Origin of the sequence: Methanobrevibacter sp., assembly GCF_017940815.1 — an archaeon.
Taxonomy (GTDB): domain Archaea; phylum Methanobacteriota; class Methanobacteria; order Methanobacteriales; family Methanobacteriaceae; genus Methanocatella.
Genome location: NZ_JAGAXX010000003.1, coordinates 1 through 57,671 on the forward strand (window position 1 = coordinate 1; position 57,671 = coordinate 57,671).

Genomic DNA, 57,671 nt, shown 5'->3' on the forward strand with positions numbered 1-57,671 from the left:
CTGCGGACACATAAAAAAAGAGTTAAAAGTCAAAACACGCAAATGGAAATGTCAAAACTGTGGAAAAACACATGATAGAGACATAAACGCCGCAATTAATATACTAAACCGCTGGTTCAACGGGTATAGCCTGAAAAAACATTAAAATTAATCAATCAAATGAAAAAAAATTCAGGAATCCCCACCCTCTTTAAGGGTGGGGTGGTTCAATTACCTGCCCTATTGAAAACACATTGAAGCTGATGAGTCGCAAGTGGACTATTGTTTTAATTCGCGATATGTTCACAGGCAAGAAATATTTTCGCGAATTCAGCGAGGGAAAGGAAGGCTTATCCAATACTGTGCTGTCCGATACCCTGAAGTTCATGGAGGAGAATGGGCTGATTATCAAAAACAATAATGAATACCATTTGACCTCCAAGGGATTGAGGCTGAATAGGATATTATATGAGATGGCTGTATTCGGTCTTGACGAGCTTGAATGTGGTGAAGAGGGCGACTTGGAAGTAATTCAGATGTTTAAAGATTACTATGCGGAAATATTTGAGGTTAAATAATGAAGGCTGCAATATTGGATAAGAAAAATCAGGATTTGGAAATTAAGGATGTTCCTGTGCCTGAAATTGGCGAGAATGAAGTGTTGGTTAAAGTTAAATATGCAGGAGTCAATCCATTGGATAACATGATTGTACGGGAGGAAGTGAAACTCATCACCCCTTATAAGTATCCGTTGGTCATGGGAAATGAATTTTCAGGCGTTGTTGAAAAAACAGGATCTAATGTGGCTGATTTTAACGAGGGTGATAGGGTTTATGCAAGGATGCCGTTGGATAAGATAGGCGCTTTTGCCGAATATGTTGCAATTGATAAGGATGCAATTGCCATAATTCCAGATTATCTGGATTTCGATGAGGCGGCATGTGTTCCACTGACTGCCCTTACTGCAATTCAGGCATTTGAACTGATGGATCCGTCAGAAGGTGAAAGCATTTTCATCTCAGGAGGAACAGGAAGCCTAGGCGCAATGGCAATACCCATCGCCAAGAACTTGGGTTTGCATGTTATAACAAGCGGCAGCGAGAGAAATCGTGAAAGGGTAATGGATTTGGGTGTTAGTGAATTCATTGACTACAAGACTCAAGATTACTCAGAAATGCTTTCAGACGTTGATTATGTCTTGGACACATTGGGTGAAAATGAACTTGAAAAGGAATTTAGGATATTGAAATCCGGTGGAGTATTGGTTTCATTAAAAGCTCTACCTAATGGTGAATTTGCAGACAGGATGGGTTTGTCTGCAGTGAAAAAGATATTGTTTAAAGTTGCAGGTGGAAAACTTGACAAGATGGCATCTAAAAAGAATCAGAAGTATTATTTCTTGTTTGTAGAGTCAAATGGTCGTCAATTGGATAGTATTTCAAAAATTAATATTGTACCGTCAATTGATGAGGTCTTTGAATTGGATGATGTCAATAAGGCTCTTCAAAAGGTTGATGCCGGAGGGTCTAAAGGTAAAACAATTATAAGAATATAATGTTAATTTTACCAAATTTTTTATATTTTTTAATCTAAAAGTTAGTGTATGAAGCTAATTGAAAAGGGATTTTTTAAACGAAATAAGAAAATTATCATTATTGCCTTGGCGATAATGCTTCTGTCCGCCGTGGCAGGGTGTGCGATTTCTTCCATATATGTGGGAGATGACATCAAAGGCAAACTCACTGAAGGCATGTTTAATGTGTCTCAGAACAATACAGGAGATGTAAGAAGTGAGGATGTTAATGTAAATTCTATTGAGTTGTTTGTACACAATATCACTGTTGATTTGATTGTTATTGTCATGGGGGCATTATTCTCGATTTTTTCCGTACTGATAACAATCTTTAATGGGATTTCCATCGGTTCAATTTTTGGGGTTGACCCTACATTTGCATGCGTTACAGTATTGCCTCATGCAGTAATTGAGTATTTTGCCGGAGCCCTGGCTCTTGCAGCTGCATTTCTAATAACTAAACTTGAAATAAAAGCAATTAAAAATAGAAGTATTCGCGGTACTTTGGAGGAATCAAAAGTAGAATTAAATGACTTATTAACATTTGTGGTAATTGTGGTTGTACTTTTGGCCATTGCAGCATTCATCGAAGGAAATGTCACTCCTTTGATTGCTAGAAGTTTCTTTGGTTTATAAAAATAGTAATAATAGTGGATTAGTTAAATAATCCACTTAAAAAGTCTGTTGGTTGGCTTGCATTGGTAGTATTGTTGAAGATATCTGATACTTCGCTTTGGTAATTGTTAATGTCTCCTTGGACATTTTGAATTTGTTCAATACTTGTTGCAAGGTTTTCAATATCACTATTAGTAATGTTAATGTTGTTTGTAATAGTGTAGTTGTTAATGATGTTTACGATAGTCTTGTGATCTGTAACGTTGTTTTCTTGTACCTCTTCTTTTACATCATCAACCAATTCAGTCAATTCGTCTGCATCAACATCTGAGTTTTTAACAATTTCCGCTTGGGTGTAAATTTCATTGTTCGCTGCTTCTTTTACTGTGTCTGGAATTTCCACATCAGTCACTACTTCATAGGAATTCATTATTCCCGCAAGAGCAGATTCCCCGGTTGCTGTCACTGGGCTTGTTACATAAACATGTCCTGCAGTAATTCCAGCTGATTTTAAAGCAGAAATATACATGTCTCCGGTTATAGTTGTGATTTTTGATTTATCAACACTTACCTCTAAGTTATCATTTTCATTTAAATCTACGAGTGCAGAGGAGTATATTTGATTTGAATTGTAGTTTTTACCAGTAATGGTGCTTGAAATCTTATTAACTTCTTCTGCAGTAATTATTTTTGAATCGATGGTGTGCAAATCAACACCTGCTTGTTTTACAAAGAAATCGTCAACGGTATTCTTGTAATCTGCATTGTGGTGTGTTGTCTCACCATAGGTTATAACAACTTGTGTGTCACTTGTAGCAAATCCTATTGGAATTAGCATTCCAATGATGACCATTGCTAATATTATCATAGTCTTGCGCATATTATCACCTCTATAATATTGGTAAATTTTATTTAGTTATTTAAGTATATAAATGTATCTTTAATGTGTTTACTTCATTTTATCAAATTATAATTTTAGTTTAGTTTAGTTAATTTTATATGTACTCAAATCAAATTTATGAATATAGTAAATTTTTTTGCTATGTGTTTGTTATAAATAGTTTAAAAGGAGGTGAAAATACGGTAAAGTTAGAAAATAAATTGGTATTCGCATTAATTCTTTCAATATTGCTTCTGTTTTCTGTAAGTGGTGTATTTGCAGGGGATAATGAAACAATATCTGATGTGGTGAGTGCTCCTAGTGAGTTAGAAGAAATAACGCAAGAACATGAGATTATGGCTGTTCAATCTTCTCAATCAGATGGGGGAATGCTTGAAGCAAGCAATAATGTAATTAATGTTCACGTTTACGATTCTTATAACGAAACTGGCAAAACATGGACGGAAGATGGAATTCAATTGAAAGGAGCTACAGTTAAACTGTATGATTCTTCAAACAATTTGATTTCCACCCAGACAACAAACAATAAGGGTATTGTATCTTTCACTGGTCTGGGATCCCAAAAATATAATTTGGAATTGACCTATTCAACTTACAATCCAATTAAGTTAACTGGAATTGATTTCACTGGAAAAGAGGGAAGCTCCCTAGACATCAATGATGTGATGTTTGTTCCGGACATATTATTATTAGTGGACTATGCCTCACACAACGAGAAGGTTGATGTATTGATGAACATGTCTAGGCGTGTTGCATACATCAGTACAACAAATTTCGATGAGTCAAGGGTATGGCTGGCTGAATATGCTAAATATATTCATATTGACATGTTTGCTGAAAACTCAGCATACAACAAGTTCACTGCATCATATCTTAAACAGTTACTGGCTGTTTCTCCAGCTAATGCAAACTATAAGGTTGCATACACTTTCGGTACATACACTCAGCAGATTATGAATGCTACCGGAATCCATATCATTGGGGCAAACGCTCAAAACAATACATATGATACAGTGGAAAATACCTATATCGGGTCCTATTTCCAAGCTGAAGATATCCAAGACTCAGGCGTATTGCTAACCAACATGAAGAATTATTTCAATTATGTTCGTTATTTATTGGAGCCTTCAAAATATTCCAATCCGACATTGACCGATGAGGGAATTCCTTTAATGAGTCCTGAATGTGGTTTTTACCATCCGGATTTAGGAATGTACACCCTTGTTCCTGAAGCTAGTCTTATCCATCAATGGATTACTAAAAATCCTGGATACAGTAAAACTCAGGACGGAAGTTTGAATTGGATGAAAGAGGAATATGAATATTGGGTTGAACACACATTAAATCCGCAGGAATTATTCAACAGGTTTGAAGATGACTTTAAAGCTAAGTTTAATCCAGATAAAAAGTTAATAGCTATTGCTACTTACTATTGTGGTGGAGATGTTGTAGATTCCTTAATTAGAAGTTACGCAGCAAGCGGTAGACCTGCCTTCAACATATTCAAGACAAGTACTACTCCTTCAATGTCTTCTATTTTAAACAGGATTACAAATTCCTCAAAAATTGGAATTTCAACTATTACTTCATTATATAGTTGGTCTTTAAGTTATGCAAATGGTTCTGCTGAACCGGATTTATCTGAAATTGATTTGGCTGTGCTTAAAGGAGTCAACGAAATCTCTGAATACAGTTACAATAGTGATTTAGGTCCTCAAGTCGAATGGACATATGCCGTTACTTTCCCAAGTTTTGAAGGTGTTTACGGTCCGGTCATCTTATCTTACGTTGACGGTGAGGGTAAAACTCATGTTATCCAATCTGGTGTGGATAAGATGGTAAAATTAAGCTGTGGATGGGCTGACTTAAAAGATTTAGGCAATTCAGATAAGACAATTGCAATTGTATTGTACAATTACCCACCAGGAAAAGCGGAAATTGGTGCTTCATACTTGAATGTAACCCAATCAACATATGACTTGATTGTTAAATTATATGAGCAAGGATATGACACTGGTGGTGACATCAGGAAAATCATGACTGCACGTGAACTTGAAGAGATTATCTTTAAGATGGGTAACAAGGGTTCATGGGCATACGGATTGCTCAGACAATACGTTGAAGATAATTATGATGAGTTAGTTAAACATCATCAGTTAATCTCCACAAGGGATTTCCGTCAATTGATTAAGGACATTCCTCAAAGCCTAATCAAGAACATGACCGATTACTGGGGCTCAGGTTTAGGTCCTTCAATGGTATACAACGGTACTGATGAGCAGTATATGGTCGTTCCGGGAATATGGTTCGGTAAAGTGTTCATCACATTCCAGCCAAGTAGAGGTTGGGAAGAGCTCAAGACTGTGGAAAACTACCACGACTTGACATTGCCTCCAACACAATACTACGTATCATTCTATAAATGGTTGGATAAAACCGCTAAGGTAAATGCAATTGTGAATATGGGAACTCACGGTACTCTTGAATGGTTGCCTGGTACAAACCTCGGTGCTGTTGAAGGAGACTGGACATTTGAGTTGACATTGAATCCAACAATATATCCATATATTGTTTCAAACCCTGGAGAAGCTATGGTTGCAAGAGACAGAATTGCTGCATTGTTGATTACTCACATGACTCCTGCAATGGTCACATCTGGTTTATACGGTAATTATACTGTTTTAAACAATTATATCAATTACTACAAGGATCAGGTAAATCTTAATGTAACTTCCAATGCTGAAGAGTATAAGGTTAAAATACTCAAATTGGCTCCATCATTAGGATTCAGAAACTTCACAGGTAAGAATGAGACTTTCCAACAATGGTTAGATGACTTGCATTTATATCTTGAGGCTATGGAGGATGACTTCATCACCTACGGTTTACACACATTGGGTAAAATCCTGACCGGTGATGAGCTTGTTGAGGAAGTGATTACAATCACAACTTCCCAGACAAAAATCTACAATCAGATTATGGAATTCCTATATCCTGAATTTGCGGGCAAGTCATTCTATGATGACATTCAAGGAAACTTGAAATATCTCGCTCAAGCTAGCATGATTAAGCAATTCTTGAGAAGCTATGTTGAGGACTTGGTAAACGGCTCATCAATCGATGAACTTGCTACAAAATACAGCATTCCTGTTGACTCAGCATTGTACAACTCAACACGTTATGCTGCACAAGTGATTGTAAATATTCAAAACAACAACGAATGGAATGCGATTCTCACAGCTCTAGAAGGAGGATACGTAAAATCCGGTTTGTTTGCTGACCCTTCATACGGGGATTCCATCCCAACTGGTTATGACGGTTATGCAGCTGACCCAACAAGGATGCCTTCAGAGTCCGCTTACGAATCTGCAGTAAAAATCGTTGACTTGTTGTTAAGTGAATATTATGAGAAACATGGCTCCTGGCCTGAATTGACCTCATTGATTTTATGGGGAACAGAAATTTCAAGAACTGAAGGAATTGGTGTTGCGGAATTCTTATACTTCCTCGGTTGTAAGCCGGTATGGTTGGACAACGGTAAGGTTATTGGAGTTAAAATGCTTCCTTTAAGCGACTTGACCGTAAAATTGTCTAACGGCAGTGTTGTAAACAGACCAAGGATTGACGTATTCGCAAGTATCGTTACAAGCAATAAGGATTGGTTGACCTGGATGTTGACCGCTACAAAACTTGCGGCATTTGCACCGGGCGAAAACGAAACCAATAACTATGTAATAAAACATTACAAGGAAAATCCTTCACTTGACAGATTATTCGGTCTTCCGGGCAATGTTCTTGAAGGAACAGGTATGTCAACCCTTATTCCAAACACAGCGGACTGGAACATAAGTACTGTAAACCAATTTGCAATGGATGTATATCTATCAAGAGTTTCATACTCATGGACAATTGATGAACAGGGCAATTTGGTAATCACCAATCAAAAGGAAAACTTCAAGTACCTGCTCAACAAGACTGACCTCATTACTCAGAACTTTGACAGTACATGGAGACTTTTCGATTCAGACGATTACTACGATTGGTTTGGAGGATTGTACAATGCGGCTAGTGTATTGAAAGAACAATCCGGACAGTCAAGACCTGACACTTCATTTGTGGATATAAGAAGCAAAAACAATTACGTTGCAAGAACATATGAGGAAGAAATTGAATTCGAAATTAGGTCAATGCTATTAAACCCTAAATATTACATGCCTCTTGTAACTGGTGGGGGTACTGGAATGAACTCCTACGCTGCAAGAATCCAGAACATGTTTGGAGGTTTAACAGTGGCTAACGACAAACTCGGCACTGAAGTTGGTAACCAATTGGCTAATGAGCTATTGGGCATGAGCCAATATGTAGACGGTGCAACAACTTCAGCAGGATATCAGACTTCCCTTGCATGGATGATTTACTTGGCAGGTCAAGGAACCTGGCAAACTGACATGAAGACATATAAGGATTTGGTTAATGAATATATGGACCAAGCAACAAAATATGGTGTAGCATGTTGTCACCACACATGTAAAAACCTAGCATGGAACGCTGAAATCATCCAAATGAGTTCATTGACTCCTGCTCAGAAAGCTAAGTTTGCAGAAATATTGGCACAAGCAACTAATACCGATCCGTTATATACAATGCCTGAAGAGGACACAAGTTCCAATCCTCAAGATGGCGGTGGATCAACCAATGGTGCTTCAGATGCGGGTAATGATAATTCCAATGCACAAGATTTGGTCAACGGAACATCCAGTGACAAAACAAGCAGTGAAGAGGGTGGAAAAACCGCTGTTGGTGCAGACGGTTCTGAAAGCGGTGATGCAAAATCCGCAAGTGAATCACAAAGTGCTCAAAGTTCTTCATCTGATGGTGCTGGTGAATCTGGTGCTCAAGCATTCGAGTTATCAGAAAAATCTGCTGCTAAATCAGCTAGTGCAACAGAATCAAGCATGCCAATGTTTGTTGTTATTGCAGTGATTGTCTTGATAGCAATATTCCTGGTTGGATATTGGAGAGATGATGACGATGAATATGATGATTATTAATTAATCATCAACTTTTTTTTATTTTTATAAATTTTAGAAATTTTTAAATATACTTTATTTCTAAACATAATAATATAATAGAAGATTTTTAAGGTAGATTTTATACTACTTTAAAATTATTATTTGAATTTAATGTGAAGAGGTATATTTAATGCTTAAAAAAATTAATGTTTTATTAGTTTTATTGCTAGTAATGATATCTATCGGAGTTGTTAGTGCTTCTGATGATTTAAATGACATTCAATCAACTAGCGATGATACTATTGGAGATATATTAGAAGAATCTTATGATTCTGATTCATTATCTCAGGATATTGATGAAGGGAGTACACTTGCCAGTGATGAGCATACTGTGACTCCACAGAATTATAAGGATTATTTTAATTCTAAGGGAGACTTGATTTCTTCTGATGTTAAAGAGGGGGACACAATCAAGCTGTCTGGGGATTTTAAGAACTGTAATTTTACTTTCATAAAACCTATTAATGTAATCGGTGATGAAGGAAATAAATTCCAACATTCCGTTTTTACTTTTGAAAAAGATGCATCCGGAAGTTCCATATCAAATTTGAACATTTTCAATACTAAAAAATACAATTATGGAATCTTCTTAGATGGGGTGAGCAATTGTGTAATCCAAGGATGTTTCATTAACAATACTGGAGCATCATCATATGCAATTTGTGTTGCAAACAACGCTAATTATAATAATATCACCAATAACAATCTAAATACATATGGTGAAACTTATGGGCATGGAACAAGATCAACAAGTCCTTTGCTTATCAGTGGTGCTCATTATAATTATGTTGCAAACAATTACATCTCATGTGATGATGCAAATGCGATTTACTTGTCCAGTTTTGCAGGTGGACCGTTAGATGGTGGACCGTCTAATTTCAATACTATTTATAATAACACTATAAAATACAATGTATTGCCTACCTCCTGGTCCTATGGTATTCAATTGATGGGTTCAAACAATATTGTTAGAAACAATAAGGTTATTGGTGCATATTTGGGAATTTCTGCAGGTACCAACAGCATTATTTGTGATAACCAAATCATCAATGTGACTGGTGCTGATTATAATCATTTAGGTGTCGAGACCGGTGGTCAAAACGCAATTGCAGCTGCATCTGGCAGTTTGATTAAAAACAACACAATAACTAATGCTAAAATTATTTCAACCGGTTGTGCAATTTCTGTTGCGGATAATTGTATTGTTGAAGATAATTATATTCAGGTTTCAAACTCAGGTAAGGCAATTCATCCATCCGGATCAAACGTCACTATTCAAAACAATGATATTGTAACTAATGGTGGTACTGGAATATTATTCAATAGATATGCTTTTAATTTAAAAATAATAGGCAATACTATTTCAACTGGCTCTGGTGTGACCATTCTTATTCAAAAGGTCAGTAACAAGAAAATGCCAGGTAATATTTCAATCATTTCAAATACTTTAAATACTACTGCTAGATATGCTTTTGATGCTAAAGAAGCAGACAAATCCATGGTTTGGGAAGATAAAGGCAATACTATTGTTAATAAAAACCTATATCTCACTCCTGAAGGCGAATTTGATTCATCAAGGCCAGTTTATAAGTTTGATGGTAAAACACATGTCATAACTCCTGAAAATTACAATGAAACTATTGATGAAAATGGATTGTTGACCTCTAATGTAAATGATGGAGACATATTGTACTTTTCCGGTGAATTCAATAAGGACATTGTCGTTTATGTTAATAAAGCGGTTAAAATAACAGGAAACAACCCTATATTCTACAATACTACTTTCAGATTAACTTCCGATGGTGTTTGGATTGAAAATGTAACAATCAAAAATTTAAACAGTTCAAGAATCAACCAATGGGGTGTTCTTGCTTACAGAGTATTCGGTGCAACAATTGTCAATTGTAAAATTGATGTTTTTGATAAGAATGCAGCATATGCGATTTATGTTGTCGAATCAAGTAATGTGGATGTTATAAACAATACCTTATCATCTTCTGGTAACTATCTGACTTACACAATCCTTGCACACACAGTTGAAGATTGCAGATTTATCAACAATACAATATTCACAAATGGTACTGGAGATGTTTACACATTTGAAAATGAGCACTGTCTTGAAGGGGATTCCGTCTGTGCTGATGGTGATACTGTATGTCCGGAGGGTGATACTGTATGTCCTGAGGGTAGCACAGTCTGTCCGGAGGGTGATACTGTATGTCCTGAGGGTAGCACAGTTTGTCCAGAAGGTAGTGAAGTATGTCCTGAAGGAAGCAGTGTCTGCCCAGATGGTGGATCAGCTATTGGTAGTCATGTTTTAAGGGAGGTTTACAGAACCTATGGAATGTTAATAACTTATGCTTCCAATAACATAATTTCCGGAAATAAAGTGATCGTTACATCTAAATTGAATCAAACATACTCTCCATTCAACTCAACAAATTCCATTGTTGGTATTGATTTGTATTATAACTGTCACAATAACACACTGTCAAATAACTATGTCAATGTAAAGGCTAATGATAACTACCTCTACGGTATGGGCGTTTTAGGTTATTATACCGGTCACGTCGCACCTGAAGGTCAAGGAGCTAGTGACAATAAGTTCATTGAAAACACAATAGTTCTTGAAGGAACCTACTTTGTACAGGGTATTGTCATTGGAGACTCAACAGAAACCACTATCATCAAATTAAATGAAGTCAATTTAGAATCAAATGCTGTGTCTTATGGTATTAATTTGGAAATGTCTCAAAATTCAACAATTTTAGATAATTCTTTCACATTAAATTCAGATGTTGTTTATGGGCTTGAGGCAACCACTTCCAGTAATAATATTATAAACGGCAATGTGTTTGATGCAAACGGTAAGAGGATTTCTGGAATTTTATTGTCAAATTCCAAAAACAACAATATTTCTGAAAACAAGATTGATGCAAAAAGTACTGGTGAAGAATTGACTCTGCCTAACCTTGATTCTGTTGAGGCAGTAAATTCAGGAATTTACCTTTATAAAAATTCCTCTTCAAATGTTATTAAAAGTAATAATGTGACTTCCAATAAAGGATTTGCAATTGTAATTGATGAGATAGCAGTCAATAATGTCATTGAAGACAATTATCTTGTCGGCGAAAATTGTATAGGAGACAATGCAATCAATGCAACCAATGATGAAAATACAACAATAATTCAATATAATTATAAATATTTGGTTGCGGGCCAGCTTCAAGATATCAATATTAAATATTTAGAAAACGGCACTTTCGTATTTGAAACTACTGATTCCAGATTGGAAGGAGCTTTAGTTACATTTTTAGATGTTGATGGTGTAGAGATAAAAACAGTAACTTTATCTGGGGGTAAAGCAGAATACTATTGTGATTTATCAGATTATCCTGTTGGACAATACAGCATCTCTGCAAAAATATTCAAGGAAAACTTCAAGGTTACCGAGTTCCAAGCAATGCTGGATGTCGATAATGGTATTTTAGATGTCTCTGTAGCAAACATTACTGGAGCTATTGCAAGAAATGCGAAATTCACCGCAATTCTTAAAAACATTTTAGGAAAAGGTGTTGAAGGAGTTCTTGTTGAATTTTATGTACTTGATGAAGGATTTGAGGTCTATGTTGGTAAAGCTATTTCAGATAAAAACGGTAATGCAATATTGACTGCGGAAATACCTAAAATTTATGATGAACATACGCAGATAATTGTAAAAATTGAGGATCCTTATCATTATTATTCAACAACTGCCAGTGGAAATTTAACAGCGTACATGCTTACTGATACTGCAATCACCTCAAACGCTAAAGTTTATCCAGACGGTGTTGTGGCAGTGTTAAAAGATAAATCTGGAAAGGTTTTAGCTAATAAGAAAATTTCCATAAAAATTGGCAGCACTACATACACAACAACCACTAGTGCTAATGGGGAAATTAAGATGCCTTTAATTGCTAGGGGTGCATACGTTTCTACAATCTCTTTTGCAGGTGATGATGAGTATTACTCCTCAAAAGTATCATCTAAAATAACTGTATTGCCATCCATATCAGGAAATAAAAACTTTAATGTTTATTATGGTAACACAGTAACCTATAAAGTTCGCATTACTGGATCTAATGGTAAATTTGTAGGTGCTGGAAAGTCCGTATCCATTAAAGTCAACGGCCAAACATACAATGTCAAGACCGATAAAAATGGATATGCAACTAAATCCCTTAAATTGAAAGCAGGTTCATACACAATAACTGCTAAATATAATGGCGATCAGGTGTCCAATAAAATTACAATAAAACCTACTTTAACTGCTAAAAACATCGCTAAAAAGAAAGCGAAAAAGATTAAATTCACTGCAAAATTAGTAGATAAGAATGGTAAAGTCTTAAAGGGTAAAAAGGTTACCTTTAAGGTAAAAGGTAAGAAGTACACTGCAAAAACCAATAAAAAGGGTATTGCCACTGCTTCATTTAAAAAATTGAACGTGGGTAAATATACCGTTTCTTCAAGTTATGGTGGCTGTACAATTTATAATACATTAACTGTTAAAAAATAAAGGTTTTAACCTTTATTTTACTTTTTTTTCAATTTTAATTTAACAACTTTTAAATATATTTAATAACTAATTTTTAACCATAGTCAATCTATTATATGGTTTATTCAAATATATTGTACTATTATTATAATTTATAATTATTTAAAAGAGGTGGAATTATTAATAAAAAGCGTATGGCTATTTCATTGATGCTGCTTTTTGTCATGGTTTTGTCTGTAAGCGCAACTTTTGCAGCTAACGATGATTCCATTGATGAAATTGCTGTGGAAAATGATATAGCCGAGGAGGTTGTCGCTACTGATTTGGATGATTCTTCAGATAAGTTATCTGATGATTCTAATGTAGTAACCAAAGACAACTTTAATGATTATTTTGATGAGTATGGGTCTTTGACATCAGATGCTGATGAATTGGTTTTTGATGGAGATTTCAGTGGATTGGATGTATCTGCAATAACAATTGCTGGGGATAAGGCTGTAAAGTTCACCGGTAAAAATGCTACTTTTAAAAATGTTCAATTCATGATTATGCAAAGTGACGTGACAATTGACGGATTTAATTTCATAACTGATGAGAACAATGAACACACAAGATTGATTTGGATTGGTGTTGATGATTATATAGGCAATATTGTTTTATCCAATAACAATATTAAATTCGTTGGTCCTGCTAATAGTGAAGCATATGCAATTTATGCGGGTGCCGATGTGGACATGGGATTTTATTGTATTGAAGGTTTGCAGATTATTAACAATAACATTACCTACATCGGAAACAGTGATGGGACCGCAATTAATAACGTAATCCGTGTAAATGGGGATGAAGAGGAGTATGAAACTTCAGCTGATATTGTAGTTAACGGGAACAATTTTGATATTCAGATTCCTTCAATTAAGGTAAACTATGGTACTTGGGGTGATGCTCAACCGTTCTCTGAAGCTATTGTATTTTACTATTGTGAAGATGTACAGTTCATTGATAATAGGGTGAATGTTAAATATAACTCTGTTCAGGGTTCTTCCGATACTATTTATGTGGTTTCTGCATATGCTAACTCATTAATGGGAATGTCTGATGCTAACGTTGTAATCAATGACAATGAAATCAACGGAATAGGTTATAGTCATATTTATGGAATAAAAGTTTCCTCAAATGAATTTGAAATCAAAAACAATAAATTAAATATGTCTGCTGACTATTATTATGCGAATGGTATTAATATAGAAGGTCCTTCAAGTGATGGTGCAGTTTCAAACAACACAATCTCTGTTAAAGCTCCTACAAATGCTGCAGGTGCAGTTTATGGAATTTACACTTATCAAATGATGGCTGCTGTAAATGAAGTGTACTATGAAAACAACACTATTGATGCAGAAGGATACCTCGCTTGCGGTATGGAAATCAACCAACGTAATACATATATTTTCAACAATGCAGTAACCTCTAAAGGTAATTACACATATGGTATTGTTGCAAGTATTAAGCCTGCATCTTATGAGGTCTTTATCGCTGACAATAATGTTTCCGTAATCGGTTCTAATGAAGGTAGTTTAGGTACTGGTGATCCGATTTTAGACTTGAATTCCATAGCTATTGACGTTTTAGGAAATGCTATAATTCAGAATAACAAAGTAAATTCAACCAGCATTGGAATTAATGTTGTTGAACAAGGTTCTGTTGTTATAGACAGCAATGACATCAATGTTGCGGCTACTGGAAACGTTGACAATTATGCTATTAGTATCAATGATATCACCAAAGCAGATATCAGCAAAAACAACATCACTTTTGTTGGAAAAACTGACGGTAATGTTGTAACAAATGCAGTTAAAATTTTTGAAGCTCCTGCTGTGATTTCTGATAATAAGTTTGACATTCAACTTCCTTCCGCAGCTGTTATTTGGGCTGCTGATTGGACAAGCACTGTTATCACTGAAGGTATTTTAATAGACTATTCAAATGGTTTAGAATTTAGAAACAATAATATTACACTCAACTACAATGATATTGTTGGAGGATATGATACAATTTATGCAGTTGACATTAAAAATTCCGCTAATGCTATATTCGATAACAATAAATTGGATATTGCAGGACACACTTACATGTATGGTGTTCTCATAAGCGGAGACAATTTCACCGTTTCAAACAATAATATTACTTCATCTTCCGATATCTATTATGCTAATTGTATTGATGTTGAAGGTCCTGCAACTGGCGTTATCAAAAACAACAAATTGTCAGCTATTGCTCCAACTTCCTCATATCCTGTATATGGGGCAATGTCAAATGGAGATGTTTCTGTAAACATTACTGACAATGAAATCTATGGTGAAGCTTACTTGGTATATGGTGTTCAAATCGGTGGTAAAGATATAATTGTTAAAGATAACAACATCACTGCAATAGGTAATCACACTATCGGTGTTGGTACTCATACAGACAATTTGAAAGTCATCGGCAACACTATTATTGCTGACGCTTCAAATGTTGGTGATTTAGATATTTGGGAAACAATGGGTACTGATTCTGCAGCTATCAAAGTTACCAATGGTATCGTGGAAATTTCAGACAATACTATGGATTCCACTTCAGTTGGTATCAAGGCTGACGGCCCTATTGAAGTAACTATTTCCAATTGTGAAATTGATGTAACTGCTGTCGGTGATGTGGATAACTATGCTGTTTATGTTGATGGTGCAGATAAATTTACAATGACTGACAACAATGTTACCTTTGATGGTGCAAGTAACGGCACTACCATTTCTAATGCAATGCATATTGTAGATTCTGGTGCAGTTGTTACTGGAAACGACTTTGATATAACTGTTCCTGCTGCTGATGTGGTATGGGGTGCTGACTGGTCAAGCACTGTCATCAGTGAAGGTATTGTATTTGACTCATGTGATGATCTTAAATTTGAAAACAATACTGTAAATCTTGATTATGGTGATGTTATTGGAGCTTATGATACCATCTATGCAATTGATGTTCTCAATTCCAATAATGCTGTAATTAAAGATAATGAAATTGATGCTAGTGGAAACCAATATATTTATGGTATTAAAATAACTGGGGACAATTTCACCATTGATAACAATAACATATCAACTGATTCAAATTATTATGCTAACGGTATTGATGTTGAAGGTCCTGCTACTGGTATAATCTCTAATAACAACATTAATGCGGTAGCTGAAAACTCAGCTTATCCAATTTACTCTGGTATGAATTATCAACCTGTTTCAGTTAATATAACTGGCAATGACATTTCTGGTGATGCATATTATGTTGTTGGTGTTGAACTCGGTGGACAAAAAGCTTTAGTTGAAAACAATACTATTGATGTAAGTGGTAATCACACTATTGGTATCGGTTCAGCAGTTGATAATTTAACTGTTAATAACAATAATATTTTATCTGACGCTTCCAATATTGGTGATGAATCAATTTGGGATAGTATGGGTACTGATTCAACTGGTATTAAAGTTGCTAGAGGTAGTTTCAGTATTTCCAACAACACTGTTGCAACCACTGGAGATTATGCTGCAGATTTAGGAGACAGTTCTGGTAATATAACTAATAACAAATTATCCAGTGCTAAGGGTGCTGGTGATGATTCCATTTCAGGTACTGGTGATGTGAACTCTACCGGAAACCCTGCAACTGGAAACGAACGTTTGAAGGTTATCATGTTCGGTGTCGATTTAACCAAAGTATACGGTAGTGCTGATCAATTCGTAATAAAAGTTTTAGACGAAAACGGTAAACCTGTAGTTGGAAAAACAATTTCCTTTGCATTAAGCAATGGTGAAGCTTACACCAATGTTACTGATGCAAATGGGTTAGCTAAAATAGATATTAACTTAGTTAAAGGCGAATATTTCGTTAACTCTAAATTCTCAGGTGACGATGTATATGCTATGTCAACTGCTAAAACCAATATTACTGTTAATCCAAAACCAACAGCTTTCACAGCTCCAAATACTTCAGTTTTATTAACTGCAGTTAAAAAAGGATCAACTTACAAAATTACCTTAAAAGATAATGAAGGTAAAGCTTTAGCTAATCAAAAAATAACAGTTAATGGTAAAGAATTCACCACTGATAAAAATGGTGTAGTTAATTATAAACTTTCAGCTTCAAAAGCCGGAACCCAAAAATTAACCGTTAAATTTGCTGGTGATGATAAATATGCTGAAACTACAAAAACTGCAACTATCAAAATCAATAAGGAAGCTACCAAATTAACTGCTAAAAACAAAAAATTCAAAGCTAAAAAGAAAACCAAAAAATATAAAGTTACCTTAAAAGACAGCAAAGGAAAAGCAATCAGTAAAGTTAAAGTTACCATCAAAGTGGGCAAAAAAACTTTCAAGGCTAAAACCAACGCTAAAGGTAAAGCTACCTTCAAAATTAAAAAATTAACTAAAAAAGGTACTTACAAGGCTAAGGTTAAATTTGCAGGAAACGGCCTTTACAAGGCAGTAACCAAAACTGTTAAAATTAAGGTTAAAAAATAGAGATTTTTAATCTCTATACTTTTTTTATTTTTTTCAAGTTTATTTGATTTTTTCATAAGATTTATATATTGATTTTTTAAAAATAATATTATAGTCAATTATTTATTATTTTATTTCAATGTTTATTGACTAATTTTTATTAAATCAATGTGAAGGAGGTGAAAAAATCAAGAAAGGGAATATTTTGATTTCATTAATATTAATTTGTTTTATTTTAGTTTCGTTAAATATTGCATTTGCATCAAATGAAACTGATTTTAATGATGATCATCTATTAACTAGTGATAATGTTGATGTTCCAGAAATATTAACATCTGATATATCTGAAGAGGTAGTTTCACAGGAAGGGCATTCTGATGTATTGATTAGTTCTAATAAGACTATTGAAATTACTCAGAGTAATTATGAAAATTATTTTGATATTAGAACTGGTAAAATCAAAGAGAGTGCAGATATTTCTAAAGGGGATACCTTAAAAATTGGAAACATTTCTGGAAGGGCTTTTGTTATTGACCGTCAACTCACATTAATGCCCATATCTTCTAATGATGAAATTTCTAATGGATTTATTCATTTAATTAAGGGTAGTGACGGTTCCACTATTACTAATTTAACAATAAACAATACAAAGGGCACTTTAACACTCAGAGGTGTAACTGTAGGTCAATTACATGGTATATGGTTGTCTAATTCAAATAATAATCTTATATCATATAATACGATTAGAATTGCTAATACTGGAGGAGTTTATGCGATGCCTATGGGTTGGTCTAGTAATAATAGGATTATTTATAATGACATGAAGACTTATGTTACTTGTAATATGATTATGGGGCAATGTCATAATAATTTGATTTCCCATAACCGTATGGAAGTATTGTCTTATTCAGAGTTATCTGTGACAAATTTAATTTATTTTAATCCATTTGGTCATGCCGATTATACTGGGTCTCCATTATGTGAAGGCAACATAATTTCCTATAATTATCTTAAGGGTTATTGTGCTTTGCCAATGTCTATAATTATACAAGCACAATACGCAAGTCATGATGGTACTGTAATTGCAAATAATACTATTATTAAAGGATCATATGGTATTAACCTTGGTGGAAACAATGTATCTGTTTATGGAAATATTGTACAGGATAGTGCTATTGGTATTTCAGTTGCTGGAAGTGATTTCACTGTTCATGGTAATGATGTTAGTGGTACTAGTAATCAAGTAGGTATTCAAACTGCAGGTACTGTTGATACAAATTGTGAAGTATTTAACAATAATATAACTTATACTGATGTTGTAACTGGTTTATCTCTTGATAATTATGTTAATGCTTATAATAATAGAATTAATATTAAAGGTTATGGTACTGGTATTAATATAAAAGGCAGTCATGATACTGTACGTTATAATAGTATTAAAAATAATCATGATATGGGTATCTCTTCATTAGGTAGTTTTAATTTTATAGATAATAATATTGTTACTACTAATAATGTTGGAATAGCTATACCTTCAAGTTCAACTAGTAGTAGATATTATAATAATACAATTACTAATAATAAGATAACTAGTGAAAGTAACGGTATTTCCATTACTGGTTTAGTTTATAATACTGTAATCACGGATAATATTATAGAAACTAATTCGACTGAGGGTATATACATTGAGGTTACTGATGCTAAATCTAATACTCAACTTGACAACATGGTTAATGGAATAATCTTAAATTCCACTGCAATAATTGTTAATGATGATAATTTTTATGAGTATTTTGATAAGAATGGTCATTTAACTTATGAATTTGAAGAAAATAAGTCTAAAGTGATATTTTTAACATTTTTAACAAATAAAAATTTATTCTTCACTGAAAAAATTAATGTTATTAGTAATAGGATGAATAATCTCCTATTTAATGTAACAATTACTTTTGAGCCGGATTCTGCAGGATCATTAATAAGGGATTTCAATTTTGTTAACTATGATAAGGAAGCAATTATTTTGAATAATGTTAATGATGTGAGTGTTGCTCGTAATAATATTACTGACATTTTTAAAAAAGGTTCTTTATCAAATTCCGTTATTTTGGTTCAGGATGTTTGTGGAAATTCTGTAATTTCTAACAATAATATCTATGTTAATTCTAAAGTTAATTATACATATGCAATCAATGCTCCAGCAATTAATCCGTCTAATAAAAGGATGAATAAGAAATTATCAAGTGGTTTTTCAGTTAGAGGTAATAACATAATCATGATTTCTACTGGTGTTGCTGAAGCAATTTATACGGATTCTTTATCTGATAGTGAATTCATTTCAAATAAGATTAATATAATTGCCGATGACTATGCATATGGTATTGCATTCGCCAATTTAATAGGAAGACTTTCAGGATTAAATGTTACTGACAACGAAATTATAATTCACAGTAAGGAAATGGCTTACTTAATTGAATTCCATATGGTAGATAATTCAACAATTTCTTTAAATGATTTATATAGTGAAAGCAATGGTGTTTATGGTATTTCCATATACATGTCAAACAATATTTCTATAAATGATAATGAAATTACTATATATGGTGGAAATCTTTCTGAAATTGATGGTATTTCTGATGTTCTTGGAATTGGAAATTCTGCAATAGCAATAATTAAAAATTCAAATTTGACTTCAATAATTGGAAATATTGTTTACACAAATGTAACTGAACCTATTGCTTTTATTAACATTACACAAGATTGTTCAATGAATATCTATGATAATGCTTATGTAATAGATGATAACAATTATGAGGTTTATTTTGATGAAGATGGAAATTTATATTCTGATCTTATTGTTTCAAACAGTATATTGCTTTTGAATAATCTCACTAAAGGCCAAATTATGAAAATCAACACTCCTGTTGATATTTCATCATATAAATTGCCTTCTACAGTTTCATTGATAATAAGCGGTAATGCATCCAATATGCGAATATTCAATGTCTCTTTTATAAATTCAACAATAAGCTTAATTAATGTTTCTAATGTGAATATAATTGATAATGTATTCAATTCTTCAAATGGTAATGTTTTAAATGTTGTTGGAGGAAAGAATAATTTCTTTGTCCATAATGAGGTTTATTTCAATACTACAGATGTTTCAGGAATTATTTTAAATAATACTGTGTCAAATATCATTAGAGACAATAATTTTGAGGTTAATGCTTCAACAGTGAAGATAATCATTAATGAAGATTCTACTGGTTCGTTAATAGATAATAATATTATGAATGCTAGATCAGATGAACTGATTTTCATTTATTCTAAAAATTCTAATAATGATATTGTCAGCAATAATAATTTAACTGGTGTGGCAAATTCAATTTTTGGATATTATGCATCAAATGTTAAATTTGGAGAAGTTACATTCAATAATATATTTATTAATGGAACAGGCGATGTTACAAACCAGGCTGCAGTTTATTGCTGCAATGCTTCCGGGGACAATATTGTTAGTGAAAATTATATAGTTGCATTTTCTAAAAATGCTGATGATTATGCTGTTATTTCAATTTCCACTCCAGATTTATTCAATACTATTGTTAAAAACTTTTTAGTTAGTTCCAATGGTTCAAAACGTTCTGATTTTGCTGTTGATGGAATGTATGATGTGGTGCATACTAATACTCCAATGGATATTTATGTCTCAGAAAACGGTAGTGACGTATCTGGAGGGGGAACAATTTATGCTCCTTATGCAACATTATCTCATGCGGTACAAAATGCATTAAATCATTGTAAAATCTATATAATGGATGGAAATTATGTTGAATCTAACATTAAGATTGATAAAAATTTAACAATCATTGCATTGAATCCAGGTAAAGTGACAATTAATGCTAATTTAAAACAATTGTTTAATATTGATAAAACAGGTATTCTTTCAATTTCAGGTGTTATCATTGAAAATGCACATAATGTTGATGGAGGATCTGTATTTGTAAATAATGGTAAGTTATCCATTAATAATTCAGTTATTTGCAACTCTTCATCTTATTACGATAATTCTAATCCAATTTTTGACCACGATGTCACATATAATCGTGATGGAGACATTGAAACAGCTCACACTCTTGACTGTAGTGATTCTGGAAAAGGTGGAGCTATTTTAAATAATGGAAATCTCGTAATAAATTCCACTGTGTTCTATAATAATTTAGGACATTGGGGTGGTGTGATTGCAGATTATGGAAAAACATCCGTCAATTCCTCATTATTCTATGATAATGAAGGGGTTCATGGAGGTGTAATTTATACAGACTCTCAAAATGAATTAACTATTGAAAATTCAATATTTAATCATAATACTGCATTAACATCCCTTGATTATTGTGCAATTAGGCTTGCAACAGTTGTGTGGTCCATTGAAGATGGAAATCATTATAAATATTATTCCGAATGTGAATCTCCTGTTGGTTCTGGAGGAGTTATTTATACTAACAATACTTCAATATCCATTTCCGATTCAAGTTTTAGTGATAATTCCGCTCAAAGAGGAGGTGTAATAGCTACTCAATGTGATAGTTTCACATCTTTATCTAAGTTTGAGTCTAAAGTAGATTTAACTTTAAATGATTGTTATTTCTTCAACAATCGTGCAAATGATACCCGACGTGCTTTAGGTTCAGTTGATTTGGATTACTATGATTATTACAGCGGTCATGATGGTGGTGTAATTTATGGTACATACAATAAGTTACATGTCCTGTCTTCCGAATTTTATTATAATCAGGCTACAAATGATGGTGGCGCATTATATGCGAAAGCTAATGATGGTAAAATATTGGATTCTGTATTTAGAGAAAATATTGCCGGAGTTAGTGGTGGAGCATTGGATTTAGCTAAAAACTTTATCATGATGAGAACAGTCATATCAAATAACACTGCCAGATATGGTGGAGCTATAGAATATGACTCCTATCGTTATTATGGTCATATCCAGGATAATTTCAATATTTATAATTCAACAATATCAAATAATAAGGCATTAAATATGGGTGGAGCGTTTAACGTTGGTTCAGGAAATATTGTTGTACATGATTCTAATATTGTTAACAATTTCGCTCCAGCATATAATACTATACATTCAAAAGGTGGAAATTATGCTATTGATATGAGGTATAATTATTGGGGTGTTTCTCCAACTGGATACGAGGGACCTGATGATTCAGTTTGGAATGTCAATAATAATGAATTTAGGCCTTGGTATAGGCAATGGGTAAAATGGGAGCCTGCTGAAGTTAAAATAGATCCTGTTGACCCTACTCCTGAAGGTCCTAAAGATTCAGACTCTGAAAAGCCTGGTGATTCTAAGCCGTCTTCCGGTGGACCAAATCCGAACCCTGCTTCTACAGGTACAAGTGCCTCCACAGGTACTTCAATCGGAGGTCATGGTAATGGTAATGGTCAAGGAAATGGCAATGGTAATGGATATTCTGGTTCAGGAGATGGAACTAATTTGGGTCCTGGTGGATCAGGAACTGGTCATGGTGGTGCTTATTCAAATTTACCAGGATATAATGCTTATAATGGCCAAAATATTCGAGGAACCTCTAATAATAATGGTTCATCTAATGTTGACTCTAAAGTAGACGGCACTGTCAATTCCGATAGTTTAAGTAAGTCTAATAGTTCCAACTATGACGCGAACCTTGCAAGTGTAGGTATGACTTCAAATGCTGCAGCTGCTTCTTCAAGTTCTGAAGGAGGTTCACAAGGAGCAGGCGAATCAAGTTCTAGCTCTTCTGATGGTGCGGCAAGTGTTGCCAAATCTTATGAGATAACTGAAAAAATAGAGGAACTGGTCGACAATGATGTTTCAATGATGGTATTCATTGTTTTAGAGATTATTGTATTGTCTCTGTTGATAATAGGTTATAAACGTAAAGATGAAGAAAATGAAGAAAACTATTAACTTTTTCATTTTCTATTTTTTTCTTTTTTTCAATCAAATTTGATATTTGATAAAAACTTTTTTATATGATTTTTTATAAAATATATAACATTCTTGACTTTTCATAAAGTATAGTTAAAAGAGGTGGTTGTGATTTTATATAAAAAATTCATGTTAATATTACTGTTATTTGCTTTAATATCTTCAATGATGGTTGTTAGTGCAAATGATTTTAATCAAACAGATATTGCTTCATTAAATCATCAAGAAACAGTTGAAGGAGATGATTTTGATGATTCTGTAGAAGAAATTCATGAATATTATGTGAGTGTTGAGGGTGATGATTTTGTTGGTCAAGGTACTTCTGAGTCCCCATTTGCATCAATTGGTTTTGCTGTAAGTGTTGCAAATAACAATTCTAAAATTATAGTTAAAGATGGAACTTATAAAGGAACATCTAACACTGGAATTTCAATAAACAAATATTTGACTATTGAGGCTCAATCCAAGGCGACAATAAATGGTGAAAACAAATATTGGTTTTTTAAAGTTAACCCTAGTTCATCATTAATTCTTAATAATATTAATTTTGTAAATGGTAAAACTGATTCTTACGGTCAATTGGCGGTAATGAATAATGCGGGTGAGTTGATAGTAACTAATTCGTCATTTAATACAATGAGGACTTTGATGGGTACTTTTTTCAATGAGGGAAAATTAACTATCAATAATACAAGTGTGATTAATTCCTATTCCTCAAATATGGCACAAATCATTACAAATGTCGGTGAGTGTACAGTTGAAAATTCAAAATTCATGGCGACTTCCGCTTCTTCTAATGAGATTGGGGTGACTATTTATAATTATAAAGATTTAAATATTATTAACTCCCATGTCGGATATTTACAATCCAATCCATCTTATGATGAGTATAATTACGTACCAGGCTTTGTTTATATTAATAATTCAGTTTTTACCAATTTTAAACTTGAAAATATAACTTCTAGAGTGTTTAATTCAAGAGTTAATGGGGAAGCTGTTTTAAAGGGTGTGGATGTGTTTATTGATAATGGTATATTTGTTCAAAGTTCATCATTAAGTGTATTGTCTATCTCAGATTCAAATTTCACTGCAATGCATTCAATTTTTAATTATCGCATTTCCTCTTCATATTCAGATTTAAACATTACTTATTCAGCGATTCTAGATACTATTTCAGGTGGTGGAAAAAGTGGTTATTTATTTGCACCATACAACTGGTGGGGATCAAATAATGGTCCTTCATTTGAATATTTCAGAAATTATCATGTCGGAAATTGGGCAGTGGCTACCTTTGAAACAGATGATGGCAATCTATCCGTTGGAACTAATTCAAAATTCATAACCTCAATTAACAAATGGACTAATGGCAGTAATATTTATAGATTTTCATCAGATGAATATTTGCCTTCTAGGTCTATATCTTTTGAATCACAAAATGGAGCATTCATGTATTCATCAGGAATATTGAATAATAATTTCACTAATTACTTAACCAATAATATTCTTGATTGTCTGGTTTATTCAGTAGTCGATAATGAAAGAATGTCCCTTACAATAGGTAAAGGAATGTCTGCATATCAATTTTTTGTATCTCCTGATGGGCATGATGGTCCTGAAGATGGAACACTTGAAAAACCATTTTGGTCATTGCAATATGCTATGAAAATGGCAGGGAATGGTAATACAATTTGTTTACTTGAGGGGATACACAGGGCTAATCCAAATTCTAATGTTGATGTCGATAAAAACATTACAATAGTTGGATTGGGGGATGTTACTTTAGTAAGAGCAAATTCATTTACAGTATTCAATGTTAAGGAATGGGGAAATCTTATAGTTAAAAATATTAAATTTACGGTTGATATTAGAGAGTATGATGATTCAATAATTTATTTAACTGGAGGTAATGTGACTGCATTTAATTGTACTTTTAAGGGTATAACTTCTCCTTCAGTAATATTTTCAATTTCAGGCAACAAAGTTGGTGGTTTAGTAACTATTGAAGATTGTAAGTTTGATGATATTGTTGGTGCGGTTTCTAGAGGAACTGCTAAGGTATATGTGAGAAATTCAACATTTGAGCATGCCAAAAATTATTATACTTATCAAGGGATGGAAAATTATAATGCAATATTTCCAATAACTTCGTCTATAGAGATATACGATTCAATATTTAGAGAAAATTATGTGGGTATTGTTAATCTACATCCGTTTTCTTATTCTGCTTCTTCTGTTTTAGGTGCCTCATACTCAGAATATGCTGAAAAATATGAAAGATATGCATATATTGAAAATACAATATTTGAGAATAATGTTTTTAAAAGCACTAGTTATACCAGTAGTGGAATTGGACTTAACACTCATGATACTTATGGAACATTCAATGGATTCATTAATAATTGTTCATTCACTGGAAACAGGGGAAAAATAGCTTATGCTACCAATATCAATGATTGTTCCTTTTATAATAATTATGGTGAAGCATATGGTGGTGAGGCATTGGTAACAGCCTCATTAATTGAAAATTCATTATTTGAAGGAAATTTAAACCAATATGTTGATTATAACAATGCATATGTTGGGGAAGGAATTGCTTCAGCGGATACCATTTTACGTTCAATATTTATAAATAATAGAGCATCTTTTGGTGGGGCGATTTCAGCTTCAAAACAGGTTCATTACTGTGTGTTTGTTAATAATACTGCAAAATATTCTGGTAATGATATATATTCCTCATCAGGTGATGTTGATTATTCCAGTAATTGGTGGGGAGATAATCAAAAACCTACTACTGACAACATTTTTATTTTCTTAGGCAATTTGAAATTAAATGATTGGGTCATAATGTCTCTTGAAAGTGTATCTGGTACTGTTGTTGAGGCTGCATTGAATAATGTGGTTGATAATGATGGTAATATTAAACCAATAGGTTATGAAATGCCTATAAGGCCAGTTTTCTTCATGATTGATGGGGGAGATATATCTCCTAAATTAACTTATTTAAGCAATAACAAAGCTAATGCAACTATAACTTATGATGTTACTGCTCAAGATTTAAAGGTATATGCTAGAATAGATAATCAAATATTGGATTTGGATGTTAAAAATAGTAACACTCGTATTGTTATGAATGATGTGGCATTTAAAGGCAAGGATTTTGTATATAATGTAACTTTAATCAATGTTAATGGTCATCAAATTTTCAACCAAACATTACTCGTTGAAATTGTTGATTCAAGTGGTGGAAGTCAACTGTTTACCCTTTTGACTGATGAGCATGGACATGCTGACTTCAATATAGATTATCCTATTGGAATATATACTGTAAATATTAAGTATATGGGAAATGGTTACTTTGATAAATGTAATAATTCTGCAAAAATTGAAGTATTGCCTTCCATTACAAGCATAACTGCATATGATGTTACTTATTACGGTAAAAACAATAATTATTATGCTATATTATATGGTGAGGATGGCAGAAAATTGGTCAGTATGCCTATCATATTCACTATTACAAATTCTAAAGGTGTATCCAGTCAAGTAACTGGATTAACTGACCATTATGGTCAAGCTGATATTATTTTCAGTCTTGATGTGGGTAAATATACAATTAGATCAGAATTTTTAGGCGATTCCTGGTATGCTCCTTGTAATATTGAAAGAATTGTTGAGATAAAACCTGTTAACTCAACAATCATTGTTCCTGAAGTTACTTTATATGGTCAAGGCAGTGTCTATAATATTACTTTAAAAGATGTTTATGGAACATTGATTCGTGGAGAAAATATTATTTTAACACTGTCTCAAGGGGATATTTATGATAGGTTTGTATTGACTACTGATGATAATGGTAAGGCTAGTTTGGCAATTAATTATCTTCCTGGAACTTATAACGTTAGAGCGGAATTTGCGGGAGATGAAGTTTATGGTCCTAGTGTTAATACTAGTGTGATTCACGTTGAAAAAGTATTGACAATTGTTTCAGGATTCCATCATAGTACTATTCCATTGAATGGTATTTATACAGTTGTTTTGAGTGATATGTATGGAAGAAGAGTATATAATGAAACAATAATATTAAATTGTTATCAAGGAAAATTAATTAAATCATATCAACTTAACACGGATTCCAATGGGGAAGCTTCATTTGTTATAGATTTGGATGAAGGAAGTTATCTGGCCACTTTCGATTATGGTGGCAATGAATGGTATGCCGATGCTACCAATGCTGCAACAATTGTGGTAAGTAAAGATGCTGTATTGCAGAATATTCAAATAAATTCTACAGATTTGGTTCAATATTATGGAGAGGACAAATTTTTCATAATTGAATTTAATGATCCTAACGCTTACAGTCAATATGGTAAAAAAATTCAAGTAGCGTTGTCTTCCCAGGAATGGTCTCAATCATATGAAGTAATTACTGATGTATTCGGTTTAGGGCGTTTAAAAATCACATTAAATCCAGGAATATATAATATTACGTATAAATACTCTAATGAGTATTATAATATTTTTGGTTCTGGTTCTAATACCATAACCGTTTATAAAATGCCAACAACAATATTGGGCAAAGATGTTATAATGAACTATGGTGAGGCAAGGCAATATGAGATAAGTCTTAGGAATGTTAATAATGTTCCGATTAAGAATATGCAAGTTCATGTAGACATTAATGGAACAAAATATAATTTAACAACAAATAAAGATGGTATAGCAAAATTATTGCTTAATTTGGATGAAGGAATGTACACTATTACTTATTCCATGGATAATCCAAATTACCTGTCAAGCAACGGTTCTTCAATTATTTATGTTGTTGATTCTGATAAGCTTTCTTCAAATCTCGATTCAAGTGATATAGTTGCATTAGACAATGAAACAAGTCACTTTAAGGTGATATTGTCTGATCCTATTAACAAGGGAATATCCAGTAGTGAAATCACTCTTCAAATTTACAATTTTGATGGTGAATCTATAAAGAACATCACAAAAACTACAGATAAAAATGGTGCAATAATCTTTGATTTAGATTTAGAATATGGAAAATATGTTGCTAAAGTAATTTACAAAGGAAATGATTTATATTTAGGAAGCACTTCTATAAACACTATTGATATTGAATCTTCAGATAATAAAATCAAAACAATCATGTTTAAAGGCGAAACAAATATCAAAAACTCAAAGTATTATGTTGTTTTATCTGATGTGAATGGTACATTGCTTGCAAATAAATCTATTACCTTTTCAGTGGGTGACAAGTATTATTCTGCAATAACTGATAATGAAGGTAAAGCATTTTTGGATGTTGAATTATATCCTAATGTATATACTGTTAAAACAGTATTTTCTGGGGATGACACTTATAAAAAAGTTTCAACTTCTGCTAAATTATTTGTATCAGGTGATTCAACTCAATTATTTGCTGTTAGGCTAGTTAAATATTATCGAAACGGTACACAATTCCATGCAAGACTTGTTAATGAGTTAGGTGTAGGTTTATCTAATAAAACAATTGTTGTGCTCCTTGATAATATTTCTTATAACTGCACTACAGACGATGATGGATGGATCTCATTGAAAGTAGATTTAAAACCTGGAAGATATAATGTTGAGTGTTATTATTATGGACGGATTCCATATGAAAATTCATTTAATCAAACAACAATTACTGTTTTAAAAACTATTATTGGGGAAAATGCGATTAAATATTATGGTGAATCTCCTTATTTGAAAATTAAATTTTTAGCAGGTAATGGGGATTTGATTAAAAATACACAATTTGTAATAAATATTGATGGAATCAATTATATAGCTGTAATAGGTAGTGATGGGGTATTCAATTTCAATCTTAATCTAGCTTCTGGAAGTCATGTCATAGGAGTAACCAATCCATACGATGGTTTGACTGAAAGTTTTGATCTGAATATATTGCAGACAATATTTGCTGATAAGATTATTAAAGTGCTTGGGGATAATCAATATTATTCAGTTTCATTTGTAGATAGAAACGGCACTCCTCTATTAAATTCTGAAATAGATGTAATTATTGATGGAATTAAGTATACTTATAAAACTGATGATTTTGGTGAAATTAATGTTAATATGGAATTGCCTCCTAAAAGTTATCTGGTCACTGTTATAAATCCTGATACCGGAGAATACATTGAGTGCAATATTGACGTTTTTGCACCAATTATGGAAAATAAAATATTGTAATGTATTATAATAATGGCTCATCTTATAAAGTTAAAATCATCGGTAAGAATGGGAAGCCTGTTGGTAGTGGAGTTTTGGTTAAATTCAATGTAAATTCCAAAACATATAATGTCAAGACCGATAAAAATGGTTATGCTTCTTTAAAGATTGCTCTTAAACCTAATAGGTATACCATTGTTGTAACTTATGCAAACTATAAAGTTTCAAATAAAATTACTGTAAAACCTGTTTTGACTGCAAAAAATGTTTCTAAGAAGAAAGGTAAGCCAATTAAATTTAAGGCAAAGCTGGTCAATGGTAAGGGCAAGCCGCTTAAAGGTAAAAAAATTACTTTTAAATTTAAGGGCAAGAAATATAAAGTAAAAACCAACAAAAAAGGTGTCGCAACTTTAAAACTTAAATTAAAACTAAAAGTGGGTAAATACACTATTAAAACAAGTTATTCTAAGTCCAAAATTAAAAATAAAATCAAAATTAAGAAATAATATTAAACATATTATTTTTTTCTTCTTTTTTTCAAAGATATTTGAATATTATTAAATTTATATATCATAAATAATTAATATATATTTATCATACTTTACTTTTATTCAATTAAATTTAATCAATTTAACATCGTATGATATCAAATAAATTTTAATAGAGGTGAAATTATTAAAAAGTCAATATCGTTCCTAGGAATGATTTTATTAGTTTTCCTAATTATTGGAACTGTTTCTGCATCTGATGCTCAAGATTTGATTGCTTCAGATGATGAAGTGGATTCATTAAGTTCTGATGATGGGGATGATGTATTAAGTGATTCTGAATCCGATGTCGATGATGGAAATTTCGCATCATTGGATAAGGCAATTCAGGATGTTGATGCTGGAGGTACTGTTCATTTAAACACTAATGTGACATTAAATGATGGAACTTCTGGTGAAGAAACAACATATGTAGATGGAATGACCATTAGTAAAGATGTAACTATTAATGGTTATAATCAGGTGATTAATGCAACTGATGCCGATGGAAATAAGGTTCGCTTATTTACCATTGCTTCAGGTGCCCACGTAACCTTAAAAGATTTAACTATCGCTGGTGCAAGCTATGTTGGTGCGGGTGATAAAATAGGAGGTGCAATTACTGTAAATGGTGGATACTTAACATTGGTTAATGTAAACTTCATTAACAATTATGCACAAATGACCGCAAACAATAAACTGGGTTCCGGTGCAGTGATGGTTTATAATGGAGGTACCGTTAATGTTACTGGAGGTTCTTTTGTAAACAATACTATTAAACATGACCAAGCTCCAAATACTGCTGGTGGAGGGGCTGCAATTAATGTTAATCAAGGTAGTTCGTCCCTTTATGTTAACGGAACTTATTTTGAAAACAATGAAGCTATTTTCGGCAAAATTTCAAATCAGGCCGGTGGTGGAGCAATTGCTTCTTTAAATTCTGTTGTATCAATTGCTAACTCAGAATTTGTTAACAACAGATTGACTTGTGATGCAGCTAGAGCACTTGCAGGTGCAGTTTATGCAATTCCTAACACTCGTAGTTCAATGATAGTAAATACTACTTTTAGAGATAACTCCGCACATTCTGTTTCAGCACTCTACTTCAGAGGTACTGATTATGTTGTAACAGGTTGTCTATTTGAAAACAATTCAGCCGATGACTCCATATCTGCCCAGTTTGAAAGTGGTGGTGAAATACATCACAATGCATTTGTTGATGAAAAAATTAGTAAAAATCAATATGTTAACGAGAATAAGGATTATAATTGGGCTTACAATTGGTGGGGATCAAATGAGCCTACCGATGTTGGTGTAGATTTAACCAATTGGGTTGTTATGAGTATTGAACATGATGACAATAATATTGTAGTGAAATTAACCAAACTCAATGACGGCACTGAATTAGGTGATTTGGCGTTACTGCCAACAATGGAAGCTACAATTACAGGTCTTGATGAAAATAAAAAAGTTAAAATCATAAATGGTGTTGGAACATTAACATTAGATGAACCAATCACTGAGTTTGCAGGAAATACAGTTACTGTTTCCGTTAATGATCAATCCTTAAGTTTTGTCATAAATGATAAAGCCAAAAGTTTTGCATATTTGGAAAATAATATTAGAAACACTTCTGCTGGCGAAATCTATGATATAAAAGGTGATTTCCAATTAAATGCGGGTGTAACTGGTGAAGAAATCACTTACGCTCAAGGAATTGTCATCGATAAGGATATTATTATTGATGGCCATGGACTTACCATTAATGCAACTGATGCAAATGGTAATAAAGTAAGAATTTTCAAAATCACTAACGGTGCAACCGTAACATTAAAAGATATCATATTGACCGGAGGGTCTGCTGATAATGGTGGAGCTATCTTTGTAGATGATGGAACATTGACATTAAATGATGTTACTTTCATTGAAAATACTGCAACAAACGGTGGAGCAGTTTATTCCGTTGATGGTAATGTTAATATTGTAAATTCTACTTTTGTAAACAATACTGCAACCTCTGCTGGTGCGGTTCAAATTGAAAAAGGTACTATTGGAGGCTCTGTTTTTGATGGTAATTCTGCGGGTGCTGTATCTCTTGGAAATGTTGCTAGTGCAAATTATAATGTATTCTTAAATGGGCAAACTGTTTCTGGAACTGGTAATTTCGATTATAACTGGTGGGAAACTAATTCTCCTGAAAATGTTGGTGTAACATTAAATAATTGGATTGTTTTAAATGTAACAAATGAGGATACTTTAATTAAAGTTTCATTAAACACTTTAAACAATGGTGCAAATGCTCCAAATCCTGAAAAATTCCCTACATTACCAATTTCTGTTTCTTGGGAGGATGTTGTAAAAGAATCAACTCTTGAAAATGGTATTGCAACTGTTGAATTTGATAAGGCTGTTACCTATGATTCAAATTATAATGTTTCAGTTAAAGTTTTAGAGGTTGAAGTAGATTACGCTTTAAAACCAATTGATTCTGATTTTAATAATTTTGCTCAATTAGACTCTAAAATTAAAGATGCTGATGAAAATGATGTTATTGATTTGGAAAATAGCGTTAAATTAAATGATGTAAATATTAATGAAGAAACTACTTATAAAAATGGTATTATAATTGATAAAAGCATTACCCTTGATGGTCATGGATTTACAATTAACGCAACCGATGCTAATGGAAATAAAGTTAGGATTTTCAACATTGCAAATGCGGATGTGACTTTGAAAAACATTATTTTAACAAGTGGATCTGTTGCTTCTCCTGGTGGTGCAGCTATTTACATTAACGGAGGTTCATTAACTTTAATCAATGTAACTATCATGGACAATAAAGTAACTGCATTAACTGGTGCGGCATTATCTGCTAATAATGCACAAGTGACTGTTATAAACAGTAGTTTTATCAACAATACTTTAACTAAAACAGACTATTCTGCTTTAGGTGGTGGAGCTGCTATTTACTTAAACGGCGGTTCATTAGATGTAGATAATTCATTATTCGAAGGAAATGCATATAACGGATATTCTTATTCATCCGCCAGTGTCGGTGGTGGAGGTGGAGCGATATATACCACAACTGCTACTACTAATATTATGAACTCTAGATTCATTAGAAATTCAGTTGTTAGAACTGGAGGTAGTGGTGAACTAGTTGCGGGAGCATTATTAATTAAAACTGGTGTTTTAAAAGGAAATATTTTTGAAGGAAACACAGCTACTTCCGCTCCAAACACTATGAGAGTAACTGACGCAACAGCGATAGTCAATTATAATGCATTTATTGGCACACAAACAGTTGGTGGATCTGCAAATTACAATGCTAATTGGTGGGGAACAAATAGTCCATCAGCAGTTGGTGTTACATTAGCTAATTGGTTAGTATTAAGTTACAAAATTGATGGAAAAGAAATTTCAGCATCAATCAACTTATTAAATGATGGTAATCATGCTGAAGAAGCAAGTTATATTCCAACAAGAGTTGCTAACATAACTATCGAGGGCGCTTCTGAAATAGTTAATACTACAAATGGTGTAGCAACTGTCACATTGGACAATGAACTGACAATTGGTGCAAGTTATCAAGCTAATGCAACAATCGATTCACAAACTATTTCATTTGTAATCAAACCAAATATCAGAGATATCTCTGTAAATATTGTCTCTAATGCAACTATTGGAATAAATGGAACTGTAAATGTCGAATTAACTGGAATTGAAGGTGTAAATCCAACTGGTACAGTTACATTATGGCTCGATAACAACGTATACACAATTGACTTAACTGATGGAGTGGGAACAATCGATTTAGGTTATAATCTTGATGGTGGAGATTATAATGTCTACATCAAATATAATGGTGATGAAAACTATGTTGAATCCGAAAAAATAAAACTAAGCTCCGTGTTTAAGGTTAATAAATTAAATTCAACAATAAAACTCGACTCTGATGTTGTATACAAAGGAGTGGCAACTTACATTTATGTGAGTGTTTCAAACGATTTTGCAACTCCAACTGGAGAAGTGACCGTAACCATTAATGGAATTGATGTAACTAAATCATTAGTTAATGGTAAAGTCTTTATTCCAGTCGGAGACGACTTGTCATTTGGCATTCATGATGTTATTGTTAAATATGGTGGGGATACCAAATTCAACAACATGACTGTAACATTAACTTTAAACGTTACAAAAATCAGTGTTGATATAACCTCTGAACTATCAAGAGATACCATTGATGAAGGAAACAATGTTACAATGACTGTAACTGTAACTCCTGATGGAGTTGTTTACTATTATGACAAACCACTGTTCAGTATTGATAAAACTGCAACCAGTACATCTAGTTTGATTAAAGTAACTTCTGCATCCTCTACATATTATGGCCCTACTGCATCTATAGTTGCAAATGGAATTAGAGTTACTTCACCTTCCTCCGGTGCATCTACTCTTATTAAAGACAGTGCAGTCATATTTCCTCAAGCTGGAAGTCTTTTCCAATTTAAATATGTAAGTTCAACCAACTTCAGATTATACGCATTCACAGGAAAAACTTGGGCAAGCAATATAGGTTACTTGTCTTATTCATCATCAACCTATAAGTTTTGGCCAAGATCAGGTACATCATCTTCATTCAGTGGATTTGAAGCACCTAAAGAAGGAGACATATTCAAAGTAACTATTGAAAACAGAAAAATGACTTTTTATGTGAATGATAATGTTTTAGGATCTGTTTCCGTAAGCAATGATGAACTTTACTTTGGAATTTACACATATAAAGGTTCAACAACAATTGTGGATGATGTAAAAGTTGATAAATTTGGTAAAGAACCTACACAAGCAACTTATAATCCAACAACACTTCCAAGCGGAACAATCACTGTAAAAATAGGAAACATTGAAAAAACTGTTCAATTGAATAGTGGTAAAGTAAGTTTTGATATTGGAGACTCTCTCACCAAAGGAACTTACACTGCTGAAATTAAATATGGTGGTGATGATAATTACTTTAATGCATCAACCACTTCGCCTCAGTTGACAGTTAAAAGAATGGAAATGCCAACAATTGAAATTGAAAATCCTGAAACTTGCGAATTAGGTAAAAATATAACAGTTAGCGTTAATGTCTCTGGTTTGGTTGACGAACCAATTACTGGTAAATTCAATGTAACAGTTGGAGATATCGTTTATACTGCTTATGCAGAAAATGGTAAATTGACATTTGATGTAGGTTATAATTTAACTGCGGGTAATCACACCATTAATGTTTATTATGAGGGGGATGCAAATTACCTGTTTGCTTCTAAAAATGCTTCATTTGTCATTAATGCTGTTGATACAACATTGGATGTAACTGGTGGAGCTACAATCTTTGTCGGTAATGATAATATTATTTCAATAAAGGTCAATCCTGTAAATGGTGTTATTCCAACCGGAAATGTAACCATTGTATCTAAAGATATAAATAAAACAGTAACATTGGACAATAATGGTGAAGCGACTTATAATATAGGTGCTGATTTAACTGACGGTGTCCATGATGTTTATGTGGAATATAATGGGGATATTAACTTCAATAAACTCAACACTACTATTGAATCAATGTACACTATTGTTAATGTACTTTATGTTGATGCGGATGAAGGCGATGATGAAAATGGAACTGGTTTTGCAGACAAACCATTTAAATCAATTAAAAAAGCAATCAACACTTTAAACGGCAATGGTACTATTGTACTTAAGGGTTTATTCACTGGATCAGACAACATCGGAATTTCATTATCCAAATCTAAGATGATGAACATTGATATTGTAGGTAATGATGCAGTAATTGATGCTGAAATGACCAGAACCTCAATGTTTACAATCAATAAGGTTAATGTTCGTTTCATTAATGTAACAATGATTAATCCGGCATCTGCTTCTACAACCAATCCAACATATGGCTGTCTTGTAAATGTTGCTGATGCAGATTACTTGGATATTATCAACTCTACAATTACTGATATTTATGTTCAAAACGGTAAATCCGGTGCAATCTACTTGCAGGACTATGATGTTAAATTAAGCATTTTAAATTCTAAATTTGATCATTTAGAGTCAAATGGAGGATTTGGTCTTATTTCAACAAATAGTGTAAATCAAGGATTGAGCAATGCACGTAACGAAATTTATATTGACAATTCTACATTCACTAATTTCAAAGCATATTCAGAAATTTTAATTGAAAGTTCTAATGCATTTGGTGCGGGTGCTAGTGCAGTCATTACAAATTCAATATTCACAACTATGAAAGGATCACAAGCAACTTATTCTAGCTTTGCTATTCTAAAATCTCTCAACATGTCCAATTGTATCTTATCTGATTTAGATTTCAATACCAGATGGACTTGGATTAGTGTTAAGGAAGGTAATTTGGATTATAACTTCTGGTCTTCAAACGACCCTGACTTCTCACACCTTTCAGTCAAACCGAATAACTGGATAGTAATGACTTGGGATAATGAAAGTGCGGAATTCACTGTAACTTTGAACACTTTAAATGATGGTAGTGCTTATGAAAACATTACTTCATTGGATATTCCTGTAACTTTCTCTGATAATCTTAATTCAAGCGCTGATAAATTGGATGAAAATGGAATTGCCACTGCAACATTGGAAAAACAGTTAAAAGTCGGTGAAAAAGTAAGTGTTACAATCAGCGGTTTAACAATGTCTTTATCATTCAAACAGGACATTGAAAATATCTCAAGTGGTGTCGATAATGCCGTTAGATGGGAAAACGGAACAATAACTATTAATGTAACTGGTAGAGATGATGTAATTCCTACTGGAAACGTGACTATTTGGGTAAATGCTGTTCCATATACTGTAAATTTAACTGATGGTGTTGCTACATTAAATGTTGGTGATGACTTAACAGTTGGTAATTATATTTCAAAAGCTCAGTATAATGGTGATGAAAACTATTATGGTAGTGATGTAATCGAATTTGTCTTTAACGTTGAAAAAGCTAACATTAATATTTCAACAGTTGCAAATTCAATTGAATATGGTCAAAAACAAGTTGTAGTATTGGCTTTAAGTTCTGATAAAGCAACAGGTAACTTCACAGTTTTAATCAACAACAAGCCATATACTGTTTATGTAAATGATTCTGAACTTGATTTAGGTATTTTGGATGCTGGTGAATATGAAGTTGAGGTAACATACAATGGTGATGAAAACTTCAATGTAGCAAACAATAAGACTTCATTTACCATATCTAAAAAATCAATTTCCCCTGTAATCAGTTTTAATGAAACAATCAATGTGGGTCAAAATCAAACAATTGAACTTTCATTCTCAGATTATGATGAAAATGCGGTAATCAAATTGGAAATCAATGGAAATATTAAAATTCAATCAATTTCTGAAGGTAAAGCGATATTCAATATATCTGACTTAAAAGAAGGTGTTTATTCATTCAATGTAACTTATGAAGGTATCAATTATGATGCTGATCCAATTTCACAGGCTTTCAAAGTGTCTAAAAACTCTTTAGAAATTAGTGCTCGTTCAATAAATGCTTCTGCAGGAAACAATGTATCAATCATCATTTCAGGTATTCCTGAAGATGCAACTGGCATTGTTGTAGTTTCAATTGATGGAACCGTTTATGGCGCCAATTTGGTTGATGGTGAATATATGGCCATTATTCCTGCTTTAAAAGTAGGTGAGAATACTGCAAGTGTTGCTTTCAAAGGAGATGATAAATATAATCCTGCAAGCACTTCAGTTGATTTCACTGTAACAAAATTGGAAGTGACCGTTGACGTTGATGCTGAAGATTCTGTAATTGTTATTTCAGCACCTGATGCAACTGGTGAACTTATTGTGATTGTTGACGATGAGATAAAAACAGTTCCTATAGTTAATGGAAATGCAAGTTATTCATTAGAAGACGCTTCATATGGTGACCATAATTTGGTAGTTATTTATAATGGTGTTGTTAGCCATGTTTCTAAATTCACTATCGAAAAATTAGACGTTGGTATTAGTGCTGCAGCAGACCCAATTCATGTGGGTGATGATGCAATCATTGTTGTAACTGTCAATGAAACTGCTAGTGGTTCCGTAATCGTTGATGGCAAGTATTATGGTGAAATTAATGAAGGTAGTACTGTTATAACTATTTCTAATTTAGCTAGTGGCACTCACACTTTTACAGTTAAATATTCTGGTGACGATAAATTTAAAGAAGCGGAAACTACAGTTGTTGTGATGGTTAATAAAACTCAAACTACTCCTGAAATTTTAGCCGAGTCAATTGAATTAGGCGATGAGGCATATATTGAGGTGAGTTTACCTGATGGAGCTACAGGCACTGTCACAATTTATGTTGGCGACCTTGATCCAGTAATTTTAGATTTAGAAGATGCAAAAGCTTATCTTTATGTTCCTGATTTAGGTAATGGAACTTATGATGTACGTGTTGTTTATTCAGGTGATGATTTCTACACTGGAAGTGAAGCAGTTTCCCAATTTAATGTAAATTATGATATTGAAATTGACGGAGACTTACGTTACGGTGAGGATGGTTTAATTTATATTGGATTACCTGATGGAGCTGAAGGCAATGTTGAAGTAACTATTGATGATCAAACATTCACTGTGGATGTGGAAGATGGTTATGCTGTTGTTAATGTTTCAGTTTTAGATTATGGTTCTCATGAAATTACTGTTGCTTACTCTGGTGATGATAAATATCCTGCAAAAACAATAACAGATGAGATCTTTGTTGATGCAAATATTGATGTTCCGGATGAAGTTCCTTACAATGGTGGTGAAATAAGTATTAAATTGCCAGAAAATGCTACAGGAAGTGTAACTGTAACAATTGATGGTAATGAGATTGTTGTGCCTATTGTAAATGGTACTGCAAACATCCCATTAGATGACTTATCTTTGGGTGACCATGATGTGTCAGTTGTTTATTCTGGTGATGACACTTATAAACCTGCAAGTGTTAATGCCGATTTAACAGTTAATCCAAATATTGAAGTTCCAGATGAACTAACAACTGGAGATAATGAAATAGCTATTGAGTTACCTAGCGATGCTGAGGGTAATTTGACTGTAACAATTGATGGTAAGGAGATTGTAGTGCCTGTCGTTAATGGTGTTGCAAGCATTCCAATTAATAATTTGTCTGCTGGTAATCATGATATTTCTGTTGAATATTCTGGTGATGGAAAATATGATTCATTCCACAAATCATTAAATGGAAATGTTGCTAAAGTTACTCCTTTATCAAATGTGACTGTTCCTGGCAGTATAACTGCTGGAAAAGCTACTGGAATATCTATCAATTTACCTAAAGATGCAACTGGTTATGTTTTAGTTGATGTGGGCGGCAATAAATATTATGCAAATGCTGAAAATGGTGTTGCAAAAGTTAATATTGCTGGTTTAACTGCAGGGGATAAACAATTAGTATACAATTATCTTGGTGATGCAAAATACAATGCGTTTGAAGGAAATGTTGCTTTAAAAGTAGTTAATCCTTCTCCAGCACCTAAGAAAGCGGCTGATAAAATTGTTTTATCTTCTAAAAATGTTAAAGTTAAGAAAACTGCTAAAAAACTTGTCTTAAAATCAACTTTAAAAATCAATGGTAAGGTTGCTAAAGGCAAAAAAGTCACCTTTAAGTTTAAAGGCAAAAAATACACTGCTAAAACTAATAAGAAAGGTATTGCTAAAGTTAAAATAAACAAAAAGGTAATTAAAAAACTCAAAAAAGGTAAAAAATATAAATTTAAAGTTACCTATTTGATAACTAAAATTACCAAAAAAGTTAAAGTTAAAAAATAGAGATTTTTAATCTCTATACTTTTTTTATTTTTTTCATGTAGATTACTCAATTTAAAATAACTATTTTTCAATAATCTATTAATCATATTCAATAGTGATATTAAAATTATATGATTTCAGTTGATGGTTTATATTTTAATTGATTATTATTTCAATTATTATAGCACTATTTTTCATCCCATTTTCCGATAATTTTTTACAAAAATGATCTTTTCGCCAATTTTGTTCGCTGCATCTACATCACATCAAATGTAATGCAAATTTTAAAAATAGATACTGTGAATTATAAGATTAACCTTCAAAATTTCACAAATAAAACAATCAAATGTAAATTTAATGAAGTCTAAAAATAAGAAAAAGTGTGGGAGTAAATTAGTGAAAAACTAATCTACTTCATCGCATCCTTAACTCTATCAAAGAGTCCTCTTTCAACGTGTTTAATTTCATCTCCGCTGACTTCAGCGAATTCCTTAAGCAAGTCTTTTTGCTTTGAGTTTAATTTCTTAGGAACAACAACCTTGACGGTTACATACATGTTTCCTCTGCCTGAATGCCTGACGGAGTTCATACCTTGTCCCCTTAACTTGTAGACGGTTTCGCTTTGTGTTCCTGGAGTAATCTTGAACTCGACTTCTTTTCCCTCGATTGTAGGGATACTTAACACGTCACCGAGCGCAGCTTGCGGGAAGCTGATTTGCTGTTCCATGTATAGGTGGTCTCCTTCACGAACGAACTGCTTATGGTCTTTAACATGAACTGTTACTATTAAATCTCCTTCAAGGCCTGGACCTTCACCGCAGTTTCCTTCACCGGAAACCCTTAGGTGGTTGCCTTCATCGACTCCTTCAGGAATCTCTATTTTAATGGTTTTGGATTTTCTGACACTTCCTTTTCCACGGCACTCTTCACAAGGATCGGTAATTATCTTACCAGTTCCCCCACATTCTCTACATGGTCTCACATTAACCATTTGGCCTAGGAAAGTGTTGCTGACCTCCTTGATTTGTCCTGTTCCGCCACATGTCTTACATGTTTCAGGGTTGGAGCCAGGTTTTGATTTGGAACCGTTACATGTTGGGCATAACTCGCTTCTTGTGATTTTGATTTCCTTTTCACAGCCGTTGAATGCCTCTTCTAAAGTAATTGGGACTTCTGTGTAAATGTCGGAACCTCTTTGAGGGCCGGTTCTTCCTCTTGTACGAGCACCTCCTCCAAAGCCGAACATGTCAAAAATGTTTCCTATGTCAAATCCTTGGAATATGTCCTCAAAGTTCACGTTTTGGTAGAAGTCTTCTGCAGTAAATCCATCCATTCCTGCATGACCGAATTGATCGTATCTTTGACGTTTTTCATCATCAGACAAGACAGCGTACGCTTCACTCACTTCTTTAAACTTATCTTCTGCATCTGGTTCATCACAAACGTCTGGATGGTATTTTCTGGCTAATTTACGATAAGCTTTTTTAATTGTTTTTTCGTCAGCGTCCTTATCGACACCTAAAACTTCATAATAATCTCGCTTGTCTGCCATTTGTTCACCTTAAAAAAATAATAATAGAATAAATAATAGTTTTATTTTAATTGTTAGTTTAACTATTTTTTTGATTCTGATTCTGATTTGTCTTAACCTAACAATCTAATAAAACTGTATTATTTAATCTAATCGTCTTTTACTTCATAGTCTGCATCAATTGTGTCATCATCGCCGTCATTGGCACCAGCGTTAGGGTCAGCTCCAGCTTGTTGTTGTGCTTGAGCTTCAGCTTGTGCTTGTTGGTAGATTTTAGCGCCAATCTCTTGAACTACATTAGAGAGTTCATCAGACTTAGCTTTAATGGCATCAACGTCATCGCCAGCTATAAGTTCTCTTAATTCAGCTACAAGTCCTTCGACTTTAGTTTTTTCATCTTCAGACACTTGATCTTTGAGTTCATCTAAAGTTTTTTCTGAAGTGTAAATTAATGAGTCTGCGTTGTTTCTGATTTCAATCTCTTCTTGTCTTTTTGCATCAGCTTCAGCATTCATTTCTGCTTCTTTGATTTTTTCTTCAATTTCTTCATCAGATAACTTGGTTGAGGAAGTAATGGTAATTGCTTGTTCCTTACCTGTTCCTTTATCTTTAGCAGTTACATTGATAATACCGTTTGCGTCAATATCGAAGGTCACTTCGATTTGTGGAACTCCTCTTGGTGCAGGTGGGATACCTACAAGTTGGAAACGTCCGAGGGAGGTGTTGTCAGCTGCCATTTTCCTTTCACCTTGCAATACGTTGATGTCTACTGAAGGTTGGTTGTCAGCAGCAGTTGAGAACACTTGACTTTTCTTGGTTGGAATAGTAGTGTTTCTTTCAATTAAAGTGGTTGATACTCCACCTAAGGTTTCAATACCTAAGGATAATGGAGTTACATCTAAAAGAACGATGTCTTTAATTTCACCAGCTAATACTCCTCCTTGAATAGCAGCACCCATGGATACACATTCCATTGGGTCGATACCACGTTCAACTGGTTTTCCTATGAATTTTTCTACGAATTTTTGTACAATTGGCATTCTGGTAGGTCCACCAACTAAGATGATTTTGTCAATTTCTGATTTGCTCATTTTTGCATCATCTAATGCTTGTTGCATTGGTTTACCTGATTTTTCAACAATTGAATCAACGAGCTCTTCTAATTTAGCTCTTGTAAGTGAGATAATTAAGTTTTTAGGAGTGCCGTCACTTCCCATTGCAATGAACGGTAAGTTTACTTCGGTAGTTGTGGTAGTGGATAATTCGATTTTTGCTTTTTCAGCAGCTTCTCTTAATCTTTGTACTGCTTGGTCGTTATCCATTAAGTCAATACCTTCTTGTGCTTTGAACTCGTCAGCTAAGTATTTGATTAATACGTTATCCATATCGGTACCACCGAGTTGGGTGTCTCCGCTGGTGGATCTTACTTCAAACACTCCTCCACCGAATTCCATGATGGTTACGTCTAAGGTACCTCCACCTAAATCGTATACCATGATGTTCATGTCATCTTCTTCAGCTTTGTCAAGTCCGTATGCGAGGCTTGCTGCGGTTGGTTCGTTAACGAGTCTTACAACATCTAATCCAGCAATGGTACCTGCATCTTTGGTTGCGGTCCTTTGGTTGTCGTCAAAGTAAGCTGGTACGGTAATAACTGCTTTTTCAATAGGTTCTCCTAAGAATGTTTCTGCATCTTTTTTAATTTTTTGTAAGATGAAAGCGGAAATTTCTTGTGGAGAGTATTGTTTTCCGTTTACAGTAACTTTGTGGTCAGTACCCATGCTTCTTTTGATTGCACTGATTGTATTTTCTGGGTTTGTTACTGCTTGTCTTCTTGCAGGTTCTCCAACTAACATTTGACCGTCTTCTGTAAATGCAACATAACTTGGGAAAGATTTACCATATTGGCTTGCTCCTTCTGCAGATGGGATTGTAGTTGGTTTACCTCCTACAAGCACAGATGCTGCAGAGTTACTTGTACCTAAGTCAATTCCAATAATTTTTTCTTTTTTAGCGTCAGACATAAAATATCACCTTATTTTTTTATAATTAATTTAATAAACATTATTTTTTACAAACTATAACTTTTGAATATTTAAGAACTTTGTCTTTGTACATGTATCCTTTCATTAACTCTTCAATAACATATCCGTTTTCAACTTCATCGGACTCTTGAACCATTAATGCTTCATGCTTGTTCAAGTCAAATTTTTCGCCTTTTGCAGGTATTTCGGATACGCCTTCTTTTGTGAGTACATCAGTAAATTTATTATATATTAATTCGATTCCTTTTCTTAAATCTTCATCATTTTCTGTTTCTAAAGCTCTGCCGAAGTCTTCATAGCAATCTAGGAAGTCTTTGATAACGTTTTCATTTGCGAATTTTACAAGATCTTTATTTCTTTTATCTGTAATTTTTTTGAAGTTTTCGAAATCAGCTTGAAGCCTTTGGGATAGTGAAATGTATTCCTGAGTTTCAGCTTCGGATTTTTCAAGATCGCTTTTGAGTTTTTCGATTTCTACATCTTTTTGAATTAACTCTTTTTCAAGTTCTTCAAATTTTTCTTCGAAATCTTGGGTTTCAACTTCAGTTTCGCCTTTATTTTCATCAGTCATAGTTACACCTTTTTTAGGTTTTTGGAAAAACTTTTGTAATAACTCTTAACCGAGAAGTTTTTCTTTTAGTTATTTAATATTGGTTTTTTGGGAATTTATGGACATATAGGAAAATGGTTCATCAAATAAGAGCTATTACTTCAAGTTTTTCTGAACCAAATATTAAAGTAACCAAAAGTTATCTTTCTCTTACATTATTATAGTAACAAAAAGTTATATAAAGGTTTCGATACATAATGTATAAACATGACTAATACAAACGACATTGAGAAAAATGAAAAACCTCGCAGAAATGTCAATTCACCCAGCGGTCATATAGAATTGAGAACCAATTACAATGACCCTTCCGGAGACATTGATGTGGAGGATATCCTTGATGTAATGGGTTGTAAAACTAGAAGAGACATTATAAATCTTTTAAGAGAAGAACCTATGTTTGTAAGTGAAATCTCCAATGAACTTGACATTGGTCAAAAAGCAATTATTGCACACTTGCGTGCAATGGAAGATATAGGGATTCTAAACTCTTCTTATAAAAAGATTTTAAGAGGTCGCCCACGTAAATACTATGATTTGCAAAACGAAGTTAATATTCATATTACCATTAACAGAAATAACTTCGATGTACAGTTTACCGACGACATGCTCAATACATTACAACTTCCATCAGGAGATGAATGGTCTAGATTACTGGATATTGAAAAAAGAATCGATGACGGACAACTCGAGGCAATTGATGAGTTGAAAAATCAAATCAGATTATACGGCAACCTTTTGGAAAGGGCTGAATATATCCTTGAAAGGACCATGAAAAATAGATGATTTTTGTTTGAATTAATGTTCAAACACTTTTTTTAAATTTTTTTAGCAACAATGCTTTGGCCCAGTGAAACTGAACCGTCCCCTGCGCAGGTATTCAGATGCTGGATAAAATTATAACCGTTATTCTCAATGCAATCCTTCACGGTTTCAGTAATCGCCTCGTTGTAGAACACTCCTCCAGTGGCGCCAATGTCTGCAATGCTTTTTTTGTCTGCAGCACTTAATGCAAGTTCACTTAAGCCTCTTGCCACTGCTGTTTGGCCCGCCGCTGCAACATCTGCCTTTTTCTCACCATTTTGATATAATCTCACAACTTCACGCAATATTTCAGTGGTGTTCAATTGGTCATTTTCTATAATCACCGGAATTTCCAATTCTTTAGTTGAGTAATATGCAGATGATTCAAGTTTCATAGAACACTCTCCCTCATATGTTCTCTCATGGCAAATTTCCAAAGCAACAGCCATTGAATCGAGAACCCTTCCGGTACTTGTTGATATTCCAACATTGATTCCTGAGGCAATCTGCTTGAATATATTTTTAATTTCAATTTCCCCATACTTGAAATAATCAGAATATTTCTTAATCATTTCCTCATCATCGATGATGCTTGCAAGCATTCTTGCAGGATATCTTGTGGCCATGTCTCCTCCAGGCATCAGTTGAGGTTGGAGGTGTGCCATTCTTTCGAAATTCTTTATGTCAGTATAAAGGATTTCTCCTCCCCAGCTTGTTCCGTCGCTGCCGTAACCCACTCCGTCTGCTGCAATAACAATCATCTCGTCAATTCCATGATCGTTTGCAAGTGCAATACTGTGGGCATGGTGGTGCTGGACGGGCAATACTTCTGCATCATATTTTTCAGCCAGTTCATGGGCCAAACGGGTGGTGAAGAAATGTGGGTGCATGTCACATGCAACAACATCAAATTCATTGATTTTGGTAATGCGCTCCATATTTTCAATAGCTTTTCTCAAAAACTCTAGTGTTTTAGGTTTGTTGGTGTTTCCAATATGCTGTGACGGATATACCTTATCGCCACGAGCTATTGAAAATGTAACATCAAGTTCAGGTCCCAGTGCAAGAACGTCCAGGTCATTAACCTCATAATTTATTGTATATGGCTCTGGGGTGTAACCACGGGACCGTCTAATGAAAGACAGTTCGTCATTTCTGAACCTAATCACGGAATCGTCGCAACGGTTCAGTATTTTTCTGTTGTGGACAAGTGAATAGTCATTGACTCCGTTGATGATTTCCTCATTGTCAATCATCATAGGCTCTCCGGGAATGTTTGCGGAGGTCATGACGAATGTGTCAATCTCGCTTTCATCAAACAAAAGGTAATGCATTGGTGAGTATGGGAGCATGACTCCGATGTTGTGAAGTCCGGGGGATAAACTTTCCGGGAATCTGTAACCTTCATTTTTCTTTAAGATGACAATAGGTCTTTTGTTAGATGTAATTGTTTCAATTTCCCTTTTTGAAAGTTGGGCATATTTTTTAAGGCTTTCCAGATCTTTGCACATTACTGCAAACGCTTGATTTGGTCTGTTCAGTCTTTTTCTTAATTCCTTGATGGATTTATCATTGTATGCATCAACAACAAGGTGTGTTCCGCCGATACCCTTGATGGCAAGTATTTCGCCTTTTTCCAAAACTTCGGCACCTTTTCTTATAGGATTGTCACATTCGACCCTTTCCAATCCATCATAAAAACTCATTTGCGGTCCGCAATCGCTGCAACATATCGCTTCGCCATGATATCTTCTATCTAAAGGTTGCTTGTATTCAACAAGACAGTCATCACATAATGGGAATTCATCCATTGAGGTTCTAATTCTATCATAAGGGACACTTTCAATCACAGTGAACCTAGGTCCGCAATCGGTACATGCATTGAATGCATACTTGTATCTGCGGTCATTTGGGTTTCTGATTTCGGCCAGGCATTTATCACAGATTGCAATATCTGGGGGTATGACGCTGACCCCGGAGTATGCATCGCCACTTTCAATGATTTCAAAATCATTATAATTTTCAATATCAATTTCCTCAACTTCCATTGAATCTATCTTGGCAATTGGTGGCAATTCTTCAGGAAGTCTTTCAACAAAATCAGAGGTTTTTTCACCTTCAATAATGATTTCAACTACATTTCCAAGGTTTCTTACAGATCCATTCAAATTTAAATCTACCGCTAGCCTGTAGACATATGGTCTAAATCCAACGCCCTGGACAATTCCTTGAGTTAAAATCTTTAAAGCTTTCATTAAGTTATAATATTGTAAGTCAAATTTTATATAATTTTATCTTATATATAATATTATGAAAGATATTCTTGAAAGATTGGTTAAAGGGGAACTTAATGTAGATGAGGCGGAACATCTCCTAAAAGCGGACAATATTTTAGAGTTTGATGATATTGCTAAATTCGATATTAAACGTAATGAACGGACAGGGTTTCCTGAAGCAGTATTCTCACCAAGCAAGGATTATGATGATTTAATAACAATCATCAGAAATTATCTCAAAAGAAGTGAAGACGATTTGATAATAACCAAATTGTCCAATGAAAGATATGAAAGGATTTTATCCGACTTGGGTGAAAACCCTTATATTTTCGATTATAACAAAAGGGCGCAAATATTAGTCATCAGAAAGGAAATCACTGAAAAAGAGCCAACTGCAAAAATTGGAATAATCACTGCAGGAACATCAGATATCAATATTGCGGAAGAAGCAAGGGTAATTGTAGAGGAAGGAGGATGTGAAGCAATAACCTCTTATGACATTGGAGTTGCCGGAATCCATAGACTTTTCCCTCAAATAGCTCATATGGTTAAGGAAGGCGTTAGGGCGTTCATCGTATGTGCAGGAATGGAAGGTGCGCTGCCTTCTGTTGTTGCGGGTCTTGTGGATGTGCCTGTCATTGCCGTTCCAACTTCAGTAGGATATGGTGTTGGAGAAGGAGGAAGAGTCGCTCTTGATGCAATGCTTCAGTCATGCGCTCCAGGAATAGCCGTTGTTAATATTGATAACGGATTTGGGGCAGGGGTATTTGCACTAACTATTGTAAACAGTGATTAGATGAGATATGAAACATTTGACTGTAACGTTCATGATGTTGATAAGGTTGCAAAATTGGTTTATGATGTGGACTTCAGAACATTTGACATGCTTTTTAGGAATGAATCCAAAGCTGTTGAAACAATCGCTCATGATTTATGTAAACAGGATAAGGATGAATACTTTAAAGTCGTTCTGGATGATTTCAGTGAAATAATTGGGATATTGATTATTTTCACTTACAAGACCTCTCATAAATTTCGCCTAAAATCTCCTAGGCTAATAATTGTTGATATACTTGATCATTTTGTTTTATGCGACATTGGAAAAGATGACTTTTACATTGCCGAGGTCGCAATCGATGAATCGTTAAGGGGCCAAGGCATGGGCAGGAAAGTTCTATTGGACTCCATTGATTATGCCAAAAGGAAAGGCTATAAGCGTGTAATTTTAGATGCTGATTTTAGAAACACTGGGGCAAAAGCTCTTTATGAAAAAATGGGCTTTAAAGAATTTAATAAAAAAAGAGTAAAAATTGGAAGATTTGAAAGGGGAATGCATAATCTTGAATTAAAGTTATAACATTCCTATTTGTTCTGTTTGAAATTATGTACTACTGTACTCACTATGAAATCCCAATCATCTTTCCAATTGTCATATTTGTCCATTTTTAATTCAATAGTATGATTGTCCTTTACAAAGTATGAAATTGAATATTCTTTATCGTTTGTTAGATTTTTATAAAATATTACTTTGGCGGTGCTGTTTTCAGTTGTGTCTGTAATGTTTACTTCGCCGCTGTCTTTTAAGGATTTTAATTTATTTTTAAAAAATTCTGAAGAATTGTCTCCTAATCCTTTTATAGTAATATTTGCAGTATTGTTTTGATGATCTAATAAATGAACGCTTTTATCAGTTGATTTTAATATATTGAAACCGCTAGGTAGTGTTACGGTCATTTCATCAACAACAGTCACTGCTTTTCCAACAGTATTTGATGAATCAACAATCAGATACATGCAGGCGAGTCCTGCTATAACAATAATAAGTATTCCTAGCCATCGTTTATCCATATTTCTTCCTCAATTTACGTTTCATTTTTCTTTCTTTTTTAATTTTTGCATAGTTTGCATCTTCAACGTATGCATCACAGACTTCATTAACTTCGCCTTCCATGATTAACTCACCGCTGTCAATCCAAATGCATCTGTCACATATTCTTCTAACTTGATTGATTGAATGTGAAACTAGTAAAACTGTAACTCCATCTGCCATCATTTCATTAAGCTTTTCACCACTTTTCTTTCTGAATTTGATGTCTCCCACAGAAAGAATCTCGTCAATAATTAGAATATCCGGATCAATTAGGGTAGCGATTGAAAAACCTAATTTTGCTTTCATACCTTTGGAGTAATTCTTGACAGGGTAATTAATGTAGTCTCCAAGCTCGGAATATTCTACGATTTCATCGTATTTCTCATCAAGAAACTCTTTACTCATGCTGAGTAATGCTCCGTTCAGGTAAATGTTGTCCTTTCCAGAGTAGTTTTTATCAAAACCAGCGCTCAGTTCAAGCAATGGTGCAATTTTACCATTAATTGTAATTTGTCCATCACTAGGTTCGTAGATTCCGGCAATAATTCTTAAAAGAGTACTTTTACCTGCACCGTTAAATCCGAGTATCCCTAATTTTTCTCCTCTTTTAACGGTAAATGAAATATCGTCAAGGACTTTGACTTTTTTTGATTCGCCCTTGTCACGTTTAATTGTTCTGATAAAATATTCCTTTAAAGTGTCGATTTTATCATTTGACACTTTAAATTCCATGGTTAGGTGTTCGACATTAATCGCAATGTCTGAGTCTATATCTGGTGTATTGTTTCTAACAATATTTCTCCCTAATAATCGTCTTATTTTTTCCATTAAACTCATAATAACACCTATCTATAATTCTAAAGTTAATTTTTTGCCGTAAATGTTAAATAATAATATTCCAATTCCCAGTGTGGTCAATGCAAATGCTGCAATGTATAACATTGTGGAAAAGCTAGGTGCAACTCCATAAACGCATTGCCTGAGGCAGGTCATTGCACAGTAAACAGGATTTAATGAAAATATTATCTGGAACTTTGTTGGAACAATCTCAATTGGATAGAACAATGCGGATGCATATAATAATACTAAGGTAAATACATTGTATAAGTATCCAATATCAGTGAAATAAGTGTTGCAAACTGCTAAAATCAATCCTACTCCAAATATCAATATTATAATCAATATTATTGGGATTACTGCATATATCAATGTAGGATGGAATTGAGCTCCAGTTACAAACATTACTCCAAATAAGATTACAAATGAAATTAAAAAGTTAACAAATTCGTAACATATTGCACTAACAGGAAACATTGGTCTCGGTACATAAATCTTTTTAAGCAACCGTGCATTTTTCCTAATTGAGTTCATTGCTCCCTTAGTACCATGGTTAAAGAAATCAAATATTACTCTACCTGCCAAATAATAAACAGGATAGTTTACAACATTTTTTCCAAACAGCATTGAAAAAACGACTGTAAACACTATCATAGTTAACAATGGATTAAAGAAACTCCAAAGTATCCCTAAGACAGAGTCCTTATATTTTGCAGTTAAATTTTTCTTAACCAATTCTGTTAATAAAAATTTCTTTTCTGAGAATGTATCAAACATTGTAATAACCAATATTTTTCAATTAAATAAACTTATATAAATTTTATAATATATTTTTTACTTATTTTCTTCTTCTTTCGAATTCTTCGAAAATTTCATCGAGTTCTACGCCTTTATATACCAAAAGCAACAAGGTATGAAAAATTAAATCAACTGATTCGTATACGAGGTTTTCATCATTTTTAGAAGCGATTAACACTTCTCCCGCTTCTTCAGCTATTTTTTCAAGAATCTTGTCTTCTGCTTTTTTATCGCTGTCTTTCATGATGTTTGAAGTGTATGAATCGATAGGATTGTCTCTTCTGGATTCCAATACTTCATATACCTCTCTGATAATTTTATCATTGCTCATTTAATCATCACCTTTTGACTCTTGATCTTGCATGCTTTCGGTAAGGGCTATTAATGGATGTTTGTCATCATCAATGATTTCGATATCGTCAAAGGTATATATTCCGGATTTGTCCGCTGTTTTTTCCATACCTAATCTGATGTCCTTGCCTAAATCAATAACATATGAGTCAACGGTTTCATATCCTTTTTGTGCAGATGCAACTGCTCTATGGTGTCCATCGACCAAAATCCATCTGTCACCGGTTTTTACAACAATTGCCGGTTCTGCTAATCCTTTTTCTAATTCATATGCTCTTCCTTCAAGTTCATCTGCATACACTCTGTCTTGAGTAGGTCTTAATTTGTGGGTATCCACGGGCATATGTTTCAATGTTGTTTTGATGCCGTACAATTGTTCCATGGTCTTTTTAAAGTATTCGACCTTGTTAGGAGTGGATCTTTCAATGTGGGACCTAACCATATCAGTATTTGTGATGATTCCAACTAATGCTCCGTTTTCATTGACAACAGGCATTCTTGAAATACCTCTTCTAAACATTACTCTGGAAGCGTCATTGATTGATAAATCTTGGTTTGCAACTACTAACTTGGTACTCATTATTCCAGAAACTGTATCTGCCCATTCTTTAGCAACAACGTCAAATGCAGTTACCATACCAACCAATTTACCATTATCCACCACTGGATAACTGTTGTGATGACTCTCTTTCATCAATTCTATTATTTTTTCAGTTTCAGTATCAGGAGAAACACTAATAACATTTTTAGTCATATAATCTTTCACGAAAGATTTTTTTTCTGCCATGTAGCTTCCTCCTATTCAATATTTTCTTTTAATAGTTTAACAGTCTCTCCAGGGTCTGCTTTTCCTCTGGTTAATCTCATTACTTGACCAACAAGGAAGTTAAGTGATGCTTTTTGTCCACCTAAGTAATCATCAACAGCTTTTGGATTTTCTTCGATAGCTTGTTTTACTGCAGCTAAAACTTCATCTTCTTTGACAACACCAAGCAATCCTAATTCTTCAGCAATAGCTTTTGGAGATTTGTCATTGTTTGGCATTTGTTCGATGATTTTGTGTCCTGCTTTTGCAGTGATTTCTTTGTCTTGAAGCATTTTCAAGAATTCGATTAAATCATCAGAGGTAATTCCACTGTCTGCGAAGTCTAGTTTGTTATAGGACAATACTCTCTTGAGTTCGTCTCTCATTACTTTCGCTGCGAATTTGGAGTCAACCTCTTTTACAACTTCTTCATATGCAATAGCGAGGTCGAGCTCTGAAGTCAATACCTTAGCGGTTTCCTCATCAAGGTCATAGTCCTCCATGAACCTTTTAACCTTGTTGTGAGGTGCTTCAGGCATTGTGTCTAAAATTCTTTGAATGGTTTCATCTGAAATTTTCATTGGAGGCAAGTCAGGGTCTGTGATGAATCTGTAGTCATCTGCATCCTCTTTCATCCTCATACCTACGGTAATCATTTGTGATTCGAGGTATGCACGGGTTTCCTGTTTGACTTCAACTCCTCTTTTCATAAGGTTTTTCTGTCTTACAAGTTCGAATTTCAATGCTTTGTATGCACCTTTGATTGAGTTAACGTTTTTCATTTCTACTCTGTTTCCTCCATTGATGGAGATGTTAACGTCAGCTCTCATGGTACCTTCCCCACGTGCTCCTCCACTATATTGTAAAACACGAATTAATTCTTTTAAGAAGTTCCTTGCTTCTTCTGGGGATTTGATATCCGGTTCGGTAACAATTTCAACTAATGGAATTCCAGAACGGTTGAAGTTAACTGTACCTCTGTCGGGCTTGAATTGACCAGGGTCTTCCTCAGCGTGAATTTCTCTGATTCTAATTCCATTTAACTCTCCGTTAATTCCAATAGGAACTGAAGTTCTTTGATAACCGGATGGTAAATCAGGATAATCGTAATGTTTTCTCATGAAGTATATTACGTCTTGATCAATTTCACAGTTTAACATTAATGCAATCATTAATGCATTTTCTAATGCTTTTTCATTTGTTGGATGTGGTTTTGCACCTGGTTGATTAAGACAAACTGGGCAGATGTTTGAATTAATAGGTGCGTCCTGATAATTTGTAGGACAATCACAGAATAATTTTGATTCAGTTTCTAGTTGTACGTGGATTTCAAGTCCACACATCATATCGACATCGTCACTAATAATAATTCCTCCCTTTTAGGATAATTTTTTATATTATCTTTATATTTGTTTAATTCAATTTATAAATATTATTAAAAATAGGCTATTTTATGGTGAAGTTATATTATTAAAAAAATTAAAAAAAGTAATGAATTATTTTTCAAATTCATCAATTAGTTTATGAGCTTGTTCCCAATCGTTATGGTCATCAATCTCGGTCCATTTGAGTCCGTTTGTTAAAACAAAGTCAATAGGAGTGATTTTGCTTAATGGCTTGTATGCAAAATCATAATAATTTTGCTTATCCTCTTCCATTAGGTCTTCGAGAATCTCATTAAATTTGGATATGTCTTTTGATGAAACTTTTGAAACTCCGATAAATTCCCCAGTGGAACTTGGAATGTCAATTCCCTTACCTATTTCCTTAATGGTTCCATTGGCAATTGTTTTATCTTCATTGAAAGTTTCATCTTCAATGATTATCTTGAATGATTCCTCATTGAGGTCTTTAAAGTTGTCGACAATAAGACTGGTGTTTTCTCTTTCAGCGATTCTTGTAATGATTTCCGGATCAACAACATTGTCTCCGTTAATTAATATGAAATCGTCTTTTTGGTTTTCTTCAATGTATTTGCTTGCAAGATATGTTGAAACGGAAGTGTTTGTAACGTCATATTTTTCATTTTCGATGACATTGATTGATATGTCATATTTTTCTTCAAGTACTGGTGCTATTTCGAACACTTTTTCCTTATTGTATCCTACAATTAAAATGAATTCCTTAATGTCTTCGTTCATTAGGTTTTTAATCATTCTTTCAAGCAAAGTCATGTCATTGATTTCAAGCAATGGTTTTGGCCTGTCTTTTGTGAGAGGCATTAGTCTTGTTCCCATTCCCGCTGATAAAATTACTCCAATCATATATTCACCTTTTTATTCAATTTTCTTCCATAGTTTATTAAATGCTCTAATAGGAGCTATTCTTTCAATAATAACGTCATAAACAAAATCCACAATGTCACTGTTGATATCGTAATTATTACATATGTCTCTTACTGCTCTAATGGAATTTTTTCCTTCAAACACTATTCCGCTTGCTGCTTCGTCAATGATTAATCTTTGACCATAAAGTATTCCTAATGTGTGGTTTCTACTTTCTGGGGAAGTGGAAGTCATGATTAAATCTCCAAAACCACAATATTCGTGAGCGGTGTCTGAATTCCCACCAATAGCTTCAATGATTTTTATGGTATCCTTAAATCCTTTTGTTAAAATACTGTATCTTGCATTTTCATTAATGTTCATTCCTTCGCAAATTCCGTTAGCTATTGCATTAATGTTTTTTAGAACTCCACAAAGTTCAATTCCTTTTATGTCATCAATTATCTTTACTTTAAATTCCTTGGTTGCCAAAACATCTTTAACTTTTTCTGCATTTTCACGTTTTCTTGATGCAATATTGGTAATTGTAGGTTGATTCAACATAATTTCTGATGCAAAATTAGGTCCTGACAGTGCAACGAAATTTTCATCGAAATATTCTGAAATCAAATCTCCCATTGTATTTAGTGAAGGATATTCGATTCCTTTTGCAGTAGTGACTATGATAGTGTCATTATCAATAACTTCTTTTAATCTTTGTAATGTTGTTCTAAATGCTGAAGAAGGTATTGCTAAAAAAATGATTTCACATTCTTTTAAATCATTGAAATCTGTTGTAGCTTTTATATTTTCATTTAATTTTTGATTAGGATAATATTGTGTGTTGTATCCTGTATTGTTGATGTCATCACATAATTCTTGATTTCTTAAGTGTAATAGTACAGGCACGTTTTCACTTATTGTCTGTGAAATTGCAGTACCAAGAGCACCTGCACCAATAACGCACACATTTAATGTCATTTAAACACCTGCATTCTAATTATTTAATTATTAAATTATTTTTTTATTATAATTAATATATTATAATTAATATTTATTCTTTAATGATTCTTTAACATATCTTTTAATGAACTTGTCCAAATCTGGTGAAACATCACTTTCTTTAGGACCCAATTTTGTTTTGTCAGTGAATGTTCCCTTAAGTTCACGTCCTGCCCATTTGACTTCTTCTTCAACTCTTTTTCCATATTTGGTTCCAAACATTTTGAATAGAGGGAATTTAGTTATTCCGTTAGCTCCGCTCAATATCAATATTCCAATATTTGCTAAGTTATCAATCCATGTTCCACATATTATTTCAATATCTGGGAAAGCCAATCTCACCTGTGAAACAACCTGTGCATAATAAAGTGATGCCGGCTGTGATGAGTCTGCATATATTGTTTCCTTATGAGGGTTTAGTGAATAGAAGATTACTCTGTCAATTTTGTGGTCCTTGATATAATTTATAATATAATCAACATCATCCAATGTTTCTCCAAGACCTAAAATGATTGTAATTGCTTTTTTAAATCCTAAATCATGTGCAGTGTCTAGCATGTTGCTGATGTCATCCAGTTTTTTGGATGGGCAGACCCTTTCATGGATTTCGGGATTGGCAACTTCGACTGCACCGGTTATTCCCTTGATTTCTGATCCGTATTCGGCCAGTTCATCAGTTATCCCTGTGTTTAGCCATACTCCATCGCCGGTTATGTCCTTTATTGTGGTTGCGATGTGCTTTATTTCCTGTGTTGTGAATGATTCATATCCTCCGGACAGGAATTCAATGTTCCAGTCAAGGCGTTTGCACATTTCTGCCTCTGCAAAGATATTATTCATATTTCTCCTAGCTTTGGCAGGGTCTTTGATCTTATTTTTTTGTGTGGACATGTAGCAGAATGCACAATCTCCTTTATCACACCACCAGGATAGGAATACTGCTCTTTCAAGAGTTATTAGGTTTCCATGTTTTTCTAGAGTTGTTTTATTAGCTTTTTTCATTAAGTCAAAAATGTCAGGATCCATACTGGTATCTTTGTTCCTTAAACTTTATATACTAGTTTGAATTAATAATTGTATAGATTTGATTTTTCTTATCAAATATGGCAAAAAACCAAAAGCTTTATATACTATGTAATGTATAACTATTATTACTGTTTAAAGTCTTTTGATTTTCAGAATCATGGGTTTTACTTGGATAAGTAAGATGGGTGTCTCATGCCATCGTAGCTCAGTAGGTAGAGCGTTCGGCTGTTAACCGATTGGTCACAGGTTCGAGCCCTGTCGATGGCGCTTTTGGGCCCATAGCTTAGCCAGGTAGAGCGTCCGGCTCATAACCGGAAGGTCATGGGTTCGAACCCCATTGGGCCCATGTAATTTAAACGTATTTGTATTTGTATGCTCCGATGGTGTAGTCCGGCCAATCATTTCGGCCTTTCGAGCCGAAGACTCGGGTTCGAATCCCGGTCGGAGCATTTATAAATTTGTTAAGATTTTTTATGGTTTCTATTGTATCCTTTGTTTTTTTCATAAGCGGGGGTGCCCGAGAGGCCAAAGGGGACAGGCTTAGGACCTGTTGACACAGGTCTTCCAGGGTTCGAATCCCTGCTCCCGCATTTTAACAATTTTATTTTCATATGTATTTCAATGCCGGGGTAGGGTAGGCGGTCATCCTCCGGGACTGTGGATCCCGGGACTCGGGTTCGAATCTCGGCCCCGGCCCCATTTATAAAACTATTTTTTTTAAAGATTACTTTTCAAATGCTCTCTCATTTTCTTTATATACTGTAATTTCAATAATTATTAGTGTTAATAAAATTTTTTAATATTAGAGTGTTAATATGGCTAAGAAAGGATCAGCTGAAGAAAGGGATTTGGTACATAAACTTTGGGATAGGAATTTTGCCGCTATGAGGGCTCCAGCATCTGGAGGAGCTACAAAAAATCCACTTCCGGATGTTGTTGCGGGAAATGGAAAATTATATTTGGCAATTGAGGTTAAAACCACCACAAAGGATAAGGTTTACATAGAACAGGACCAAATCAATGCCCTTTGCGAATTCTCAAAAATCTTTGGTGCTAAGCCTTATATTGGAGTCAGGTTCAAATACACTAAATGGCTATTTATGGAGCCGAAGGATACTCCAAGAACAAGAAACGGAAATTATAAGGTTGAAAAGGATTATGCACTTGAAAAAGGCTTTGAAATCGATGAGATAGTAGGTATCGATAAGCAAATGAAATTCGAATAATTGCAAATATTTATATATTATTAAAATATAACTTATTATTGTATATTATGTGTGGGGTTATGGTGTAACCTGGCATCATCTGGGACTCCAGTTGTCTTTGAAGAAATATACGCGTAACTGAACAGTACTTGTTGTGATGATCAATTGGAGTACTGAGGCAAGAGAAATCCCAGGATCGGGGTTCAAATCCCTGTGACCCCATTTTTATATAAAACTTTTTTTTACAAAACTTTTAATTACTTTCTTGATTATATTATCTTTCATGAGCTCAGTTGTTTTTATTTTAGGTTATAATTACGATTCAAATTATTATTTAATTGATGATAATATTCTAGTTGATACAGGTGCTGGTTTAAACAAGGATTATCTATTCTCCAAAATCCGTGAAAATGGTGTTGAGCCTGATGACATTGAATTGATTGTCAATACTCATTGCCATTTTGACCATATTGGTGGCAATCACTTTTTCCCG

General features: G+C 33.7%; 30 protein-coding genes and 6 tRNA genes (1 of these 36 running past the window's edge). 22 read left to right on the forward strand and 14 right to left on the reverse strand.

All coding sequences use genetic code 11. The features are described from left to right. Positions 1 to 10: 10 nt before the first annotated feature. The 4 genes from ILA26_RS10325 to ILA26_RS00215 all read left to right on the forward strand — a co-directional run bounded on the left by ILA26_RS10325 (position 11) and on the right by ILA26_RS00215 (position 2,188). Positions 11 to 145, forward strand: coding sequence for a zinc ribbon domain-containing protein (locus ILA26_RS10325; protein WP_366514864.1), 135 nt, complete (start codon positions 11 to 13; stop codon positions 143 to 145). A gap of 97 nt (positions 146 to 242) precedes the next feature. Beyond that, positions 243 to 557, forward strand: coding sequence for a winged helix-turn-helix transcriptional regulator (locus tag ILA26_RS00205; RefSeq protein WP_292892916.1), 315 nt, complete (start codon positions 243 to 245; stop codon positions 555 to 557). Next, the gene (locus tag ILA26_RS00210; RefSeq protein ID WP_292892812.1) at positions 557 to 1,534 is read left to right on the forward strand and encodes an NADP-dependent oxidoreductase; all 978 of its coding nucleotides are present in this window, start codon (positions 557 to 559) and stop codon (positions 1,532 to 1,534) included. Before ILA26_RS00205 ends, ILA26_RS00210 begins: the two co-directional genes overlap by 1 nt. Positions 1,535 to 1,582: 48 nt before the next feature. Continuing rightward, positions 1,583 to 2,188: a stage II sporulation protein M gene (locus tag ILA26_RS00215; protein ID WP_292892814.1), complete on the forward strand. Its 606-nt coding sequence runs from the start codon at positions 1,583 to 1,585 to the stop codon at positions 2,186 to 2,188. A gap of 19 nt (positions 2,189 to 2,207) precedes the next feature. Here ILA26_RS00215 and ILA26_RS00220 read toward each other — a convergent pair whose 3' ends face one another. After that, entirely contained in the window at positions 2,208 to 3,047 is an 840-nt protein-coding gene (locus ILA26_RS00220; RefSeq protein ID WP_292892816.1) for a DUF1002 domain-containing protein, read from the reverse strand. Positions 3,048 to 3,268: 221 nt separating this feature from the next. Here ILA26_RS00220 and ILA26_RS00225 point away from each other — a divergent pair, with 221 nt between their 5' ends. The 7 genes from ILA26_RS00225 (at position 3,269) to ILA26_RS00255 (ending at position 39,778) form a co-directional block, all read left to right on the forward strand. Next, positions 3,269 to 8,119 (forward strand): cobaltochelatase subunit CobN, encoded by a 4,851-nt coding sequence (locus tag ILA26_RS00225; protein WP_292892818.1) that lies wholly within the window; start codon positions 3,269 to 3,271, stop codon positions 8,117 to 8,119. Between the two features lie 193 nt (positions 8,120 to 8,312). Beyond that, a complete protein-coding gene (locus tag ILA26_RS00230; protein WP_292892820.1) occupies positions 8,313 to 12,695 on the forward strand; it encodes a right-handed parallel beta-helix repeat-containing protein in 4,383 nt (1,460 codons plus the stop codon). Positions 12,696 to 12,868: 173 nt separating this feature from the next. Then, positions 12,869 to 17,218: a right-handed parallel beta-helix repeat-containing protein gene (locus ILA26_RS00235; protein ID WP_292892821.1), complete on the forward strand. Its 4,350-nt coding sequence runs from the start codon at positions 12,869 to 12,871 to the stop codon at positions 17,216 to 17,218. An 829-nt stretch (positions 17,219 to 18,047) separates the two neighbouring features. Further along, positions 18,048 to 23,171 carry a right-handed parallel beta-helix repeat-containing protein gene (locus ILA26_RS00240; RefSeq protein WP_292892823.1) on the forward strand — a complete coding sequence of 1,708 codons (5,124 nt, stop codon included), beginning with the start codon at positions 18,048 to 18,050 and terminating at the stop codon, positions 23,169 to 23,171. Positions 23,172 to 23,357: 186 nt separating this feature from the next. Then, positions 23,358 to 29,414, forward strand: coding sequence for an Ig-like domain repeat protein (locus ILA26_RS00245; RefSeq protein ID WP_292892825.1), 6,057 nt, complete (start codon positions 23,358 to 23,360; stop codon positions 29,412 to 29,414). Continuing rightward, positions 29,414 to 29,899, forward strand: a complete 486-nt coding sequence (locus tag ILA26_RS00250) for a hypothetical protein (protein ID WP_292892827.1) — start codon at positions 29,414 to 29,416, stop codon at positions 29,897 to 29,899. Before ILA26_RS00245 ends, ILA26_RS00250 begins: the two co-directional genes overlap by 1 nt. Before the next feature lie 195 nt (positions 29,900 to 30,094). Next, on the forward strand, positions 30,095 to 39,778 hold the full coding sequence (locus ILA26_RS00255; RefSeq protein WP_292892829.1) for an Ig-like domain repeat protein: 9,684 nt from the start codon (positions 30,095 to 30,097) through the stop codon (positions 39,776 to 39,778). Between the two features lie 388 nt (positions 39,779 to 40,166). On the opposite strand, the gene dnaJ is transcribed toward ILA26_RS00255, so the two are convergent. The 3 genes from dnaJ to ILA26_RS00270 all read right to left on the reverse strand — a co-directional run bounded on the left by dnaJ (position 40,167) and on the right by ILA26_RS00270 (position 43,904). Next, positions 40,167 to 41,309, reverse strand: a complete 1,143-nt coding sequence (gene dnaJ / locus ILA26_RS00260) for a molecular chaperone DnaJ (RefSeq protein WP_292892830.1) — start codon at positions 41,307 to 41,309, stop codon at positions 40,167 to 40,169. A 128-nt stretch (positions 41,310 to 41,437) separates the two neighbouring features. Beyond that, a complete protein-coding gene (gene dnaK, locus ILA26_RS00265) occupies positions 41,438 to 43,312 on the reverse strand; it encodes a molecular chaperone DnaK (RefSeq protein WP_292892831.1) in 1,875 nt (624 codons plus the stop codon). Positions 43,313 to 43,352: 40 nt separating this feature from the next. Then, positions 43,353 to 43,904 carry a nucleotide exchange factor GrpE gene (locus tag ILA26_RS00270; protein WP_292892832.1) on the reverse strand — a complete coding sequence of 184 codons (552 nt, stop codon included), beginning with the start codon at positions 43,902 to 43,904 and terminating at the stop codon, positions 43,353 to 43,355. A gap of 246 nt (positions 43,905 to 44,150) precedes the next feature. On the opposite strand from ILA26_RS00270, the gene ILA26_RS00275 reads away from it, so the two are divergent. Continuing rightward, complete coding sequence (locus ILA26_RS00275) at positions 44,151 to 44,726, forward strand: ArsR family transcriptional regulator (RefSeq protein WP_292892833.1); 576 nt, start codon at positions 44,151 to 44,153, stop codon at positions 44,724 to 44,726. Positions 44,727 to 44,758: 32 nt separating this feature from the next. Here the strand turns inward: ILA26_RS00275 and hypF are convergent, their stop codons facing one another. Continuing rightward, complete coding sequence (hypF, locus tag ILA26_RS00280; RefSeq protein ID WP_292892834.1) at positions 44,759 to 46,999, reverse strand: carbamoyltransferase HypF; 2,241 nt, start codon at positions 46,997 to 46,999, stop codon at positions 44,759 to 44,761. A gap of 55 nt (positions 47,000 to 47,054) precedes the next feature. Between hypF and larB the strand changes: the two genes are divergently transcribed. Both larB and ILA26_RS00290 read left to right on the forward strand, forming a co-directional pair. Then, complete coding sequence (gene larB / locus ILA26_RS00285) at positions 47,055 to 47,816, forward strand: nickel pincer cofactor biosynthesis protein LarB (RefSeq protein WP_292892835.1); 762 nt, start codon at positions 47,055 to 47,057, stop codon at positions 47,814 to 47,816. After that, positions 47,817 to 48,377, forward strand: coding sequence for a GNAT family N-acetyltransferase (locus ILA26_RS00290; RefSeq protein WP_292892836.1), 561 nt, complete (start codon positions 47,817 to 47,819; stop codon positions 48,375 to 48,377). Between the two features lie 5 nt (positions 48,378 to 48,382). Here ILA26_RS00290 and ILA26_RS00295 read toward each other — a convergent pair whose 3' ends face one another. From ILA26_RS00295 to ILA26_RS00335, 9 genes are all read right to left on the reverse strand, one after another. Continuing rightward, entirely contained in the window at positions 48,383 to 48,868 is a 486-nt protein-coding gene (locus ILA26_RS00295; protein ID WP_292892838.1) for a hypothetical protein, read from the reverse strand. Beyond that, positions 48,861 to 49,727 (reverse strand): ABC transporter ATP-binding protein, encoded by an 867-nt coding sequence (locus tag ILA26_RS00300; protein WP_292892839.1) that lies wholly within the window; start codon positions 49,725 to 49,727, stop codon positions 48,861 to 48,863. Before ILA26_RS00300 ends, ILA26_RS00295 begins: the two co-directional genes overlap by 8 nt. A 12-nt stretch (positions 49,728 to 49,739) precedes the next feature. Then, positions 49,740 to 50,504: an ABC transporter permease gene (locus ILA26_RS00305; protein ID WP_292892840.1), complete on the reverse strand. Its 765-nt coding sequence runs from the start codon at positions 50,502 to 50,504 to the stop codon at positions 49,740 to 49,742. A 61-nt stretch (positions 50,505 to 50,565) separates the two neighbouring features. After that, positions 50,566 to 50,856 carry a phosphoribosyl-ATP diphosphatase gene (gene hisE, locus ILA26_RS00310; protein ID WP_292892841.1) on the reverse strand — a complete coding sequence of 97 codons (291 nt, stop codon included), beginning with the start codon at positions 50,854 to 50,856 and terminating at the stop codon, positions 50,566 to 50,568. Next, positions 50,857 to 51,663: a CBS domain-containing protein gene (locus ILA26_RS00315; protein WP_292892842.1), complete on the reverse strand. Its 807-nt coding sequence runs from the start codon at positions 51,661 to 51,663 to the stop codon at positions 50,857 to 50,859. A gap of 11 nt (positions 51,664 to 51,674) precedes the next feature. Then, complete coding sequence (gene gatB / locus ILA26_RS00320; protein ID WP_292892843.1) at positions 51,675 to 53,027, reverse strand: Asp-tRNA(Asn)/Glu-tRNA(Gln) amidotransferase subunit GatB; 1,353 nt, start codon at positions 53,025 to 53,027, stop codon at positions 51,675 to 51,677. A 150-nt stretch (positions 53,028 to 53,177) separates the two neighbouring features. Then, entirely contained in the window at positions 53,178 to 53,945 is a 768-nt protein-coding gene (locus ILA26_RS00325; RefSeq protein ID WP_292892844.1) for a phosphocholine cytidylyltransferase family protein, read from the reverse strand. Positions 53,946 to 53,957: 12 nt separating this feature from the next. Beyond that, positions 53,958 to 54,926 carry an NAD(P)H-dependent glycerol-3-phosphate dehydrogenase gene (locus ILA26_RS00330; protein WP_292892845.1) on the reverse strand — a complete coding sequence of 323 codons (969 nt, stop codon included), beginning with the start codon at positions 54,924 to 54,926 and terminating at the stop codon, positions 53,958 to 53,960. A 66-nt stretch (positions 54,927 to 54,992) separates the two neighbouring features. Further along, positions 54,993 to 55,973 (reverse strand): radical SAM protein, encoded by a 981-nt coding sequence (locus tag ILA26_RS00335; protein ID WP_292892846.1) that lies wholly within the window; start codon positions 55,971 to 55,973, stop codon positions 54,993 to 54,995. A gap of 194 nt (positions 55,974 to 56,167) precedes the next feature. On the opposite strand from ILA26_RS00335, the gene ILA26_RS00340 reads away from it, so the two are divergent. The 8 genes from ILA26_RS00340 to ILA26_RS00375 form a co-directional block, all read left to right on the forward strand. Beyond that, positions 56,168 to 56,240 (forward strand) — tRNA-Asn (locus ILA26_RS00340). Between the two features lie 5 nt (positions 56,241 to 56,245). After that, positions 56,246 to 56,319: transfer RNA gene (locus tag ILA26_RS00345), tRNA-Ile, on the forward strand. Between the two features lie 28 nt (positions 56,320 to 56,347). Next, positions 56,348 to 56,422 (forward strand) — tRNA-Glu (locus ILA26_RS00350). Between the two features lie 58 nt (positions 56,423 to 56,480). Continuing rightward, positions 56,481 to 56,563: transfer RNA gene (locus ILA26_RS00355), tRNA-Leu, on the forward strand. Between the two features lie 33 nt (positions 56,564 to 56,596). Continuing rightward, positions 56,597 to 56,672, forward strand: a tRNA-His gene (locus ILA26_RS00360). Between the two features lie 116 nt (positions 56,673 to 56,788). Then, on the forward strand, positions 56,789 to 57,199 hold the full coding sequence (hjc, locus tag ILA26_RS00365; RefSeq protein WP_292892847.1) for a Holliday junction resolvase Hjc: 411 nt from the start codon (positions 56,789 to 56,791) through the stop codon (positions 57,197 to 57,199). A gap of 53 nt (positions 57,200 to 57,252) precedes the next feature. Beyond that, positions 57,253 to 57,400 (forward strand) — tRNA-Trp (locus ILA26_RS00370). Positions 57,401 to 57,461: 61 nt separating this feature from the next. Next, a protein-coding gene (locus ILA26_RS00375; RefSeq protein WP_292892848.1) for an MBL fold metallo-hydrolase crosses the window boundary here: on the forward strand, positions 57,462 to 57,671 show its beginning. It continues 396 nt past the right edge of the window; the window shows 210 of its 606 coding nt (coding positions 1-210); the start codon lies at positions 57,462 to 57,464; its stop codon lies off the right edge, out of view.

Coding starts and splice junctions, on each gene's coding strand:
- ILA26_RS00205 (WP_292892916.1), top strand. CDS start 243: ATGAGTCGCAAGTGGACTATTGTTTTAATTCGCGATATGTTCACAGGC.
- ILA26_RS00210 (WP_292892812.1), top strand. CDS start 557: ATGAAGGCTGCAATATTGGATAAGAAAAATCAGGATTTGGAAATTAAG.
- ILA26_RS00215 (WP_292892814.1), top strand. CDS start 1,583: ATGAAGCTAATTGAAAAGGGATTTTTTAAACGAAATAAGAAAATTATC.
- ILA26_RS00220 (WP_292892816.1), bottom strand. CDS start 3,047: ATGCGCAAGACTATGATAATATTAGCAATGGTCATCATTGGAATGCTA.
- ILA26_RS00230 (WP_292892820.1), top strand. CDS start 8,313: ATGATATCTATCGGAGTTGTTAGTGCTTCTGATGATTTAAATGACATT.
- ILA26_RS00235 (WP_292892821.1), top strand. CDS start 12,869: ATGGCTATTTCATTGATGCTGCTTTTTGTCATGGTTTTGTCTGTAAGC.
- ILA26_RS00240 (WP_292892823.1), top strand. CDS start 18,048: ATGGGGCAATGTCATAATAATTTGATTTCCCATAACCGTATGGAAGTA.
- ILA26_RS00245 (WP_292892825.1), top strand. CDS start 23,358: ATGATGGTTGTTAGTGCAAATGATTTTAATCAAACAGATATTGCTTCA.
- ILA26_RS00250 (WP_292892827.1), top strand. CDS start 29,414: ATGTATTATAATAATGGCTCATCTTATAAAGTTAAAATCATCGGTAAG.
- ILA26_RS00255 (WP_292892829.1), top strand. CDS start 30,095: ATGATTTTATTAGTTTTCCTAATTATTGGAACTGTTTCTGCATCTGAT.
- dnaJ (WP_292892830.1), bottom strand. CDS start 41,309: ATGGCAGACAAGCGAGATTATTATGAAGTTTTAGGTGTCGATAAGGAC.
- dnaK (WP_292892831.1), bottom strand. CDS start 43,312: ATGTCTGACGCTAAAAAAGAAAAAATTATTGGAATTGACTTAGGTACA.
- ILA26_RS00270 (WP_292892832.1), bottom strand. CDS start 43,904: ATGACTGATGAAAATAAAGGCGAAACTGAAGTTGAAACCCAAGATTTC.
- ILA26_RS00275 (WP_292892833.1), top strand. CDS start 44,151: ATGACTAATACAAACGACATTGAGAAAAATGAAAAACCTCGCAGAAAT.
- hypF (WP_292892834.1), bottom strand. CDS start 46,999: ATGAAAGCTTTAAAGATTTTAACTCAAGGAATTGTCCAGGGCGTTGGA.
- larB (WP_292892835.1), top strand. CDS start 47,055: ATGAAAGATATTCTTGAAAGATTGGTTAAAGGGGAACTTAATGTAGAT.
- ILA26_RS00290 (WP_292892836.1), top strand. CDS start 47,817: ATGAGATATGAAACATTTGACTGTAACGTTCATGATGTTGATAAGGTT.
- ILA26_RS00295 (WP_292892838.1), bottom strand. CDS start 48,868: ATGGATAAACGATGGCTAGGAATACTTATTATTGTTATAGCAGGACTC.
- ILA26_RS00300 (WP_292892839.1), bottom strand. CDS start 49,727: ATGAGTTTAATGGAAAAAATAAGACGATTATTAGGGAGAAATATTGTT.
- ILA26_RS00305 (WP_292892840.1), bottom strand. CDS start 50,504: ATGTTTGATACATTCTCAGAAAAGAAATTTTTATTAACAGAATTGGTT.
- hisE (WP_292892841.1), bottom strand. CDS start 50,856: ATGAGCAATGATAAAATTATCAGAGAGGTATATGAAGTATTGGAATCC.
- ILA26_RS00315 (WP_292892842.1), bottom strand. CDS start 51,663: ATGGCAGAAAAAAAATCTTTCGTGAAAGATTATATGACTAAAAATGTT.
- gatB (WP_292892843.1), bottom strand. CDS start 53,027: ATGATGTGTGGACTTGAAATCCACGTACAACTAGAAACTGAATCAAAA.
- ILA26_RS00325 (WP_292892844.1), bottom strand. CDS start 53,945: ATGATTGGAGTAATTTTATCAGCGGGAATGGGAACAAGACTAATGCCT.
- ILA26_RS00330 (WP_292892845.1), bottom strand. CDS start 54,926: ATGACATTAAATGTGTGCGTTATTGGTGCAGGTGCTCTTGGTACTGCA.
- ILA26_RS00335 (WP_292892846.1), bottom strand. CDS start 55,973: ATGGATCCTGACATTTTTGACTTAATGAAAAAAGCTAATAAAACAACT.
- hjc (WP_292892847.1), top strand. CDS start 56,789: ATGGCTAAGAAAGGATCAGCTGAAGAAAGGGATTTGGTACATAAACTT.